The sequence below is a fragment of the Shimazuella sp. NTD248 genome (assembly GCF_059510395.1).
Genome location: NZ_JCAJZT010000003.1, coordinates 288,358 through 346,028 on the forward strand (window position 1 = coordinate 288,358; position 57,671 = coordinate 346,028).

Sequence of the window (57,671 nt, forward strand, 5' to 3'; positions counted from 1 at the left end):
AAACACCACCATCAATATTTATCGATGTACCCGTTACATAAGAAGCTGCATCTGATGCTAGGAAAGCAATCACTTTAGCAGCTTCCTCTGTCTCCCCAATACGACCTAGTGGAATTTGATGTTCGGCTTTGGTTGAAAATTGTTCCCAGCTTTGTTCTGGTGCTTGTTGTTTCCATCGTTTTTCGATTTGATCACTGCGGATCAATCCAATACAAACGGTATTGACTCGAATGTTATCATGCCCTAAATCTTTGCTCATCGCTTTCGTCAAAGCCAATCCTGCTGCCCTACTAACAGTTGTAGGTAAAGAAGATGCTGGAGGTGTTTTGGCAAGAACTGCTGTTACATTCACAATCGCTCCTCCTCCTGCTTGACGCATAAAAGGAATGGCATATTGTGAACAATGGATAGCCCCAAATAACTTTAAATCAAGATCCTGCTGCCAAAGTTCTGTTTCTACTTGTTCGAAGGGATTTGCAGAAGAGGTACCAGCATTATTAATTAAGATATCAAAGCGACCAAAATGTTCTGCTGTTTGCAGTACGATTTTTTCACAGTCTTCTTTTTTGGTTATATCTGCTAGCGAATAATATACTTTACTACCTGTTTGCTGGAGAACTTGCTCTGCCGCTTTCTCTAGTGACTCTGGGTTTCTAGCACATATTGCTACATTTGCTCCCTCCTTAACAAGTTGTATAGCTGTATGTAAACCGATTCCCTTGCTGCCACCTGTAATTAATGCAACTTTACCATTCAATCCTAGATCCATTTTCATACTCCTTTACCCATTTCATTGTGATTGTAGATAAGATAATTTCGTTTCACTGTAGGAATAGAAACCACAACACTTGCTCCCTCACCTACTTTGCTATCTATCCAGATTATACCCTTATGTGCTTCCACTAATTGCTTTACAATGGCTAAGTCGATTCCATTTTTACCAAATACCATTAAATACCAAATCAACTGGCAAACATTCCTTAAAAAGGAAGTGTACACTAGAAATGAAGCTAAATTATTCGTGATTGTACAATATGTCTCTTCTCAGAATAAAGCTTTTTAAAAAAATAAAAATCAAACAGTACAATTGGCTAGGAATTTTGTTAGAATTCTAGTTGAAAGGAAACGAAAAGTACATCTTCATGTCAATCCAAAGCTATAATAATATGATGTGATAGCATTACTGAAAAAATTTCCTTCCCCTTCCACCAAAATACGGATTAGCAGAAAGATTTCTGAGCTTTATTTTGGTAAATAATAGTTTTGAGAAATGTATAAATAGGAGGAGCTATCCAAATGCCAAATGATCAAGCTAAAAAGGAGACACCATGGAAAGATTTGCATGGACCTAACTTGGCTTACATCTTGGGCCAGTATGAACAATATAACAATGATCCTGAATCTGTAGACTCCACCTTAAAAGTTCTTTTTGAACAATGGGGTTCTCCAGTTATGGTGGAGAACAACCAACCAACGTTAGAGATGGAAACAGACGTAAAAAAGGTCATTTCAGCAGAAAAATTAGTGCAATATATCCGCACTTATGGTCATTTATCTGCAAATATTAACCCATTAGTAAAACAAGAACATGCACTCCCTAGCCATAATGAATATGGATTGAGTGAAGAAGATTTAAGTAAAATTTCAGCAGAATTAATTTGGACGGGTTCCACTAACCATGTATCCACAGCATTAGATGTCATTCAACATCTACAAAATGTTTATACAAAGTCGCTGGCGTATGAATTTAGCCATGTTCATAATCAAGAGGAACGAGAATGGCTTTATTCGAATGTAGAAACGAAAAAATTCCACCCTGACTTTTCTACCGAAATACGATCAGAACTAATGAAAAGACTGATGGAAGTAGATGAATTCGAGAAGTTCTTGCAACGTACATTCACTGGTCAAAAGCGTTTTTCCATAGAAGGTGTAGACATGTTAGTACCCATGATTGATGAACTGATTCGAACCAGTTCTCAAATGGGCGTTCGCCATGTCATGATGGGAATGGCACACCGTGGTCGCTTAAACGTACTAGCTCATATTCTTGGAAAACCATATGAAAAAATATTTTCTGAATTTCATCACTCTACCAACAAAGATATTGTTCCTTCGGAAGGATCCATGGGAATTAATTTTGGTTGGACCGGAGATGTGAAATACCATCTTGGTGGAGATCGAAATATTGATGGCAAAGACAGTTTTCATATTCGTTTGACCTTAGCCAATAACCCAAGCCATTTGGAATTTGTAAATCCTGTAGTGGAAGGATTTACCCGTGCAGCTCAAGAAGACCGAAGCAAACCAGGCTATCCTGTGCAAGATACAAGCAAAGCAATTGCGTTATTGATTCATGGAGATGCTGCATTTCCTGGAGAAGGAGTAGTACCAGAAACCCTAAACTTAAGCCAATTGACAGGATATCGCACGGGTGGAACCATCCATATTATCGCAAATAACCAGTTGGGCTTTACTACAGATACAAGAGATTCACGATCAACTGTTTATTCAAGTGATCTTGCCAAAGGTTTTGAAATCCCAATTGTCCATGTAAATGCAGATGATCCTGAAGCATGTCTAGCTGCGATTCGCCTTGCTTGCGAATATCGGACACGTTTTCAAAAAGATTTCCTAATTGATCTAATAGGATATCGTCGATTTGGACACAACGAAATGGATGATCCAACAGTTACTCAACCACTCATGTATGAAATTATCCATAATCATCCAACTATCAGTGCACAATATGCTGAAAAACTTAGTTCTTCAAAGGTGATCAAAGAAACGGAAATCAAACAATGGCTAGACAACATAAGAGGAAAATTACAAACTGCACATGAAACAATGAAACAAGGTACTGATGAAGAAGCAGATCACTACCCTAAATCAGTGTTAGAACCAGCAACGAAAATAAAAACTGGTGTTTCGATGGAATTGCTCAAAGAAATCAATCATTCTTTGCTAAAGAGACCTGAATCTTTTACCTCCTATCCAAAATTAGAACGTACATTATCGAGACGAATTAACTTATTAGAGGATGAAGAGAAAGTGGATTGGGCATTGGCGGAGACATTAGCATTTGCTACGATCCTAAAGGAAGGTACAGCAATTCGATTTACCGGTCAGGATACCGAAAGAGGAACATTTGCTCACCGCCATCTTGTATTGCATGATAGCAAAACGGGAAAAACATTTAGTCCATTGCATACCATTCCACACGTGAATGCAGCTTTTGGAATCCATAATAGTCCGCTATCGGAGGCTTCCGTACTCGGATTTGAATATGGTTATAACTTTTTCGCACCAAAAACTCTCACTCTGTGGGAAGCACAGTACGGGGATTTTGCCAATGCTGCACAAGTGATCATTGATCAGTTCCTGTCAGCTGGACGTGCAAAATGGAGGCAAGATTCTAGTTTGGTCATGTTATTACCACATGGTTATGAAGGACAAGGTCCTGAACATTCAAGTGCACGCTTGGAACGCTATTTACAATTAGCAGCTGAAAATAATGTTGTCATCGCGAATTTAACAAGTGCAGCTCAATATTTTCATCTTTTACGTCGTCAAGCTTCTATGATTGGAAAAGAAGAAGCTCGCCCATTAATTTTAATGGCTCCTAAAAGCCTTATTCGGAGCAAACGAACAATTTCACCTAGTATCGAATTAGAAAATAACTCCTTCCAAGCCATCAAAGAAGAAATTGACTTAGGAGAAAAAGCAAATCAGATAAAACGATTGATTTTATGTAGTGGAAAAATTGCAATTGACCTATCAGCGGAACTAGAGGCTTCTCCAGCTCAAAAAGACTGGCTACATATTATCCGTGTGGAACAACTATATCCGTATCCTAAAAAAGAAATTCAAGCGGTAATAAAACGGTTTAAAAATCTACAAGAAGTTGTGTGGGTGCAAGAAGAACCGAAAAACATGGGTGCATGGACATATATGGAACCTAAAATTCGCGAAACAGTATCTAATCATGTTTCCACCCGCTATATCGGACGTCCAGACCGTTCAAGCCCAGCTACAGGAAAAGCAAATGTACATGATATTGAACAACAACAAATTCTCACAGAAGCTTTGCATGTTGAACCATAATTGCTTAATTTCAGGAGGGATCAAACATGATTGAGGTAAAAGTACCAAATCTCGCAGAATCAATTACAGAAGGAACTATTTCAAATTGGGTTGTAAAAGAAGGAGATCATGTCAAACAAGGCGATATCCTACTAGAACTTGAAACAGATAAAGTAAATATGGAAGTTTCTGCTGAACAAGCTGGGGTTGTAAAAAAAATCATCAAACAAGTAGGTGAAAATGTAGAAGTTGGAGAAGTAATCGCCCACCTTGATGAGAACGCTAGTACAGAAGCTACTTCTGAAACAAAAACTAACGAAAGTTCAGAGACCAATACTCCCGCTTCCCAGACTAAGGAAGAAACAAAATCAACCCAATCTATTCCAGATAAACAAGATTCCAGCAGAAAGAAAACAAACGCATCACCAGCAATGAGAAAATTGGCCAGAGAAAAAGGCGTAGATGTGGATGACCTTCAAGCTGAACTGTACAAAAAAGACAATGGAAACGAACAGAAAAACGTACAGCAAGTCTCACAACCAATCTCTCCTGCACAAGAAGAAGTTAATACAAAACCTGTAGAACGCAAAAAAATGACTCGCAGACAACAAACGATTGCAACTAATTTGGTGCAATCTCAGCATAATGCAGCTATGCTCACTACCTTCAATGAAGTAGATATGACCAAGGTAATGGACATACGCAAAAGAAGAAAACAAGCGTTTATCGAAAAACACGATATTAATTTAGGGTTTATGTCATTTTTCAGCAAAGCAGTTGTCGGTGCCCTAAAAGCATTTCCAATTATTAACTCCGAAATTGATGGGCAAGATATTCTTTACAAAAAGTACTACGACATAGGAATAGCTGTAGCTAATGATGCGGGTCTAGTGGTTCCAGTTGTGAGAAATGTCGATTCTCTTACTTTCGTAGAAATAGAACGACAAATTGGCTCTTTAGCAAATAAAGCACGTACCAATAAATTAACATTAGATGACTTAAAAGGTGGTACGTTTACTATTACCAATGGGGGAGTATTTGGATCATTATTCTCTACCCCGATCCTCAATGCACCACAAGTAGGAATTTTAGGTATGCATACGATACAAAAAAGACCAGTCACCATAACTACCGCAGATGGTGATAAATTGGAGCATCGTCCTATGATGTACATTGCTCTTTCTTATGATCACCGTATTGTAGATGGTAGAGAAGCTGTTGGCTTCTTAGCTACCGTTAAAAAACTGATTGAAGATCCAGAGTTGTTGTTATTAGAAGGATAAAAAACCGAACTAAAAGGGTCACCCTGTCGCTGGCGACAGGGTGACCCTTCTTTTAAATTTCTTTTCATTCTTCCAATCCTAAGTCTTTTCGAGGATTTCCGACCATTTTTGACGGATTGATATGTTTATCAAATTCCTGTGCTGTAATGAAGCCGCTAGCAATAGCTGCCTCACGCAGCGTTATATCTTCTGAAAATGCTTTGTGGGCAATGGCAGAAGCCTTATCATAACCAATAAGCGGACTAAGAGAAGTAACCAACATGAGCGATTGATTTACATATTTTTCAATTCCTTGCTCGTTAAGGTATATCCCTTCTATACTATATTTTTGCCATTTTTCACATGCATCAGCGAGAATTCGACTGGAATGCAGCACATTTTTGGTAATAATTGGTCTCATCGTACTTAGTTCAAAATTTCCTTGTGAACCCGCAATAGCAACTGCATTGTCGTTACCAATAACTTGTATACATACCATTATCATGGCTTCTTCTTGGGTCGGATTCACCTTTCCAGGCATAATCGATGACCCAGGTTCATTTGCAGGTAGTCTTAGTTCATTAATCCCAGCTCTTGGCCCAGAACCAAGCCAACGGATATCATTGGCAATCTTCATGAGCGCTACTGCTAGTGCACGCACAGCTGAACTAGCATTTACCATTGCATCCAAAGATGCTTGAGCTGCAAATTTATTTGGTGCTGTAATAAATGGATGATGAGTAAGCTGGGCGATCTCTTCCGCTATATTCACCCCAAAATCAGGAAGTGTATTGATTCCCGTTCCTACTGCTGTGCCTCCAGCAGCAAGCTTATATAGTCCTGACATAGAGCCTTTAACGAGCTGGAGAGCATCTCTTAATTGAGTAACATAACCAGACCACTCCTGTCCGACCGTTAGGGGAGTGGCATCTTGTAAATGTGTTCGACCTATCTTAACAACATCCACCCACTGAACTGCTTTCTTCCATATCTCTTTTATCAATGCTTCTACACTAGGAATCAGACGATTGGAAAACTCTAATACAGTAGCAATATGCATGGCAGTTTGAAACGTATCATTGGAAGACTGAGACATATTAACATGATCATTCGGATGGATGGGATCTTTCGTGCCCAAAATCCCTCCTACCTTCTGGATAGATCGATTGGAAATGACTTCATTTACATTCATATTGGTTTGCGTGCCAGAACCTGTCTGCCAAACATACAATGGAAATTCTTCATCCAACTGACCTGCAATCACTTCATCGGCTACCTCCATAATTATCTCAGCTTTTTCTTTTGACAGAACACCAGCTTTTCCATTCACTTTTGCTGCAGCTTTCTTCACATACCCATATGCATGATAAATTCCCAGAGGCATATGGTCATCTCCAATGGAGAAATGAATCAATGATCGCTGTGTCTGTGCTCCCCACAATTGAGCTGCCGGTACTTTTACTTCTCCCATCGAATCGGTTTCAATGCGAAATTTCCCACCTTCAACCATATCACCTGCTGAATACGTGTTATTCTCTTTCACAAAAATTCCTCCTAAACGACATTGTAGGTCCTCCGGAATAAAAACAAGAATAGTTATTTCTACTATAACTTTTCCATTTGATCGTAATTTCACCTTCGGGCCCTTTGATCCATACATTAAGGTAAAAGGAGTGTGTTGGATATGCCGAACATAGATATTTCCCTATCCAAAAGAAGGCTGTATTTATACAAAGGAAATAAACTCATCAAAAGTTATCCCATTGGAATTGGTAAAATACTTTCCAAAACTCCCATTGGCAATTACGTCATTATCAATAAAGTCACTTATCCCTACAGCAGACCCGGTGGTCGCCTTAGCCCTTATGGAACCTTATGGATGGGACTATCCCGCAAAGGTTACGGAATACATGGTACAAATCGCCCCTCTTCTATTGGTAAAATGGTGTCAAAAGGATGCATCCGAATGTACAATAAAGACGTAGAAGACCTCAGTCGAAAAGTTGGAATTGGTACACCTGTAACAATCCATAAATGAGAGCTCTATCTTTACAGGAACAAATTCCTAGTTTTCAAAGAAATAACAACTTCAAAAATGGACAAACTTATTCTACTGCAATCCACATATTAATCATTCACACTATTTGATTGGAAACTGGTTTGATGTTATTGGTATGGAAGTACACCCTCGCAGTCGCCCCTCTTGAAAAACGCTAAAATACTCAAATAATTCTACTTTGTGCAAAACAGTAGGCAAGTACTCCGGCAGCGTATCCACTACTCCTCTATTATCCGAGTGAAGTATCCACGAAACTTCTTTCCAATCTAGGATTCCTTCTCGATTTTTAATCGGTGTTTCCAATAAATATTCAGGATGCAGTTCTACAAAAAATAGATACATTCCTCCTCTTGTATTTTCCTCTTCTGGCCATGTAACTATGCCTTTAAAATTAACTTGAGAGACTTGTATTCCCGTTTCTTCTTGAACCTCTCGAATAATACACTCTTCAGGTGTTTCTTCTTTTTTTATTTTCCCACCGACTCCATTCCATCTACCCATCCAAACTTTTGCTTCTTTATTTATCAAAAGAATCTTATCTGCTCTTTTTATGATGCAAATGGTATATGGCAATTTATAATAGATGTTGTTCAAATAAATACCACCTTTCAACTAATACACATATTTTATAAGATAAAAACATCCATTTGTTATGATTTAACCTTTAATGTATTATGAAAATACATAATACATTAAATTCCAACACTTTTCCAATAAAACTGTACTGTTTGGGTATTTCTTATCTAGTAAACTTTTGAAGTAACATAAAAAAGCCCTCCAACTACAGAAGGCTTTGGCTAAAAAATCATTGAACATGACTTTCTTTTTCCTCGTTATAATATTTGACAGAATACATAGATCCTTCCCATACCATATTGTTATCCCGTTCATCACAAGGTTCTGGATTACCTATTTTTCTTTTTAGTTCTTTGTTATGTTCTCGGTACGATGTAGATGTATTCTGTTCAAATAAATGTTTAAGTTTGTAGAATAGTTTACGTCTATTCCTTTTGTCTGCTAGTAAAAAGGTGGCAAAACCAACTGTGGACAAGGTGAAACCAGTTAAAAATGCTCTTCTTCGTTTGGACATCCATTCCCCTCCTCTTACTTACTCTACCCATACTGATTATTATCCATCCTATTATTTAAGATTCGAAAAAAGCTACTATGATAAGTAGCTTTTTTAATCGTCAAGTATTGATTCCATTTTTAACGGGTTATACTTAAGTTGTAATCTAATAATAAAAATATTTCCAAATAAAATAACAAAAGATATAATAGATATGGCACACTTCATCTATAAAAAGAAGCAAATCATTTTTTGGAATATTGGAATAATTTTCAAGTCCTCTGGGAGGTTTGATTCATGATAGTGTCTCTTCCTTACCATACTGAAGATGGGAAGCACAATCATACTGATGTAAGGCGGATAAGTACAAAAGTTGCTATTTTAGGAGCCGGTCCAGCTGGACTGGTATTAGGTCTGCTGCTTCAAAAAGAAGGAATAGATTGTATTATAGTCGAACGCCAATCCCAAGATTATGTAGAATCTAGAGCTCGAGCAGGATTTATTGAACATCATATTGTAGAATTCATGAGAAAAAATGGATTTTCAGACGGATTAGATAGCAAAGGTATCCCCCACACCATCTGTGAATTTCGACATAATGGACATCGTTATACCATCCCATATGGTGAAGTCGTTAATGGCTTCCATTGGGTATACCCCCAACAATTTGTTGTACAAGACTTAATTCGGTTATTCATCTCTCGAGGAGGGCAAGTACTATTTACTCATTCAGCCGTAGAAATAAAAGGGTTGGAAAGTAGTCGCCCAGTAGTAACTTGTTCTTCCCAAAAATCTACTGATACACTTTTGGAAATAGAATGTGATTACATAGCTGGCTGTGATGGATTTCATGGCATCAGCCGATCATCGATTCCACAAAACGAAGCCGAAATATTTTCCAAACAATATGGAATTGGATGGTTAGCCATTCTGGCAGAAGTACCCTCTTCAATGGAAAAAATCATATATGCATTGCATGAATCTGGATTTGCTGGGCAAATGCCACGAACATCTAAAATCACTCGATTTTACTTAGAATGTCCCCCAAATGACACTGCTTCTAATTGGTCTGATGATCGAATATGGGGAGAACTCAATAAACGCTTATTTGGTGAAGTGGATGAGAACCTAGTCAGAGGACCATTGATTGAAAAGCGCGTTCTTAACATGCGCAGTGTTGTGATGGAGCCCATGCAATTTGGGAAACTCTTTCTCGCTGGTGATGCTGCTCACATTATTACTCCTGTAGGAGCAAAAGGAATGAACCTAGCAATTGCAGATTCTGATGTCCTAGCAAAAGCCCTCATCCACTATTATCACAATAAAGACGAGACACTATTGAACCAATACTCAACTATGCGATTGCCACACATATGGAAAACGCAAGAGTTTTCAGATTGGATGATTCGGTTGATTCACAATACGGTCGACTCAAACGAAAATAAATATTTAGCCTTTTCGGATCGCTTGCGTCAAGCCAGACTTAAGAGATTACAGAAAGGAGGCTCATTTGCAACATTATTTGCCGAAGACTATGTCGGCTATTTTAAACCATAATCTATGTCATTTGAAAAGATAATTATAAATTTAAGTGAAGGGTAGAAGCATCAAATGAAAGTGAATCAATTTCACTTAAATACGCTTGGAAAATTCATCGTTCAAACAACATCTTCCATCACAAAGTTAATTGAGATATTTTTCGAGGTGCAACTAAAAGTAAAACTGATCTATCAACATGAAATGGTCGAATGCCCAAAACATCTTAAAAAGCACCATCAGATACAATCGGATAGGCCAATTTTGCGTGAAATTTGTTTAATTGATTCCGCTGACCGCCCCTTTATCTATGCGGAGACACTTTTTTATAAAGAAAATATGAATGTTAATATCGTGAATGAACTATATGATACAAATACACCAATTGGCAAAATTATCGAAAAGAATAAACTAGAATTTTATCGGGAAATTTTAGAATATGGATTCATTCAAGATTCAAGAATAGCCAGACATCTTGGATTGGACAAGAATGATTGGATGATTTACAAAGTTTGCAGTACCCTCCATCAGACAAAAAACGTATTTTTAATTTGTGAATATTTCCCGATAAATCGTTTAAATCTTTTGCAACGATAAAATGAAAAAAATGATTTCAAATCCTCATCTATCTATTGATGAGGATTTATTTTCTGCAATGTAAAACCACCCCAAGTGGGTGGCTCTCATAAACTACATAAATGTAGATGGTTACATTATATTTTTTTAGAATCTGCTCCTATCTAAACCCATTTGAATTGGTGGGTCTGAAAGGAGACTTGAATCCAAAATATCATACCATTTCTCTTGTTCCGTGCGTCGTGCCTCCCAATTAGTATCTTGGCTTTTCTGTCTTACTTTATTACGATATGCACCCCAAGCCGCTTCATTTTCAAACATCACAATATGCTCCACGCTGTGTACGTCCACACCAATTGTTCTAACATACCACTCTGTTTTCAATACCATCTCAAGTCCGTCATAAAACCATTGCTCACGGTCCTGCATCCATTTCCAAAATTCACTAAGGTTTGCACGAGCATATGCAGTAGGTTTAAATCTGTAAGTTAAATATAACATTGATATCATCCCCGCTGATGTTTTTGAGCTTTATTTCCAACTTGACCATGAAAGATCAAGTGCTTCAGGTCTAGTAGCGAATTGATTCTTCCAATGCTCCGCAACAGATATATTGTGTTCAAATGCTACCTGATTACTTACCAATTCCGGTTTGTTCTGTATAGGAAGGATAACCATAGCTAAAGGATAGAGCATGGCTCCTCTTCTGACCTTGGATTCCCAAGCAGAAATAGAGAGATGTATATTCCGAATACCATGTTGTGAAGCCCAATCTAAAGCTGCATACTGGGTAAGAACATAATAAGAATAAGGTGGATTGTCTTTTTCAGAACCCCAATATCTTCCATACAACCAATCTCGATGTCGATAAAAAATAGCAATTGCTTTAACTGTACTATCGACACGACACAGTGCTACCACTGCTTTTTCTGCAACCCTACTTTCGAATTGAGCAGAAAAAGTGCGAGCCATCCATTCTAATCCTCCACTAGACCCATACTTTCCACGATTTGCTGCAATGAGTCTAGCTGCTAATTGCAGTATTTCAATGTCTAAAGGTTTCCACTCAACCGTTGCGCCATAGGACTGAAAGCTTTTGATTTCCTTTAACCATTTTTTTCGATCACTTCGCTTAGCAGATTTTGTTAATTCAAGAAATCCACCTGTCGGAACATGCAGGATTGGGTCTGCTGAATGTAAAATAACTCTGGCATCTGGACAATATGCAGCAATTTTATTTGCATCATGTAAAGACAAAAAAGGCCAGATTATCCCCGAGTAATTTTTCTTTCCTGCATACACTCGTGCGGATTGAATCAATTGTTTCATAACAAACTTTTCCTGTCTTCCATTTATACAAATTAGGGAATTCGCTGTAACCCTATGTCCTCCCAACCATAAATACTGCTTGTCCCAAACACCAGGTAACTCACCAACCAATTGGGAAAGAGAGAATAGATTATCTCCAGCAGATGGACCTTTCCAAGTAGGAATAGCACCTAAAATTTTATCTTCGTTTTTTTCAACAAAAATTGGATTTTGACCATGTGCTAATTCTAAAGATTGTATCCATTCATAAGTAGAATAAAAACCACCTGACCCAACTAAGGAATTCCAACTATCCGGGGAAATCTGATGAATGGTAGGTATAATATCGATTGATATCTCCCCTTTGATGCAACTATTTCGATGCATCTCATCTCAAGTTATTTTTAATCCCATTTAAAAATTATTTTATTTTCTTTTTATATAAATATAGGAGGATTTAATATAAAAGTAAAGAAAGAGCGATCTATACGAAATTTTCTGATCAATAATTTATATTTTAAAATGCGTGAGGACTCCATCCAACGATGAAAACACACACTTTCTTCATATATACCTTCTACTCTAAAGCTCAATTTTCATATAACCTAATATTAAGTAATCGAATAAGAATAAAATTGTACAGATTTTAACTGTCAGAGGAGGATTTACAAGGTAAGGTAAAATAGACATAGTTCCATTATAAGTTCACTTATTTTTTACAACCTCTTACATAATGATAAAAGCTTTCAAGAGATTGGATTGATTTGATATGCGAATATTGCGAAAAAAACTTGTATCTTCTCTACTTATTACAATACTTATTTCCCCGATACTCCCTTTTTCTGATGCTGATGCAGAAGAAGTATCACGTGAAAAAATTCAACAACATCTACAAAACAAAGAAAATGTATTGAATGAATTAGCAGAACAAGATCAAGAATTACAACGCTTTGTAGAGGAGATAAACCAAACCAATACAAAAATCAATAAAATCCAACAACAAGCTGCTCCTATTGAGTTAAGACTTACCAATGCAGAGAAAGAAATGGAAAAATACGATCAGATCCTAAAAAAGCGAATTCGTTTGTTTTATGAACAAGGCCAATTCAACTATACATCTCAACTTCTGGAATCTCAAAGTTTCGGTCAATTTCTAAATAAACTGGAAACAATTCGGATTATTATCAAACAGGACACTGCCCTAATTGAAGAAAGAAAAAAAGTAGTAGAAAAAATCAAAAAAGAAAAAAGTAAATTTGATGTCTTAGTCTCAGAACAAAACGAACAAATAAAAAAATCGAAAGTTGCATATGACGCATTAGTGAAGGAAATTCAAAAGAGCCAAAAGGATCTTCATAATTTGGAGGCTTTTGAAGAACTACATGAGGATGAATTCAGTCAAATCAATTTAGAAGATTGGAAAAACGGAAAACTTCGCTTTCCATACAATGGTAAAATGCAACGTCCTTCCAATGGACCCACTAACTCACAATGGGGATATCGAAATCATCCCATTTACAAACGACCTATCCTGCACCAAGGTGCAGATTATGGTGGTGGAACAGGGACTCCCATCTATGCCGCAGGAGATGGGGTTGTAGTATCAAGTGCCCCAGCTTCTGGATATGGCTGGTTAATTACCATCTATCATGGTGAAAAAAATGGAAAACATGTCTTCACTCGATATGCACATAGTTATCCTAATCAAGTAAAAGTACATGCGGGAGAAAGAGTCAAGGCTGGCGAAAGAATTTCTTCGGTCGGAGCAAATGGTAACGTTACTGGGCCCCACCTACATTTTGAAGTAAGATATGGCAACGGAGAAAAACCTCCTTCATCCGACCCTAGAAAATGGATTTCGTGATATATAGAAAGACACCTAGTAATAGAAAAAAGAGATTGATGTTTCAACATCAATCTCTTTTTTCTCCGAACATCCTTTTTAAATCCCTTTAAGAGGACGATAAGCCGGTTGCCACATAGCATCTTGGACTGCTTTTTCAACATCTTCTGGAATCTTTCGCGCTACACCATCCTTAATCGCAGCTTGCACCACATGAGTAGCCACTTTTATGGATACTTCTCTTAATTTTTCCACTGGCGGTAATAGAGAAGCTCCCGGTTTGGTTATTTCTACTAATTCTGCAACTGCAACGGCTGCCACTGCCAACATGTTATCTGTCACCCTCTCTGCTTGTGAGACGATTGTACCTAAGCCAATACCAGGAAAAACAAATGCATTATTGGCCTGACCAATTTCGTATGTATCACCATTATAGGTCACAGGTTTAAAAGGACTACCAGTGGCTATGAGAGCTCTGCCTTCTGTCCAGTATATTAAGTCACTGGGAATTGCTTCTGACGAACTAGTCGGATTAGACATAGGTAAGATAATAGGGTGATCGACATTAGCTGCCATCTCACGAACGATTTCCTCTGTAAATGCACCACCAACTGTTGAAGTTCCAATCAAAATCGTTGGATGTACTTGGCGAACCGCTTCTTGAAAACTGATAGTTCTATCCGTCGTAAAACTCCAATCGGTTACTTCACCTAAAGACCTAGCATAAGGACGTTGAAAATCAGCAAGGTTTTCCATATTTTCTACTAACAATCCAAATCTATCGATACACCAGAACTTACGATTGGCTTCCTCTTTTGATAACCCGCCACGGATCATCTCATCACGAATCTGCTCTACAATGCCAATACCAGCTGAACCAGCACCAAAAACCACAATCCGATGTTGTTTCAATGGGATTTTAGAAGCTCGAACAGCTGCCAGTACCACAGCTAAGGAAACAGCACCTGTACCTTGAATATCATCATTAAATGTACAATATTTGTTTTGATATCTCTCTAAGATTGGTCTAGCATTAAGCTGTGCAAAATCTTCCCAATGCAGCAGAGCATTTGGAAACATACGGTTAGCATTTTTTACAAAGGCATCAATAAAAACATCATATCTTTCTCCACGTACTCTTGGATGACGTCTCCCAATATACAATGGATTTTCCAATAGACTTTCGCGATTCGTTCCAACATCTAAAATAACTGGAAGTACTCTACTGGGGTTTATTCCTCCAGCTGCTGTGTATACGGTGAGTTTTCCAATAGCAATATCGATTCCCCCTATTCCCCAGTCTCCAATTCCTAAAATTCTCTCCCCATCTGTAGCAACAATTAAATCAATGTCGTCTGAATGGACCCTTAAATTTTGGAATGCCTCTTCCATTCCATCTTGGTCATCAATAGAAAGATATAAGCCATTTGGCCCACGATATACTTGACTATACCGCTGGATTGCTAAACCAATAGTTGGTGTATATACAATCGGCAGCATTTCACTTATATGATCGGTCACCAAACGATAAAACAAAATCTCATTACGCGATCGTAATAGACTCAAATAAACATATTTACTAAGTTCATCAGGTTGTTCTATAAATTGTTCGTATGAACGTGATACTTGTTCTTCAAGGGTTAACACAGCAGGTGGAAGTAATCCATTTAAGCCAAGTTCCTGCCGTTCTTCCATAGGAAAAGCTACCCCTTTATTTAACTTAGAAGATTTTAAAATACTGCGACCTCGTAGTGTTGTTTCTTGTTGATCCTGCATAAGATTCCCTCCAATCAGTTCCATTTAGATAAAAATTTTCTTTGAATAAAAATAAAAAAATAGAAGCGTTTTTTCTTTCCTTCCAAATAACACTCAAATACTTACCTTTTTTACTACTACATTAGTGCTATCTTATGAAATGAATCGCCAATTTTCAAGAAAACATATTCTACCTATTTATTCAAATCCGCTTATACAACAAATATACTCATATGCAAAATATATATAAAAGTATCCCAAACACAGCACAGCTTATTTCATGTAGGATATGTTCCTTGAAGCTATTTCTTTCAGAATCGTATTTGCTTGATCAACAGTTCGTTGAACTATTGTCTTCGCAGAGCTGTCAGTGACTAAACGAAGACCTTGTCCAGCCCAGAGAGACATATACTCTGGATTATTCGCATTTGCAGCTGCTTGGCGAATATCTTTTGTCATTGCATTTTGAATGGGATATGCAGGTATAGTGTTAGGAAAATGTTGCATTTCACTCATAAAGGTTGTTCGAATCCCACGCGCATCTTTGCCTGAAAATGCACGTGTTATTTCGGTAGCATCTTCATGTTCCAACAAAACTTTTTGTTTATAAACATGATGAGCACCGCTTTCTGGGCAAGCCAAAAACGCAGTACCCATTTGTACAGCAGATGCACCTAATACAAGGCTTGAGACAAGCCCTCTTCCATCCATAATCCCACCTGATGCGATAACTGGGATCGACGCTTGATCTACTATCTGCGGTACGAGAGCCATCGTTCCTATTAGAGAATTAGAACTATTTTCTAGAAATGTACCTCGATGTCCTCCCGCTTCACTTCCTTGAGCTACAATAGCATCTACTCCTGCTTGTTCCAATAGTCTAGCTTCATCAACTGTAGTCGCAGTACCAATTACAACGATTTTTCTGGATTTCATTTCCTCTATTAGAGATCGTGATGGTATGCCAAAGGTAAAACTAAATACAGAGATATTTTCTTCCAATAGTACTTGAACTTGTTCCTGAAACGACTCTTGATACTTTAAAATGGCTGGATTACGGGAGATGCCCAGTTCTGTACGATATTTATTGAGATAATCTGTCATTTTACTTATAGTTTCGTTCGATTCTTTGGGATTCTCTGGGACAAATAGATTGACTCCAAATGGACGGTTTGTCAATTGCCTGATCTTATGAATTTCACTACGAAGATGTTCAGGTGCTAAATATGCTGCTCCCAAACTTCCTAATCCACCTGCGTTTGAAACTGCGGCTACTAAGGCAGGAGTAGTTGGACCACCTGCCATCGGAGCTTGTATAAGTGGAAAGCGAATATGAAGAAGACGGGTTAAGTCTGTCTCAAGCATTTTTTTCAACCTCCATAAAATGATTTTTAATCAATCAAATTTATTCTAATACAAAAATGCAAATCTTAATGAGACAATATCTTTCATTAGATTAGGAATTATTAATAAATTGCACGCACCCATTAATATTTATAATCAGATATGCTTTCAAAAACAATAACCGAAAAAATTTAAGAGAACAAAGTTGTACTGTGTATGGGTTGAACTTTCGATTCTGGGTTCATGTAAGCCTTTGCATTATTAACAGCTGTAGACCCCTCTCCAAAACCAGTCACAATAAGTTTGACTTTTCCATCATAGGTACATATATCTCCTGCTGCATAAATACCAGGTATATTTGTTTCTTGTCTTGAATTGACGACAATTGCATTTTTCTCTAGCTTTAGACCCCATGATTTAATTGGACCGAGAGAGGACACAAAACCATAAAAAACAAGAACATCATCTACATCAATCAGTTCTTTTGTTCCATTTTTACTATGTTCAATAACTACTTGCGAAATGCTTTGGTTTCCAATCAACTCGATCGGAACATAAGGTGTTTTTATTTGCACAGCAGAATTTATGAGTAATTCCATACTATGCTCATGTGCACGGAATTTATCACGACGGTGAATCAATGTCACTTGTTCTGCAATTGACTCTAACATCAGTGCCCAGTCAACAGCCGAATCTCCACCCCCAAAAAGAACCACTTTCTTTCCTGCAAATTCATTTAAATCTTTAACAAAGTAATGCAGGTTTGCAGATTCATACATCTTTGCGTTATTTAATACAATCTTTCTTGGTTGAAATGCACCGTTTCCAGCTGTAATTATAATGGTTTTTGTATAATGAACTGTTTGATTGGTTGTTAGTTTAAAAATATCATCAGATTGTTTCTCCACTTGTTCAACTGCTTCATCCAAACAAACAGTAGGTTGAAATGGCTCCATTTGTTTCTTTAAATTATCCACTAGTTCTTGCGCCCTTACCTTTGGAAAACCAGCCACATCATAAATATATTTATCTGGATACAATGCAGTTAGTTGTCCTCCTAACTGCGGTAGACTTTCTATTATTTTAACCTTTGCTTTCCTCATTCCTGCATAGAAAGCTGTGAATAGCCCTACAGGTCCTCCTCCAATAATGGTAACATCATAGATTTCATTTTCTGATGACATTTTACTCACCTCTTTATATTACTTACTCTACTTGAGCAAAAATAGATACAAAAAATCCCAAGCGAAGATATGCACCTCAGACAAGGGCACAAGTCTCGCTACGTCACTTCGTTCCTAGTCTCGCTTTGCACGGCTGTAGCGTCCTTTGTTGCTCTTTACAACAGATGCGGAAGACGTGCATATCAAGCGGATTTCCCATAAAATGTTAGTGAATTTACTCATCTGGAGTTACTTATATATCATCCATGAATTTGTACTTTATATGTTTATATACCCTTTTATTCCAAAGCCAATTCCAATTTAAGATCCTTCTCTCACTTCTATCGATTCTTTGCGGACTTTCAAACGAATTTCGTTCTGTTCGCTAAAGCTTATTTTTGTTTTTGATTGCGAAGAACAAATATTACATAACATACTCCTACATCCGTTAATAAGATAACAGCCCCCATGGTAACATCCATAATTGTCCCCATGCTAACCCCAATAAACAAGAGTTAAACTTAATTGGGTCAAAGACTCATTTGCATATAGTTCCTTCGTTAAAATTGGTTGCGAAAGTGGACCGATTACAGTCATAAATCCAAGCACCATTGCTATCCATAACCTTTTAGAACGAGAAAAACGAAATGTAATTTATATTTTTATCCATAAACTCGAATTTCCTCAGCTAAGCTAACTGCTCCTATTTATTTAAGTTTTTAACAAATTTACTATTATATTTGTTGGACTTTGTATCTATTATCAGTATAATTAATTTATTATTACATTTATTCATTTACCAGAATATATTCTTATTATTTAACAACCACTCTATATATATTGAAAAATTGACTTCTAGAATAGAAACACCACATTTTCTTCTTTCGAAATGATAGATGTATGCAATAAATAAGAGCCAAGCTCCAAGAAGGGAAACTAAAATCATGTATAAAACAATGACTTTCTTCCGAAATATTGAAGAGGAAAAATTTAGAGAGCTTTATCTAGAAGAACTGTTACCCATTTTTTACAACTTACCAGGTTTCGTTTGCACAGATGTAACTTCTATTTCTTATAATAAACCAGGTATGTCCGAGAAAGCTGCGAATGTTCAATATATAATTGAAGCTCACTTTGAAACGTTAGAAACAATGAACAATGTATTAACCTCTCAAGAAATTGTTCAAATGATGGAGACAGCTTTAACAGAAAATGCTGGAGATATCTTCTTTTATACAGGTAAGACTGCACGTATTTATTCAGATGAATCCAAAGAAAAGTATCATAAACTTGAAACAAAGGGATCTATAATTGATGATTACTCAGGAGGAACACTCAAAACCTATCAATACAATAAATAAAAACAATTACATATTATAATTAACAACAAATTCATCTCTAATTACATTCAAAGTACAATAATGCAAAATTCCCCAGCTATGAGTTCGATATTATATCGGACTCATTCTTTTTATTTTCTTTTATTCCAATTGTTTAAAAATGCAATAATCTTTTTTTACATATTCAATCCTCATAAATGCATCTATCTTTATGTTACTCCACATAAGTTTTTATGATCTATCATCCTTTTTTTTTCGCATAATAATACTTAGAAAAGATGATACGACAAATATAGTACTACCAAGGAACAATGGAATAAAATGACCATAACGAAATCCGGCAAATATACTGCTTATCGATATGATAAAAGGAAGGATTCCCAATGCTGTTGTCCAAACAAACGCTTTTTTGTTTATTTGTAATAGACCAGCCCCATAGTTTATTAAATGATAAGGAACTAATGGTACAAATCGTATCCACAAAAGTCCGAAATCCCCCCGTTTTTTAACCCATTCATCTACTTTTCCTAGGTATGGTTTAGTAAAAGGTTCAATGATGGGACGAGCGATCCAAGTTGATAGATAATAAGAAAGAACTGCTCCTAATACCCCACCAACCCATGTGTAAAATCCGCCTTCCACCACACCATATATTTCGATAAGAAAAATAGAAACAAATTCACCTGGCACAGGTATCGCATTTACAATCGTTTGAATGACAATGCCTAAGATAATGCCAAAAACACCTAAATTACGAATGGATAACAACCATTCTTTTGCAATTCCAGTATGAACAAAGTAAACATATAGTGCTGTAAGAAGTAAGAAAAGAATCAAGCTTCCAACAAAAAGGTATCTAAGTGCTGGCGAAACACGTTGATATCGAAACTCCAATTTCGTTCTCCTCCTATTCTGTTTTCTGACTTAACCAATTGTATATTTTAATTTTCGAGTTTTCTTATGATTATGTTTTGTTTTAAAAATAACTTCTAATGATGAAAACAAAGATTCTTTTGGATAAAATTGTTTGGAGTTATCTCTCATCTTTTTAAGTAGTGTGATATCTGTCAACAATTCTGATAGATGAACCGTTAAATCCCAAGGGGTTTTGGCATAGATTGCCACACCTGAACGAACGAGAAATTCAGCATTATCTTGTTCCTGACCAGGAATTGGTTTGTATAGGAGCATAGGTAACTCCATAGCAATTGCCTCAAAAGTGGTAACTCCTCCCGGTTTAGTAATAACCAAATCTGAGATTGCCATGAGTTCATGAACATAATCAATGTAACCTGTAAAATGAATGAAATGCTTGGTTCCCTTCAGTTTCTCACTCAATTGAGTTCGGAGTTTTTCATTATGTCCACAAACAATGATGAATTGTACTGGTTGTGGTAGGGTAAGAAAGTCCAAAATAGTATTATTTCCATCACCAATCATCCCACAACCTCCTCCCATCACTAGTACTGTAGGCATATTTGAATTTAAACCATACTTTCTTATAAGTTCCCCGCGTTTAAAAGACTGTGTAAATTGTGGTCGAAGGGGTATCCCTGTGGCCGCAATTCGCTCTTTTTCCACTCCTAATGCGATCAATGCATCGCGAACACTTCTCGAACCGACAATATATTGATCTGTATAAGGATAAATCCAAGAACTATGGTCGGTGTGATCCGTAATAGTCGTCACTGTAGGGATATCTACCAACCCGTATGATTTCAATTTTGACATCAAAGCTGCTGCCAATGGAAACGTACTAATTACAATCGATGGTTTCACTTCTTTGATCCATCTCATTATTCGTCCGATCCCTGTCGAAAAAACCTTTTTCATTATATTGGAGAGTGGGTTTTCTCTCCTAGTCTTTTGATATAAATAACCATACACATGAGGAAAGATTTTCACTCCTTGGAGATAAAAAAAACGACTCAGATGATTCACATAAGGGTGGACTAACTCCATCGTATCAATAATTATTGGGTCCCAATGTGGAAATCGAATTTTCATTGCATCTTGAAGTGCGTTTGCTACTTGAATATGTCCGTCACCGAAACTTCCTGTTAGAATCAATATCTTTTCTTTGTTTCCAGTTTTCATAAATTTTCTCCTTCAAATGTAATCTTTATCATCATTTGTTTTTCATTTGATTTGCCAAGCATCTTTCATCCTTCACTATAAACAGAATACGAACTTGTTTTTTTGGCAACTGCTTTTTCTGTTCTATGATCTAAGGACAACCATTCATACATAAATTCCACTCCTTTGAACAAGCATTCAACTAGTAAAATAGCAGCAATTACATCTATAATGACGTGTTGTTTGATGAACAAAGTTGAAAGAATAATGCTAGTGGAGCAACATCTGATAATCCATTTCATCCATAAATTTTTCACTAAGCTGTTACGCATGGCTCGGATCATTAAATAACTGCTCATGACGTGAATACTTGGAAAACTATTGTATGGATGATCGATTTGATATACAGACTGAAGAATTCGAGATAGAAAATCATGCCCTGTGATATCTGGACGAACCGGACTTTGCGTTTGAAAAAAATTATAAATAAAAAAGCAAACCAGCAAACCTAAGTCAAAAACGAGTATTATTTGAAATGCAAGTTTTCGATCAGAAACACAAAAATAAACCAATGTTATTAATAAATAACCAAACCAAGCAACGTACGGAATTACAAAAATTTTTACAACAGGAATGGAATTATCTATAGTCGTTACTAGCGTATGGACACCACGATCAGGTGTATTTAAATAAGGATAAATTGTCATGATTGCTGGTATACTGAGCAGAAAACAAAGAATACCAACTAATTTCCATTTTTCATTCATTTTCTTAGTCCTCCTCGTCTGTATGCCATACTACAAAAAAGTTCTTAAGGAAAAATAATATTCCATCTGAAGAACATCTGAAAAAACAAGAAGGAAATTCAGAAATAATTAAGAAATACCTTGTGTTTTCCTTAAGATTATTAGCGTAAATTGTAAGGCAGAGAAAGGAGTTCTTCTCGTGGCGCAAGAAACGATTCTCATCATTGATGATGAGAAAGAAATCCGTGATTTAATAGGGATTTATCTTACAAATGAAGGGTTTAACGTCCTGAAAGCAGTAGATGGATTGGAAGGATTACATTATTTAGAAAACGAAACTATCCATTTGGTGATATTAGATATCATGATGCCTCATATGGATGGAATTCAAGCGTGTATGAAAATAAGGGAAAATAGAAATGTGCCAATTATCATGTTATCTGCCAAATCACAGGATATGGACAAGATCATGGGATTGACCACTGGTGCCGATGATTATGTAACAAAACCGTTTCAACCACTAGAATTAGTGGCTAGAGTAAAGTCACAACTTCGCCGCTATCTGCGCTTAAACCAATCAGATGGAAATGCTCATAGTAATAGTGCACAGCAGATGGACGTTATTTCTATAGATGAGCTTTTGATCAATGTTACTTCCCATGAAGTCACAGTAGCAGATAGGAAAATCAAACTGACACCAAGAGAATTTGCTATTTTAGAGCTTTTGGCTCGCAATCCTGGTATGGTGTTCAATACAGAAAAAATCTATGAACGCGTTTGGAATGAATCTTTCTATGAATCAGAAAATACTGTCATGGTCCATATTCGTAATTTGCGTGAGAAGATCGAGGAGAATCCAAGAGCACCTCGGTATATAAAGACAGTATGGGGGGTTGGCTATAAAATTGAAGAATAACAAGCGGTTTTTCCCCATCCGCCTCTTTAATAGCAAATATATAGATAGTCTTGTCCAACAAGTGAGGAGAAGCGTACGAATTCAACTTATATTGGCTTTTACGTTTTGCATTCTAGTTTCAATGTTAATCGGTTTCGTATCAAGCCCTTTATTCGTAAATAACGAACGCAGACTCGATTATACTGAAGGAATAATAACGATTGATGAAAGTGCACGAAACTTAGTTCAACAATTTGATCAGATCGATAATGATATAAATGGCTTTATAAAAGAAATAGGAAAAAACGACCCTATTTTCAAAAAAAAGTTTCTAAATCGGTCACTACCAACGAAAAAGACGAATGAAGAGTGGTTATCTGTACAGAATAATGAGAAATCGGTTTATCGCTTAACAAAACATGAATTAATTCTTTATGTAATCAACAAATCAAAACAACAAAATAATTTTCAAGCCTTCATTGCCAATACGGATGGAGAAGTTCTATATCAATCACAAGGAGTGAATGAGACAAAAGTCGATATTCGACATATGATTGCCAAATCCCAAAAGCCTCTAGATGGTCATGAGAAACACCCAATTGTAACAAGAATGTATCCTATGAACCTAAGTGGAACAAAAACCTATTTAATTGTCAGTGGCGTTCCTAAAGCAAAAGTTGTATACGGAAAAGAGACAGGATTTACTCCTTATTTACTAGGACTTATATCTTTTCTTATTTGTTTCTATCTTATAACCAAACGTAAAATGAATGAAATTGAGGAGATTGCTCTTGGATTAATAGAAATAGCAAAAGGAAATTTAAAATTTCGTATTCCAGAAAAAAGTAGAGATGAACTAGGTTCACTCGCAATCAACATTAATTATATGGCTTCGGAATTAGATCAGATGATTGAAAAAGAAAGACAAACAGAAAAATTAAAAGATGAACTCATTACCAATGTCTCACATGATTTGCGTACTCCACTCACTTCGATCATGGGGTATATAAGGTTAGTGAAAGATCATCAATATAAAAACCAAATCCAACTTGATGAATATGTCGATATTGCTTATGGGAAATCGGAACAATTAAAAAAATTGATAGAAGATTTATTCGATTTTACTCGTTTAAATGGAGAAGGTGTACAACTAAAAAAAGAAAAAGTGAGTCTCAATCAATTGTTAAAACAACTAATTGACGAACTAGACCCCATTGCCAAGGAAAACAACGTTACATTTATTAAAAATCTCCCTAGTGAACCAGTCATGCTGGAAGTTGATTCGAATCTAATGGTAAGAGCTTTCGAAAACATCCTTACCAATGCGATCAAATATAGTACGTACCCTGGAAAGATTCAAATAGAAATGGTTAAGACTAAACAATACATTCAAATCACTACTTCAAATCCATGTGAAGAGATGTCACAAGAAGAGGTCAATCGATTATTTGATCGATTTTATCGGGTTGATAAGTCCCGCTCTTCAAGTAAGTCTGGTGCAGGACTCGGATTGGCAATTACCAAAAGTATTATCGACTTACATCATGGAAAGATTCATGTAGATTATAAAAATCAAGTTATTCGACTTACTATAAACTTACCATTCTTTCATTAAAATCTTCACGATTATGTAAAGGAGATTCTATTTTGAAAAAAGATAAACGAGTATTTATACCAGTTATATTGGTCACTCTTATTTTTCTTTTCTTTGTTGGATATTCAGCCTATAAAACTTCCCTTCAGCCACCAGGAAATCCTCAGGGTGTACCGCCAAATGGTATACAAAATGTAAAAGAACAAAAAGGATTTGACTTTACTATCTTTGGAAACGCAGCAATTGCACTCGGTGCAATCAGCTATTGGTGGTTACTATTCAAGAAAAAACTAGCTTCTCCTTTCAAACCCTTAAAATTATGGGGAAAAAGACTATATGCTATTCATACTTTTACAGGATGGATCGCATTAATCCTTGTGGTTATCCATGGCACCTACTACTTATTTACCAAACTTGATGATCCCAAACTATTAACCGGCATTGCGGCTTTACTAATCCTACTTACCATTGCCATCTATGGTTGGTTATATCAGCGTGTAAAGAATAAGTTTATCCGTACCTCTCATTTTATCTTAAGCCACATTTGGTTCATTGCTTTACTCATCCATGCTGGAGGATTTTTCTTCTTCATGGTCGCAGTTACCATTGTATTATGGGCAGCCATAACATGGATAGATAAGCGAAATAAACAAGCAGTCTCTTAACTATATTTTAGAAAAAAAATAGCGACTATACTTGAATAAGTCTCGATTTTGACAACAAAAACAAGGGATCACATGGAGAATACAGAGATCCCTTGTTTTGTAATACATCTTGTGCCCTAAAAATCTATTCCATCAATTCATTTACTATTCTTACAACTATTACATATCCATACGGTAATTTTGCAGAAAAATCCGTTTGTAATAATGAAGCTACTCTCTTTTTTATTAGATCTTTTGCATGATCGATACTAGAGCAAACTGCAAGTAAACTTAAGTTATTTTGCTGATGTTTTGGATATTCCCAGAGAAGACATATCTCTTCTTCCTTTTCTTCTAAAATCCCTGAGCTACATTCAACTTCTATTTTTCTATCATATAAGAAAATAGCTTCTGTCCAATGGCCCCATGTTTCAGCGGAGTTTCCCATATATACAGGTTTACTCAAAGTAAATACCCACCGTTCAAACGGTACTTCGTTTTCTTCAAAAGGCCACACTTTATGTTCATCGCGATAGATAGGTGAATGGTACAGCTCTTCAACAACGGCCACATCATCATAGGAAAAGTTTTCTCCATGAAATCGTTGAACCTCTAGATAGTTAATCGCTTCCTTTTCATTTTGTGCAACAATCCATTCTCGGAAATAATTTTTATGTTCTACTCTGAAATATTTCACAAGTATCCTCACTCTTATTTTTTCAGTGTTATCTTTACTTTTACCACTTCAAACATTCCAAAAGAAAATGAATTATGATAGCCTACTTAAAATAATGGTCCATTTTTGTGCTTCCAGTTCAAACGGATCGTTTTTAGGCAGTACATCTTCTGGGAGTAGTATCTCTTGATAACTTGGCCATAATATACACATATTTTTATGGAAAGATGTTTCCCGATCAAGATTCTTACCATTTAAGCTGATCCACTGTGTATAGAAAGAATTGTCTTTTATTCCTTTTGCAGTTGTAAATTCATTTATATACTCTCTCATAATTCCTTTTCCAACTATTTCATCTAATTCTAAAAAATAAACCATATTATCTATTGAATTTTGATAAGAGGGAAACTGGATACTTTCAAGGGAACAATAGGCTGTATAATCATGGCGAACAGCTACAATACGGTGTTTTTTCATTCTAGCTACATGAATTAACTGATTTAAATTAACAGTAAGTTGCTCCTGGACTTCTTTATGACTTTTAACCCTTTCCTCTAGATGTTTTGCAAGATATCTTTTTTTCGATAAGGGAATGTTTTCATTTAATAAATCACAGATCGTCTTAATGGCACCAAAATACAAATTTTCATACTTCTCTTGATAAGATTCGATTTTAAAAACTTGCTCATCAACCTGAATAGGTTCCATGATTTCTCTTAAATCCATGTACTTTACAATATAATCTGTCATCAATTCTAAATTTTTTCGTTTCATTTGATTCTCTCCATTAGGTTCTGCAACATACACTCACTCTTCCATAATACAGGATGATGATTTCATAAAAAATTTTTAATTGCTATAATCTTTTTGAAACAAAACACATGAAACTACACCGCCTAGTAATATTTTATTCTACTATTGATATATCAAACAATACTTCTTTTGCATTATTACACATAAATAAAGCAATATTATCTTATAATTGGCATTCTCTTTTTAAGCTCAAGTATACAGTGTTATTAACATACATAAGTAAAAAACTCTTTTGCAATGAAAAGAGTTTTTTACTTATGTAACAAAATATTAAGTTGACAGTACAAGTGTTAATTATTTTCATCTTTGAACATTACTAAAAAACCAAAAATAGTGGTTATCACAACACCTATTAAGGTAGAATATGATATTTGTATTCGTGGATCTAATAATTGAAATAAAAAGGTAAAACAAGGTGCTAATGAACTTATGATGAGAACAGAAAACGGGCTACTGTACTTCATGCTAGATTGCATAAGATACATAGGTAAAACAGTTCCTGTAAATGTTATAAAAATAACCCCTATCATATCCATCAAAGGAATAGCTTGATAATATTGATTGAACCAGACAACGATGCCAGAAATGATAATGATCAAATAAAAACGATGAGCTAATATTTTAGAAGAATTCCATCCTTGATTACTCAATTTTTTCAAGAAAAAAGTGAGAGCAACATTACCAATACCAGCAAGAAAAGTGAAAAGCAGACCAAGAAAAAGAATAGAAGTTGATTGAACGATGATACCCGATTGCCCTTTCATAGAAGCCCAAGCAAGAAATAAACCACCTACTAATATACCTGTTCCTGCTATCAATTGTAGGAATGGAGTTTTTTTCATTGGAAGAGTCAATTTGGTAATCAGAAGTGCCACAACAGGACCAATTCCCCACATGATAGAACTTACAACTGCTGGCTCAACATATTTTAGAGCAACATAGTAAAAAATGAATGTCATTGCAGTGATGAGATTGATAAAAAAAACATCCATCCAATCCTTCGAAGATACTGGAACTTTGACATTTGTGCTTTTAAGTGTTGTTAATTCAATAAATAAAAAAAACAGAAATGTAATAGTAAAGCTCACGAATACAAAAAAATAAGGGTTAAAATTCTGAACAAACATACCATAGTAAACTTGGCTACTTGAAATGCAGAGAGTTGCACATAATAGCAAAATAGTGCCTATAATTTGTTTCGGTATTCGATGTATTATGCTTTTCATGTCCATCCTTCTTATCTATAAAATAATTTAAAAAATAAATTTTAACACTATTTATAAACTTGCTATTTTATTTTACAGCACAACTATCATAACTTTATTACAGATAAATGAATATCTTTTAAAAAAAGAAACAAGCTTGATGGTTAGCTTGTTTCTTTTTCATATATATAAATTTGTTTTCTTCTGTTCTGACTTACTCCCAGAAAGAACTCTTTTAAATTACTGACTAAAATATACAAGTTGACTTTTTCTACCTATATTTTGAACCGTTATCCTCTTTTCGAATAACGGTTCCTATGTCAACTTATACCACAACAGGAACAGCGTGTTTTTACTTTTTGTTCTGTCCCGAGAACTGCTTTAATCCAGAAGAGGAAATAAGCGACGCTTTCGATAGCGTATACATACTCCACTCCGTTTTCTGTGACAGTAAATTGACCATCAGAATCTTCTCTAAAGCAAATGGGTTTGTTGTCCTTAGACAAAGCAACTGTATGCATGACTAACTCCTAAATTGCTTACAATATATTGTATATATTTCTTTTTTTGTTATAAATAGCACTAATTAGTCATTTCAAGAAAGTTTATTATTTTGGCACCAGGAACATGTGTTCATTCTTTTATCAACAGTCTTTTTCAATCATATTTCATTTTCTGATCAATATATCCGGGCGTAAATAAGTCATTCCATCTTTTTCAATCGGTATATAGACCCAATTCCCCGTGTGAGTTAAGAACTGATTTTCTGATTCCAAAACAATTAAGGTATCTTCTGATTTAATTCCTCGAATAGCAGGATTCCAAGCAAATGCCTGATTTAACTGAACCGTGTCCCTTGTATCAGGAACTGCTAGCAACTCACGAGAAGCATATCCAGTTGGACCGCCTTGATGTAAGAGACGCCAATCGTCTGGATACCCAACTTCTTCATATGTATCAATACCAATTTGTAAAACATCCTTTATTGGTACATTTGGCCTTGTAGCCGTATTCATTGCAATATCAATTTGCGCCAATTTTTGTTTGTTCTCTTGTAATTGATTTGGTAGCTCTCCAAAATGAACAAAGCGTGTTACATTTGCTACCAATCCCCACATTTCTGCACATAAAACAATCATTGCGTAGCGTTGAATTTTTTTATTGGTAGGAATTGGATGTCGATATTTGAAAATCCTCTCATCGGTAGCTATTAATACAACTTGCGGCTTTATTCCATCTTTTATCACTTTAGCTGATAGATGTGCTGCGATTTCATATTCCGTCCAACCAGGTTCCAATTCGCGACAAGTTGATTCAGTAGCAATAGCTGCTTTCTGACATAACCAGCGGTAACGTTCGATTTCATCATTTGTTAAAGTGTATCGAAGTTTGGAGATTTCCTCACTCATCTCCAGTAATGTGTCAAAAGAAACATCAGTGGCAACTCTTTTTCCTTCACATAATTGTTTAATCTTCGTCTCTGTTCCTTCCACCCAATCGGCTATGATCCATTCAAAATCCATCCCCTGTAATTCTTCGTCTTGAATACGAGCTGATTCCATCTTTGTAGTAATACAGTACTTTTTATCTCGAAAGATGAGAAGGTCAGCTACACCCACTTCACTGGTATGTAAGATATGATTATTCTTTCCACCTGTTATCCAAGAAAAATTTGCCCGTTTCCTTAACAGTACACCATCTAACTCTTTTTCCTCCATGAAGGTTAATAATTTTTCTAAAGGTGTTTGAATTCGCATCAGCTTGTTATCCTCCATAAAGCTTCAACTCTCCTATCATTTAATTGAATACATATAATGAACGTATCAAATCTTTGCATACCGGTTCATCAAAACAGTACAACATTTCATCCATCATTAAAGAATTTGACAGTATCCCTTACGGGAGTGGGGGCAAGCTGGCTGACGATTCACCATCCTAGCTTGCCCCCTAATTTATAACAAATGAATGTAACCCACTCATCTTTATTCTACTAAGTTAAAAACATAATTATCGAGTAGTGTTTAGCGCTTTCCTGACCTTCCTTGCAAAAATCAATGGTTTTGCAATAGATTCGATATTGACATAGATCAAACGTGGTCGATCAAATAACCATTCGTTGTGGATCGACGAAACTTTTATCTTTTGATTACGTATTACAGAGGTAAATCGCTCTACTTCAGTCTGTAGTAATGCGACTCTGCCTAAACATAGAGCTCTACCGCTTCTTTTGTCTCTTGACTCAAACGAGAAAGAAGAAGTCACTCCAAATCTTTTCCCCAAAATGGTTGTATGGATTTGATTCCTTGATATGGTTGCTACACATTTCCCACCCGCAAATCCAGGTTGCCCACCTACAATTTTTGCAAACTTCCGACAAAGCGTTCTATTATTGTTCATCGTAAACCGATACCTCCTGTTCCCTATACGATATGAGATAGCGAACAGGTTCGAATCAACATGCGTCTACTTAAAATGGTTTTGAACTACTGACACTGGTTAATTCAAGCAAAGAATCCATTTTTTCTGTTTCTTTTCTCAAATGTGGTACTATTCATCTATGAACGAGGATAATCTGCAAAACCTAATCGTCTCCACAATTGCAATCCCCACAATCACAGTCTCCCAAATCGCTACAATCGCCGCATGCTTCCCCACTTAGAAAACCACAGCTCCCACAGACAAAATAATTTCCGCAGTTACTGCCGCCATCATGATCGTGGTGATGGTGTCCATGATGATGATGGTGGTGCCTTCTCCGCCAAAAAAACATAGGTATTGCCCCAGATAAAAGGACAATGGAAGCTCCTTCAAGTATTACGCCTCCAAATAGAAAATGTACTCCACTTATCATCAAAATGAAAAAAGTTATTAAAGAGAGAAAAAACAATCTTTATTCTCCTTTCTCATCCTATAAATTTAGTTTATTTTTTAATTATACTATACTATGAACAAAACAAAGATAGTGGTAGCAAGACATATTACATAAAGACAATAAATAAATACTTCGACTATAATAGTTAAAGAATATCAAAATAAAATTTATTCATGATGTGAAATTGAGATAAAACCTCTCTTGAAGTAAGAGAGGTTCCATCAAATACCACAATATCCATGAAATCTCGTGTTTTTTTAATTCATCTTGTTATTAAATTACTTTCCTTTGGAAGGATGTGAATAAGTTACAAAGTCAGGTTCGGAACCATGAGGAATCCCCATTTCAACTAACGCATTATATAATTTCCGTTTATCCGATGCATGAATGACGACATAATCTGCCCCATTAATAGAAACACCATTGCTAGCACTCGTCCCTCCTAAAACACCGCCTTCGAACTGCTCGATATTTTTCTTAGGAATAGATTTATACAGATTTGCTAAAGGCAGAAAATTTGATGGTGAGATATCATAAGTCAGATTATCACCTATTGCGTTAGCAATTCCAGAAACATCTGTAAGAGAACTAAAGCTACTTAGTTTTGCTATGACTTGCTCCATTACTTGTTGCTGGCGAAGATTTCGACCATGATCTCCATTTGGATCATTGTGCCGTTGGCGAACATAAGGAAGAGCACATTCCCCATTTAAATGCATAGGACCAGTTTTAAATCTACAAACGCGATCGAACGTACTGATATGGAAGCTGTAAGGAACATATACATCTACCCCTCCAACAGCATTTACAAGATCAATAAATCCTTTAAAATTGATATGTGCGTAATAATCAATGGATACTCCACCTAAGAAATTAGAAACAGTATCAAGCACATTCTGTGTAGGGTCTACCTTCTTATTGGTAAGCCCTCCGTAAGCATAATTATAAGCAGCATTAATTTTTGTACGCACACCATTTGTATTCGCGATCGGTACGATCGTATCACGTGGAATGTTAACAATTAGTGCTTTTTTCTTTTCTGGATTTACTGCAAGTAACATTAATACATCCGTACGTTCCCCAAAAGCATCTGGGTTATTTAATTTTTTCTCATCAGAATTGTAGTTATCCGTTCCCATAAAAAGAATCGTAAATGGCTTATCCATTGTTACAGGAGCTGAGCGATATTGGGATACAGGAGCTTGTTTGTATCCTTTACCAAGAGCATTCCAAAACGTAAAGAAGATATAACCGACGATACCGATAACAATGATGAATAAAATCAAGAGGCTCCACATCAGCCATTTCCTCTTCTTTTTTTTCTTTATCTTCTTTACTCTGGAAGGTGTTTTTTTCGGTTTATATTGGTTTTCTTCCATGATGTTTTCCTCCTTGTTGTTCATACACCTTTCGAAAAGGGAACAATTGTTGTCAAGTCAATTTGTCATCAGCTTCCAAAACCATTACTCCATTGAAACAGTTTAACAATCAAACCTAATTCAGATTGCTCCATGATTAAAAGACCGTTTTTCGAAAGAAAAGTTCATTTTTATGTCTGTTAATTTATGGATTCATGTAATTATTATAAGATTGGTTAAATCACATAACTCGTTACTCATTAACAATCATAGTCTGTCTATGTACTTGATAAGGCTAAGTCCATATTGAATTCGGATTCAGTCATTATAGCAAGTCTTTTCATCCTCGATATGACCTGAACGATTTATTTTTGTCTTCAGGTATTTTTCATTATACTCTGATATGTCTCCCCATAATGGTACTCTTCCTGATACAGGTAAACCAGCACTTTTTAAAGCCCCTAACTTTTTGGGGTTATTAGTAATGAGGGTAACCGTTTTACTTCTCAACACTTTTAAAACCTGTATAGCGTCACTATAGCTTCTTGAATCATCGACAAAACCAAGTGCTTGATTTGCTTCGACCGTATCATAACCGTTTTCTTGAAGGATATAAGCCATTGCTTTACTAAATAAGCCAATGCCTCTTCCTTCATGATTTGCTAAATAAAATATAGCACCAGTGCCATGTTCAACAATCATTTTCATCGATTGTTTTAGTTGGAATCCACAGTCACATCTTTTACTACCAAAAATATCTCCTGTATGACAAATCGAATGCATACGAATAACTGCCTCGTCTCCATTTTCAAAATCGCCATAAATGAGGACACTTGATTGTTGAAATTCAGCTAAGTTAATAGAAGATAATTTCTGAACGATTCTTTCAAAGTCCTTTGTTACCTCATCACAATTTAGCCAACAATACCATTTGAACTCAACCGTTTCTCCAAATAAATTTACAGGAAGCTGAATAGGTCCAACTAAATAAATAGCCCCTTTTGTAGTTCTAATGAGTTGAATTTTGTTTTCTAAAACAGAAAGAACTTTGGAATTAAGCTTAATTTCTACCACCATATCACCCCTTTGTTTTTATTCTGCGCTATTTAGAGTTTCTTATTAATATTGCGTATATAAATTACTCAAAATTACAAATTCATACGTTTGGTGAGGACAGATCTGTTTAAGACATTTTCATATATCTAAACCTAGCATAGTAGCTTTAGTTCCGTTAAATTTGAACATAAAAAAGCACTTGTACGATTTATTGTCAACGAAACATTTTCATCGATTTACAAGTGCTGTTTATTTACAAATTTTTAGTAGCATAGTATTGTTAGTAAGCTCGGGAAAACCAAACTGTATGTTTTGCCTTTTGACCACAAGTGATACAAGTTTCCTTCTTTAATGGTGGTTCAAATGGGATATTCCGACTTGTGAAACTAGTCTCTTCTTTTACTTTCGCCTCACAGGCTTCCTTACCACACCATCCAGCCAAAACCCAACCAGCAATAACATGATCCTTCTCCGATTTTATAATGTGTTTTATAAGTTCATCGAGAGTATCAATATGCAAGTGAGAATGTGTAGATTTAAATTGAACTGCCTTGTTGAACATATTGGTTTGGATTTCATCTAAGAGACTTTTTACCCTTTCTACCAAGTGATCAATCGGAATCGTTAATTTCTCTCCTGTGTCACGACGAGCAATAATAACTTGATCATTTTCCAAATCGCGAGGTCCTATTTCAACGCGTATCGGTACACCTCGCATTTCCCATTCATTAAATTTCCAACCTGGTGTCTCCTCACGTATGTCTGTTTTTACTCTTATTTCTTCTCTTTTTAACTCAGTTACAAGATGATCTACTTTATCCAAAACCAATTCACGTTTCTTACCAGATCCAATTGGAATAATAATTACTTGTGTTGGAGCTACTCGAGGTGGTAACACTAACCCTTTATCATCACCATGAACCATAATCATAGAACCAATCAATCGAGTTGAAGTTCCCCAAGAAGTTGTATGGACAAATTTTAATTTATTGTCACGATCAAGGAACTTGATATCAAATCCCTTGGCAAAGTTTTCTCCCATATAGTGTGAGGTTCCAGCTTGAACTGCTTTTCCGTCCTTCATCATTGCTTCCACTGAATATGTATCAACTGCTCCAGCAAATTTTTCGCAAGGTGTTTTTTGTCCCATCCAAACAGGAATAGCAAGTTCTTGCTCAATTACCTCTTGGTATATCTCTAACATTTGCAAAGTTTCGTGGCGAGCCTCTTCTTCATTCGCATGCGCTGTATGCCCTTCCTGCCAAAGAAATTCGGATGTACGAAGAAACGGCATTGTCCTTTTTTCCCAACGAAAAACGTTCGCCCACTGGTTGATCAAGACAGGGAGATCCCGATAACTTTGTATCCATTGACTGTACATATGTCCAATCATCGTTTCAGAAGTAGGACGAAGTGCTAATTTCTCTTCTAATTTCTCTCCTGCAGCTTCTGTAACCCAAGGTAATTCTGGACTAAATCCTTCTACATGTTCTTTTTCTTTCTCAAAAAATGACTCTGGTATGAGCATTGGAAAATAAGCATTTCGATGACCTGTCTCTTTAAATCTTTTATCCATTGCCTGTTGAATCCGTTCCCAAAGTTCATACCCATCTGGTTTAAATACAATACAGCCCCGTACAGGTGTATAATCCATTAAATCCGCTTTTCGAATGGTATCAATATACCAACGTGAAAAGTCTTCCGATTGTGGAGTTATTTCTTTTAACAAACCCTTTTTCACTGACACAAATAACACACTCCCAAGTGCAAAAAATAATGGTCTATCCTCTTTGATTGTTGTTATGTTTTATGTAGTTACAATATTTGAAAACAAATGTATTATTAATATGAATTTTATTATAGACTAATTTGGCTAAAAAAAGAAATTTGGCGGGGGTTTCTTATCACAAAAAGCAGAGAATCTGTTTGATCTAACAAATCGGATTTTGAGAAGTTGAATATTTGTTTATTTCACATTGGTATTCTTTTTCTTTGCTAATTTCTAAAGTAGTGTAAGTATTTAATCACTTTGCTTATTGTTTTCACCATTCATCGATTGATTCTGCTGTAGGTCTGCTTTAATCGATTAGCACTGATTTCAGATCATTCATCGTGAATGGAATTGAACTTAATGGATTTTGACTATATGGATTCCGATGATTTTGTGGCCATGTTGCATAATAGTTAACAGTAAAGTTGGTTACCATTGTCCTCAGTTGTGGGATTTGAGATAATTTATAGATTTGTTCTGTCTTCTGCTCAATACTCTGGTTCTTATCCAATAAATGCACGTAGATAGATGTATGCGAAAGAATCTTCTTCAGTTTATTTTGGTAATCTTTTACTGATCCTGTATAAGTTACAAGATTATTCTCAGACTATGAAACGATACATTCACTTGCAAAATCATATTTTTGATCTTTAAACGCGATTGTACAAGACGCTGGAGATCGTAGGCCATATATTGCTCCAAATAATCATTGTCAAATTTATTGGAAGGAAAAAGCAATGGAAAATTCACACGAAACCGTGAAGCCTTCTGCTAAGAACAAAAAGAACAGTGATATGTTGGACCACTGTTCGTGTTCAAGATATAAACTAAACTAATTTTAGTATGGTGATAGCTGCAGAATCTCCTATTAGAGTCCCCCCTTCAGTTGGATCAAGAGTAATAGTTCCAGGTGATAAAGAACTGTTATTTACTAAGGTCAAAATACTTGGTGCAATCGAAACATTAAAAATGGTTATTCCCGAATTAATATTATCGTTCGCCATTTGACCGAACCTACCACCAGGAATTGGTGATCCATTTAAAAAGAAAGAAAATTGATTGTTCTGACGGGTAGAAAGGCGAAATTCAGCCTGATAAACACCTGTTGTACTAATAATAATTGTCGGTGTTCCTGCAATATGAGTAAATGACGAAGTAATTGGACCATTTGTGTTAAAAGAAACACTTCCACCAATAGGAACTGATTGAGTAGTTGTATCATAAACAAATAGATATCCAGGAACTCCTGTTCCAGTAGCTCCGGTCGCTCCAGTGGCTCCAGCACTTCCAGCACTTCCAGTAGTACCCGTGAATCCGGTACTTCCTGTTGCCCCCGTAGCTCCAGTGACTCCGGCGCTTCCAGCAGTTCCGGTGGCTCCGGTCGCTCCAGTGACTCCGGTACTTCCTGTTGCCCCCGTAGCTCCAGTAACTCCGGCACTTCCAGCAGTTCCGGTGGCTCCGGTGAATCCGGTGAATCCGGTGAATCCGGTGAATCCGGTGAATCCGGTACTTCCTGTTGCTCCAGTGACTCCCGCGTTTCCAGCAGTTCCGGTAGCTCCGGTGAATCCAGTACTTCCAGTCGCTCCAGTAGCTCCGGTCTCTCCAGTAGCTCCGGTCTCTCCAGTTTCTCCGGTCTCTCCAGTGGCTCCGGTCTCTCCAGTTTCTCCGGTCTCTCCAGTGGCTCCGGTCTCTCCAGTTTCTCCCGTGGCTCCAGTCTCTCCAGTAGCTCCCGTTTCTCCAGTAGCTCCGGTCTCTCCGGTGGCTCCGGTGACTCCAGTAGCTCCGGTGGCTCCGGTCTCTCCGGTAGCTCCGGTGGCTCCGGTCTCTCCGGTAGCTCCGGTGGCTCCGGTCTCTCCGGTAGCTCCGGTCTCTCCGGTGACTCCAGTCTCTCCGGTAGCTCCGGTGGCTCCGGTCTCTCCGGTGACTCCAGTCTCTCCGGTGGCTCCGGTCTCTCCGGTAGCTCCGGTGGCTCCAGTAGCTCCGGTCTCTCCGGTGGCTCCGGTGACTCCAGTAGCTCCGGTGGCTCCGGTCTCTCCGGTAGCTCCGGTCTCTCCGGTAGCTCCGGTGGCTCCGGTCTCTCCGGTAGTTCCAGTGGCTCCGGTCTCTCCGGTAGCTCCAGTGGCTCCGGTCTCTCCGGTAGCTCCAGTGGCTCCGGTCTCTCCGGTAGCTCCGGTGGCTCCAGTGGCTCCAGTCTCTCCCGTTTCTCCAGTGGCTCCAGTCTCTCCCGTTTCTCCAGTGGCTCCAGTGGCTCCGGTCTCTCCCGTTTCTCCAGTGGCTCCGGTCTCTCCGGTGACTCCAGTAGCTCCGGTGGCTCCGGTCTCTCCGGTAGCTCCGGTGGCTCCGGTAGCTCCGGTGACTCCAGTAGCTCCGGTGACCCCAGTAGCTCCGGTCTCTCCCGTTCCAATGGCTCCAGTAGCTCCGATGTTTCCTGTGACTCCCGTGACCCCAGTGCTTCCAGTTTCCCCGGTCGCGCCTGGCGGACAATTCGTACAATCTCCAGTTGGACCTGTCGAACCCTGCGGTCCCGTAGCCCCTGTTGGTCCAGGCGGGCATATACATTGAACACCTGGAAAAATCGATGGACATCCCTGAGGAAAAATTATCTTGTTACACGTAGTACATTTTCTCATCATAAGTCAAACCTCTGCATGAAAATTGGATAGTTCAACATATGACGTTACGGAATAAATTGGGAACGTTTTATCAAAAAAATATATAATTATCTTTTAGAAAAAGCAGATGTAATCGACAAAAGATTTCACATCGCTTATATCTCTTTCAATTTATACGAAGTTAAGAATAGAAGAAATCTTTGGGACTCAAATGATGACAAGTAATACTATGATTCTCAATAAGTATATGGAAAGATATCTCATAATTATCTAATTCTTTTGTAAGTCTTTTTCTGAAAAATGCCCTGGAAGCAATTCATTGATCGTTGTTAGAATAAAATCTCCTTTTAAATTTGCCAAAATGATTTGTGTGTCATCTCCACAAAATTCAGCGATAACTTGTCTACATGCACCACAGGGTGAAATTGGTCCGTCTGTATTTCCTACAACCGCTATCGCTTGGATTTTTTTGACACCCTCTGAAACAGCCTTAAATACTGCCGTTCTTTCCGCACAATTTGTCAAACCATATGAGGCATTTTCAATATTGCATCCACGATATATCAAATTGTCAGCTGTCAACAGTGCTGCACCTACTTTGAAATTTGAATATGGGACATAAGCTTGTTTACTCGCCGATATCGCTTCATCAATAAGTTGTTTCCATTCCATAAAGAACCACCCTTTTATGTTTTTTGGAGCAAAAAAGCAATGATATACTTTCTTGCTCCAACCCTAATAACATCATTGTAAACCAGTGTTTTTCAGAATGTACCCCATTATTCAGTTATAATCGTATGAATTAATTTAGGAGTGTCAGCTTTGTTTGATATAGAAATATTTTCATAAATTTTAGCTTTTACATCTTCAACATTTTCGCGATTTGCATGAATAGTAACTAATGATTCATCCGCTTTTACATTTTCACCAACCTTTTTATGCAACACTAAGCCAACAGCTAAATCAATCTCATCTTCTTTTGTTGCTCGACCTGCTCCTAAAAGCATTGCAGCGATGCCAATTTCATCTGCCACAATGTTAGAAACAACACCTGAAGTCTTAGCTGGTATATCAATTACATATTCAGCTTGTGGTAATTTTTCCGGATGATCTACGATAGAGCTGTCCCCACCTTGATTACGCAAGAACTCTTTAAATTTTTCAATTGCCTTTCCGTTCTTCATCGCTTCTTTTAACCTTTCACGTGCTTCTTCTAACGTATCCGCTTTTTTAGCGAGCACAACCATCTGACTTCCTAATACAAGAACCAATTCAGTTAAGTCTTCTGGACCTTCTCCTCTTAATGTATCGATGGCTTCCTTCACTTCAAGAGCATTACCAATCGCAAAGCCTAGAGGTTGTGACATATCTGAAATAACAGCCATTGTTTGACGACCAACATTATTACCGATCCGCACCATTGCATGTGCTAATTTTCTCGCGTCTTCTTCTGTTTTCATAAATGCGCCAGCACCTGTCTTCACATCGAGGACAATTGCATCAGCACCAGCCGCAATTTTTTTACTCATAACAGAACTTGCGATTAAGGGAATGGAATTCACCGTTCCCGTCACATCACGCAATGCATATAACTTTTTGTCAGCAGGCGTTAAATTTCCAGATTGTCCAATAACTGCAACTTTATTACGGTTTACGATATCAATAAACTGCTCTTTCGTAATTTCAACATGAAATCCTTCTACGGCTTCTAATTTATCAATTGTACCACCCGTATGTCCTAAACCTCGTCCAGACATTTTCGCAACCGGCACATCTAAGGCAGCTACCAATGGTCCTAAAACTAATGTTGTTGTATCCCCAACTCCACCAGTAGAATGTTTATCTACTTTAATTCCTTCAATCGCGGATAAATCAATCGTATCTCCAGATTCAACCATCGCCATCGTTAAGTCAGCACGTTCCCGATCAGACATATCCTGGAAATAAATAGCCATTGCAAGGGCGCTTACTTGATAATCAGGAATAGTTCCGTCTGTATACCCTTTTATAAAAAATTGAATTTCCTCTGCTGTTAGTTCTTTCCCATCACGTTTTCTTCCAATAATATCTACCATTCTCATGCGCTGAGTCCTCCTTTTAAACTATTAAGCCAACAATCGTTGCGGATAAAAAGCTTACTAAAGTTGCTCCAAAAACCAATTTCAATCCAAACCTCGCTACTACATTCCCTTGTTTTTCATTTAAGCTTTTAACCGCACCAGCAATAATCCCAATGGAAGAAAAGTTTGCGAATGAAACAAGGAACACCGATATAATAGCAGTTGTTCTTTCCGTGAAGTGAAAATTTCCTTGTGTTAAATTTGTCATAGCCACAAACTCGTTTGATACCAGTTTTGTCGCCATAATGTTACCGGCGTTTACCGTTTCATGCCAAGGAATTCCAATAATAAAGGCAAAAGGAGCAAATACATAACCTAGAAGTTCTTGGAATGAGATACCAATTATCCCCTTGAACAGGGCATTTATTAGAGCAATTAAAGCGATAAAGCCGATCAGCATTGCCGCTACCGTAATAGCAACTTTAAAACCATCTATTATATACTCTCCTAATACTTCAAAGAAGCTCCTTTTCTCTTCCTCTCGTACTTCTAACATATCTTCTTCTTCTGTTACTTCATAAGGATTAATGATGGAAGCAATAATAAATCCGCCAAACAAGTTAAGCACTAAAGCGGTTACAACATATTGCGGTTTTAATAATACCATGTATGAACCAACGATAGACATCGAAACGGTTGACATTGCAGATGCACATAATGTGTATAATCTTCTTTCAGATAATAAACCTAACTGCCTCTTTACAGAAATAAACACTTCTGATTGTCCTAAAATTGCTGAAGCCACAGCATTGTAGGATTCCAATTTCCCCATACCATTTATTTTATTTAAAGCTAGCCCAATATACTTTACAATAAATGGTAATACTTTTATGTACTGTAAAATACCAATTAGAGCTGAAATAAACACAATCGGCATTAATACACCTAAAAAGAAGGAGAATTCTTTCTGGTTTAATAAACCGCCAAATACAAAATTAATCCCTTCTCCAGCATACTTTAACAACTGTCCAAAACCATTTGCAATTCCAGCGATGAGCACATTTCCTAGGCTTGTATTTAATAGTACAAAACCTAGAACAAACTGCAATACAAGCATAATGATAAGAGGACGATATTTCACTTTTTTTCTATTATTACTTGCAAGCCATGTGATACCTAAAATAATGACGAGACCTATGATACCTATTATATACTTCACAAAACACACTCTCCTTTTCATGTATCCGCTTTCATATTTTCAAAAAGTAAACAACCTATTCTTCAGTCATTTATAAATCTATTATTCCAATGTTTTGATGGATTAGTAGTTAACTGTAGCACTTTCTTTATCATGTAAGACAATCACAAGACATGCACTTGCACCAATTCTAAAAGATGACCTATCCTCTGGTTTTGGAGTGAGAGTCTGAAAATATACTTTATAATCCAGCCCAAACATCTTTGGCGTATCGTCCTTCTTTCTGAAGTTTTTCTAACCATTGGTCGGCTTCTTGTTCCTCAACTCCATGAACCTCCTGATAAGATTTTTTCAGTGCAGCTTCTACATCAGGTGCCATTCTGCTTCCATCTCCACATATATAAAGCCGGCCGCTTTGATCGAGAATACGAATTAACGCTTCCGCATTCAATGCCATTACGTGCTGCACGTATGTTCTCGGAACTCCTTCTTTCCGTGAAAAGGCTGTATGAAGGGTCATCACTCCGTTCTTCTCATATTGTTGTAGTTCTTCTCTGTAAATAAAGTCTGCCTCATTACGGCATCCAAAGTAAAGATGTGCCTCACCCAACGATTTCCCCTCTTGTTTCATGGCATCTCGAGCTTGCAGGAAACCCCGGAAAGGAGCCAATCCTGTACCAGGACCTACCATAATAATTGGTGTTTCAGCTTCTTCTGGCAGCTGGAAGTGAGACTCTGGAGTTCTGATAAACATCATGACATCTTCGCCCGGTTTACGGTCAGCCAAATAATTAGAAGCTACCCCGCGATATTCTCCTAAACCGCTCCAGGCAGGATCTTGAACCACTGCCACTGTAATACTCACTCGCTCCGGGTTTACTCGTGGTGAACTGGAGATGGAGTAATATCTTGGTTTCAAAGGACGTAAAAGTTCTAAAAACCGCTCAAACGGCATTTCACAAGCTTCATATTTTTCTAGCAAATCTAACATAGAAATACGTTTTTTTAATACCTGCTCGTGATAAACCCCTTCTTCGAGTAATGATTCCAGTTCACGTTTATGCGGAGGGCAGACGGTGAAAGCAGCAAGTTCCCGTATTTGTGCTCGGGTGGCAGCATCCTGTACTTCCACACTGTATAGGAGAAGATCACGAAGACTCACTTCCCGATCCAGAGGCAAATGAGCCACACTGCGTCCACTTGCTGTAAGTACTACTTGGTCATTTTCGTTTAATTTATACCTTTGAAGAACACGATTGACGTTTTCCTGGCTGTTCGCAGGCAATACTCCAAGATGGTCTCCTTCTTGATAGGTCAAACCATTGGGCAAAATAATTTCAATATGCCGGGTGCTTCTGCCGCTGCCAACTGACTGTAATTCCTGGTTTTCCACCACCTTGACATAAACCGCTTCGTAGGATCGCGCTAGGGGAGATCCTCCTGTTCCTTTTACAAACTGGAGACTTAGTGTGTTCCGATCCTTTTCCACATCGTCACTAATCTTCAGACCAAAAGCTTCGATAGCGTCCGACCACATTTTTTCTTTCCATTGATCAAGCTGTTCTTCAAAGTCTCCGCTTGCATCACCTTCTCCCCTGGTGGAGAACCGAATTGCTCCTTTTTCAGAAAGCTGTTTATCAATAAATCTTGGAACATCCTGATAAGTACTAGCCCAATTGTGGTCTCCACAGCCAAATACAGCATACTGAACTCCAGAAAGTTCGTCTGGTTGAACAGCTTCTAGCCATTGTACGAACTGGCCAGCATTACTTGGCGGCTTTCCATTATAGGAAGAAGTCACGATTAAGACTGCTCCTTCTTTTGGAAGCGACCCTATTCGATCATTAAGAACAGCCACTTCTGTACGGACACCATGAAGAGTAGCGGTATCAGCGAGTTCACGTGCTACCCCTTCAGCAGTCCCGGTATCCGATCCATAAAGAACAAGCAATGGTCGGTTATTAAGTCCTTGAATGGTCGATTTGGGATCAAGATTATCCTTCTCCGTCTCTACTTTACTGTCGGCTAGCACTTCTTCTGTCACCAAAACAGACTGTTGAAAAGCAGACTGATTGCGCGGTTGAACTTGTATGGTAAAATTCCCTGGCTTTAATGTTAAAGTTTGTTTAATATCAAGTTGATAGTCCTTATAATCGATAAATTCAAAATGCCTCAGAAGCATCCCCAAAACAAGTGTTGCTTCGTGAAGAGCAAACTGCATACCAATACATGCCCGTTGGCCGTTTCCAAATGGCTTATAGGCTTGGTGAGGTATTTGTTTTTGATCCTCAAACCGTTCCGGACGAAACTGCTCTGCGTCTTCTCCCCATGCATCCTTATCTCGGTGCAGTTGAGGGATCAGCACTGTTACCCTTTCCTGTTCTTTCTTAATAGGATACTTTCCACCAATAATCGTATCTTCTTTTGCATAGAGACTGAATGCGGGTGCTGTCGGCCACAAACGCAGTGATTCATTTAAAATCATTCGGACATATTTAAGCTGCAAAACCTGCTTGTATGTCGGAGGGGAGCCTGTTAGGACTTGATCTACTTCTTCGTAGGCTTTTTTCAGCTTATCAGGTTTTTTTAACAGAAAGTAAAGTGCAAACGACAATAATCCACTTGTTGTTTCATGTCCCGCGATGAGAAACGTAATAATCTGAAATCGGATATTTTCATCATTCAATTTCTCTCCTGTTTCGGGATCACTTACATTCAACATACGAGAAAGCAAGTCGTTTTCCTTTAGATTACTACTAGATTTGCGTTCAGCAATAATATTGTCTACCAAACTAAACATCACTTGAATGTCATGCTGGAACTGGCGTTTTGTTCGGATCATCAACTTATCTTGCAAATCCAAACGTTGAATTTGATGCATGGCTTCATCAAGAGCACGAACCATGCTTGTAATAAAAGGATGTGGTGTTTCTCTATAGTAACTGTTAAAACGATAGTTAAAAGCACATAATCCGATGGTGTCTAGAGTGAGACGTGTCATATCACCTGGTACATCAACGGTATCATTTGGATTAAGCCGTGCCCACTTTTGAACAAGCTGAATAGCAATATCCACCATCATCGCATGGTAATCCTTCATCGCACGTTGGCTGAACGTAGGCATAAGAATATTATGAGCTTTTCTCCAATTCGGTTCATCAGTCCAACTGGTGAATAATCCATCTCCTCCAAAAGCACGGACTTTTTCCAAGGCACCTTCTACACTTTTAGTAAAACGAGATTCATCACAGACTTCTGCGACCAGTTCATGTCCTGAAACAATAATGGCGGAATCCCCTGGAGTTTGCAGCCGAAAAATAGGACCATATTCCTCGGCTAGTTTCATAAAGGATAGAATTGGTTTATCTTTATCAATTAAAGGTACATTACCAAGCGGTCCAAAGGTTTTAGGCTGAAGAATCATACTATTCCCGTCCATTTCATTACATCCTTTCTCTAATCTGTTAAATGCCCGATTCATTACCATCCTGCCCCTCTTCCAAAAATTCCAATCATCGAATGAGTTTCCTTGATGCTGACAACATAAGATGAAAAGCATTATTTTTTTCAACTTCCCTCTTCATTTTTAAACGACGGACTACTCTATCGAGCTGACCGACAAAAGTAAGAATTTCTTCCTTTGAAAATTCAGACCCTATTAACTCATTCAGCTTTCCATAGATCGCTTTCTCAGCTGTTTCCACCAACTGCATTCCTTTCAAAGTAAGTGATACAATATTTTCCTCATGTCTTTGTATTATTACAGGATAAATGAAAATAATTAACAGCTCATGTCTTGAACTTATATTTTCCTCAAACCCCAACAGTTTTAAGATGAATCAAAGAAAAAGGACATGTTTCTCATACACTTGACTTTTATCCTAAATACAGTAAAATAGATTCGGAATGAACATTCATTCCTATAAATGAGGTGAAAATAGATGTCTAAAAATAAACAAGAGGATATTTTTGAAGCAGCAATGATCTTATTTGCGAATCGTGGCTACGATGGTACTACCATACCAATGATCGCTGAAAAAGCCAAAGTGGGTGCTGGAACAATTTATCGTTATTTTGATAATAAAGAATCACTTGTCAATTCTTTATTTGTGAAATGTGTAGTTCAGTTTTCGGATGGATTAAAAAATAATTTTCCTTTTCATTCTACTATTCGTGAACAGTTCACTCATATTTATTATCGAATGTTCGAGTTTGCAAAAGAAAACGACCAAGCGTTTCTTTTTATAAATTCCCATCATGATGGTTATTACCTAAATGAGAAAAGCAAGACAACATTTCAAGGTTTTTTAGATTTTATTATCCGAATCATAGAAGATGGAAAGCAGAAGGAAATGATTCGACCATTACCTTCACCTGCTTTAATCGCCATTGTTTACGGATCTTGTGTGATGTTATTTAAGCTTTTCCAATGTGGAGAAATTACAGATACCCCAGAGTTACTAAAAGAACTGGAAGAAAGCTCCTGGGATGCTATTCGGGTCATATGATTCAATAGCTTTGGAACGAACGGAATGAATATTCATTCCGTTGAGCGTTATAATACGAATTTCAACAAGAACAAGGTGATGTCATTGAAAAAGTTAAAAAGTTGGAGAAGTCTTTCCTTTGTCTTATGGATCATAGTTACTACTCTCCTATTATCAACAATGCCTAATCTAGATCATCTAGTAAAAGAAAAAGGACAAGTGACAACTCCAAAAACGGAACAAAGTTACATTGCTAACGAGATGCTCAAACAAATGGAGAAAAAAGGAGGTGAAAAATATGACGTGATAGCGGTCTTTACCAGTGGAAACAATAATGCTTTGACTAGCAAACAAAAAGCACAGATAGCCTCTACTATCAATAAGTTAAAAGCCAAACAAAAACAACTGGGAATTAATGAAATTGTTTCACACTTAGATAATAAAGAAATCGAAAAGCAATTAGTTTCAAAAGATAATACTACAATATTGACGCAAATCTCCATCGACAAAAAGCATGGAGACATATCAAAAGTCACTCAAAAGCTTAACGATATTGTGAAAACAAAAGATGTGAAATCGTATTTAACGGGAAGCGACTTGATCAATGATGATTTTACAAAATCCACACAAGAAGGAGTAAAAAAGACAGAAGTCATTGCAATTATTTTCATTGTCGCTGTGCTAATACTTGTATTCCGTTCTCCAATTGTGCCTATTATTTCTCTTCTTACAGTTGGAGTTTCCTATTTGGTTTCACTGGGCGCAATTGCTCAACTGGTAGATAAGTTGAATTTTCCTTTTTCTAATTTCACACAAGTATTTTTAGTCGTAGTACTGTTTGGAGTTGGCACAGACTATAACATATTATTGTTTACCCGATTTAAAGAAGAACTTAGCAAACAAAGTGATGTACATTTAGCTGTAAAAGCTACACTTCAAGCAGCAGGAAAAACCATATTGTACAGTGGATTAGCCGTTTTTATCGGTTTTGCTTCTCTCCTTTTGGCCAATTTCAAATTGTATCAAGCTACTTCGGGAGTAGCGATTGGAGTTGCGGTTCTACTTCTTGTATTAATAACGTTGAATCCATTTTTTATGGTATTGCTGGGAAAAGGGATGTTCTATCCCATTAAAAAATTTGAAGGACATGGAGAAAGTAAATTATGGGGATTTTTAGCGAAAAATTCAGTGACTAGACCGTTTATTTACGTCGTTCTCGTTTTTACTTTAGCCATTTCGGTTATTTTTAGTTACTCTCGAGTGCTTAACTACAATGACTTGTGGGAAGTTGACAATAAATTTGAATCCAAACAAGGCATTAACACCATAGAAGATCATTTTCCATCCGGGTTTTCCTCTCCAGCAACATTGGTCATTCAATCCAATAAAAAGTTAGACCAAGCAAGTCGTTTACAAACATTAGATGAACTAGCGGATGAAATCTCAAAGGTCAAAGGTGTTGCAGAAGTTTACTCCCCTACTCGTCCAACTGGGGATAAAATTAAAGAATTGTATATAAAAAAGCAGGCAAGTGAACTGAATAAAGGATTAAGTTCTTCCAACACAGGAATTGGAAAAATTAACAAAGGATTAACTTCTGCAAAGGACCAAATGGGCAGCAGTGATACAAGTAGTCTTTCCAATGTACAGAAATTGATTGATGGAACAGATGCTACAAAAAGTGGTGTGTCTAAATTAGAAAATGCCATCAATAAACTTTCAACTGGGATCAATGGTGGTGCAGCAGGAGCACAACAAATCGAAGCTGGTTTAGCTTCATTAAGCCAAAATATCAATACACTTTCTACTGCCACTTCCCAACTTTACTCGGCATACAATCAATTAGCAAATGGATTAAGTTCTTATAGCCAATATTTCAATAGCATCTCTCAAGCAATCGAGAGTGCAGAAAATGGTTACCAACAAATTGAAGCTTCTATGAATAACTTAATCAAAACAAGACCAGACTTAGCAAATGACCCTAACGTGCAACAGACACTAAGAGTTGCTCGATCTGCACAAATCCAATTGAATCAGTTATCCAACCAAGTGAATCAACTTGCTGTCCAACATCAATCGGCCATGGCTTCGTTTAGAAAAGCCAATAATTCTTTGTCGAGAGTTAATGCTGGTTTGAATCAAATGAAAACCGGTGTTGTCCAGTTACGCAAAGGTGCAACTGATTTGAAAACAGGATTGAACCAAGGTGCTACTGGTTCACGTCAAATTGCTAATAAAACAGGCGAACTTCAATCTGGATTAACTCAAATAAATCATGGTCAAGTCCAATTGTTACATGGGCTGAAAGATTTACAAGCAAATATGGGGCAATTGCAGTCCGGTCTTTCTTCCAGCACCAAGGGACTGAATAAAGTAAGCAATGGTCTAAACGATGCGCAAAAGTATTTAAATGGTTTAAGTGAATCTCAGAGTTCTGAACAATTCTACATTCCAACTAAGGTACTAAAAAGTAAGGATTTCCAAAAGTCCTTGAATACGTATATGTCAGATGATAGGAAAATCGCTAAAATGACAATCATTTTAGACGTAAACCCTTATTCACAAGAGGCTATGCCCATTATAAAAGAGATAAATAAACATGTGGATGCTAAATTAAGTGGAACCGATTTAAAAGATGCAAAAGTGGCAATTGGAGGGACAACAGCTAAAAATGTGGATCTAAAGGATGTAACACAAAGCGACTTCTTGCGTACCGCAACGATTATGTTAATTGGTATTGCACTTGTCCTTCTGGTCATCACACGCTCTGTATCGAATTCCATATCTATTATTGTTTCCTTAATACTAGTGTACTTTGCCTCTCTTGGTATTGGGGAATGGATTAGCTCCCATATTTTAAATGTAGAAATAATGAGTTGGAATGTTCCATTCTTTAGTTTTATTATGATCGTTGCTTTAGGCGTTGATTATAGCATCTTTTGGATAATGCGGTATAACGAACTAGAAGGAGATCGGGCAACACGAATGGTAGATGCTTCCCGTCACATTGGCGGAGTAGTATTATCTGCTGCTATTATTTTAGGGGGTACCTTTGCGGCTTTGATTCCTTCAGGTGTGTTAACACTTATTCAAGTAGCATCTGTTGTTGTCGTTGGTCTTTTCTTACTGAGTGTCATAGGTATTCCCATACTATTACCTGCTTTAATGGGCTTAAAGCAAAAGCTTGATCGTTTTATCAAGAAATAAATGAAAGACTCTAGTTGAGCAAAACTAAATACAAAAAACCCCAATCGAAGTTATGCACCTCAGATAAGGACACAAGTCAATTAGCGGACGAAAATAAATAAATGAAACTAGACGGCTTTATTCCTTTATTTTAAAGGAATTAAAGCCGTTTCGTCTTTTTTGTATTATAAAACTGTAGACCATATTAACTTCCTTTTATCACATCCATGCCTTTTTTAAGAGCTTGACACCGAGTTCCATTTCTTCACAAGAAAGATTACTAAAACCGAGTTTAATTATTGGTTCGTCCGAATTATTTATAATGAAGTAGATAGAGGTAGGATACACTTTCACCCCCTGACAAGAAGCACGATGTATTAACCATTCTTCTGAATGCTTTAAGTGTACTTTGATTAATACGTACAAACCAGACTGCTCGCCAATGATAGAAATATTTTGCCCGAATTCTTTTCTTAATACAGATACGACGTGCTGCATTTTTCGTTTATAGACAAGACGCATGCGTTTTATGTGACGACTCCATTCCCCCTCCTCCATAAATTTAGCCATTGTGAGTTGACTAAGAATAGAAGTAGTACTTTCGAAATGAAGAAATTGATTTTTGTAAAGAATTAATAGAGGCTGTGGCAACACCATATAACTTAAACGGATTCCTGGAAGAAAGGACTTGGAGAAATTTCCTAAATATATCACTCTTGCTGAATCAATGGATGCTAGAGCTGGGAATGGTTGTTGTGTATAGCGAAATTCACTATCATAATCGTCTTCAATAATGTACCCAAGCCTCTTGTTAGCCCAATGAATAAGCGCATGACGCTGCTGAATGGGCATACTCACCCCATATGGACTATGATGGGAAGGCGCGACGTAGATGAGGCGTGATTTCATTTGTTCCAATGATGAAAAATCAGCACCTGTTTCATAAACGGGTAAAGTTTCAAGTGTAAAATCATTTAATTGAAAAGCCTCTCTAGCACCATCATATCCAGGGTCCTCTATGATAACACTAGAAACATCATCCTTCAGAATATGACCAAGATAGAGAAGTAACTGCTGAGTACTACTACCAATAATAATGGCAGCTGCATCTGTTCTCACCCCGCGGGATTGAAGCAAATATGCAGCTATTTGTTGGCGCAGATTCACTTCCCCCAAAGGTTCCCCATAAAAAAAGCTCTCTTTCAAAGTTAATACTTGATTGGATATTTTTCTCCAAGTTTTCAGAGGGAAATGCGTTTGATCTACCGTACCCGCACGAAAATCAACAATATAAGGTTTCTCTGATGGTGTTTGCTTTTTGTTAGGAGACGTTGACGATTCTCGGAAAATATAAGGCTCTAATTCATTTACAAAATATCCTTTCTTTCCTTCTCCACGAATATAACCTTCTGCTACAAGCTGCTCATATGCCATTAATGTTGTATTTCGGCTTACCTGAAGGGAGTCTGCAAGTTGACGAATGGAAGGCAATTGCTCGTCTGCCAGTAAGTCGCCTTGTTCAATAAATAATTTAAATTGCTCATATATTTGTTTGTATTTAGGAGCATCATCTTTAAAAGTAAAAATGGTATTTTTCATTTGAATTCTCCTCTGACATGTACTATTAATTCATGTTGTACCTTTTTATATGTCAGTTTATATCTTATTATTTTTTATGAATCATTAACTTATACTGTTTTATCATTTGACTTACGAGGTTATAAGAAGGAGGAGTTTAATCATGTATATTCCTAAGTATTTTAAAGTGACTTCTATTGATGAAATAGAGGAATTTATTTCGAAAAATTCATTTGGAACACTTGTTACAACAAAGAAAAACAGGCCAATCGCTACTCACTTACCTTTATATCTAGAAAAAAATGTTGATGGTCATTACCATATTACAGGGCATATGGCTTATGGAAATCCTCAATGGAGAACATTTAAAGAATCAGAAGAAGTTTTGGTTATGTTTCAAGGACCTCATGCTTATATATCCTCTTCTTGGTACAACCACGAAAATGTTCCTACATGGAATTATCAAGCTGTCCATATCTATGGAAAAGCAGAAATAGTAACAAAAGAAGAGTTAATAGACGGACTTAGCAAACTGTTATATAAATATGAAGGGCATCGTGAAAACCCGATCTTATGGGATAAACTTTCTTCTGATTTGTTAGAGACTGAATTAAAGGGAATTATCGGTTTTAAAATCAAAGTGCAAGAGGCTCAAGCAGCATATAAGTTAAGTCAAAATCGCGATGAAGAGAACAAAAATAATATTGTTCGCAAACTATATGAAGAGAATGATGTGAATTCACATCAGTTGGCAGATGCAATGAAGAAAAGTTGGGAAAAAAATGATTAGAGTTTTTTTATCCTTCTAAACAACAAGTATGGTTTGTAAAAAGAGTTCAAAGTTACATTCTTTATTGTTTTAGGAGTATTTTCCGCTTTTGCGAGCCCCTCTAAAACATAATCGTTAGAAAATGAAATGGAGAGATATTTTGATGCCTAGATTTATCATTGAAGAAGATTTTTGGTCGTTATTCCCTTGTGCAAAAATAGGAACTGTTATTTGTCAGGGAATTGATAACTCAATACAGGACATTGAAACTTACGAGAAGATGCTGCAAGAGGCAGAGAAAGAAACACATAAATTTCTCAATCAGGAGGAATTCAGTAGGAATTCAGTCATATCTGTTTGGCGAGAAGCTTTTCAGAAATTCAAGACTAAAAAAGGCGCGAGGTCTTCCATTGAAGCTTTATTAAAAAGAGTGAAAAAAGGCAACCATATCGGAACAATAAACCCGCTTGTTGATATCTATAATTCCATTTCATTGCGCTATGCGCTTCCATGTGGTGGAGAAGATATCGACAATTTTGCAGGTGATATTCGGCTAACGCAAGCAAATGGAAACGAACCATTTATCCCATTAGGAAATGATGAAAATGCACCTCCATATGAAAGTGAAATTGTTTATAAGGATGATGAAGGTGCAATATGCAGATGCTGGAATTGGCGTGAAGCTCAGAGAACGATGCTAACAGAGAATACAAAAAATGCATTCCTCTGTGTTGAATTGATAGATGAAACAAGAAACGATGAGTTTCATTTGGCACTTAAAGAATTGTCTGAGTTAGTTTCACATCATCTTGGTGGTATTGTGAAGATCGATGTGTTAGATAGGAATAATCGGGAAATTACCATCTTCGGTTAGTCAAATTGCATTTATAGATGGTCTTTGTTCTGGAAATGGTATACCCCTCTTCCCTTGTCGTCGAAGATATCGACGAACTGGGGGATTTTACCCGAACAAGCGAGCTCCTGGTATGGGGCTCGCTCTCTATTTACATATCCTCAACTAAATGGCAACGCTTTTATAGATTGCCTATATCCTCTAATAAGTCTTACTAATAATCTGTATCACTTATTACTAGGTTGAAAATATAACTGAATAGCGAATGCAGCAATTCACGTTTGTATCCAGCTAATCAGTCGGTATTATCTATTGAATTTATTTTTTTCCCAATCGCTTCCTGATACTCTGATTCAAATCTTCTCGATACTTGGCGACATAGGTTTTAGCGTTTGTCACTAGTTCATCGGCAAAGGACGCCACGTCGTCCCCGGTGATTTCCAGCACTTGTCTGCCATCCGCCGCACCTGCTTCGAACAACTCGATTAATTCATACTGAATGCGCAGCATATCCATCCCGCTGCCCGCCGAGAAATTCCACATGTAGTTTTGAATTTTCTTAAATACAAACTGGTAGTCCTCTGGCAAGGCCTCAACTCGTGCCATCATCATCTTATACTCTTTTTTATCACTAATCATTTTTTTGAATATTTCCATCATGCGATTTTTCCTCCTTATTTATAAAGCTGAACAAGACACTACAAAAATATCGGACGAAATATCTTATAAGCTAGATAGACTTCAAGGCGTTGATTTTCGATGAAACAAAATCCCATTTCTTCCAAAACAATTCAAGTTCCTTGCGGCCAGCCTCATTAAGTGAGTAAAACTTGCGTGGCGGCCCCATATCGGACGGTTTCTTTTCTATGTTCACAAGTTTTTTCTTTTCTAATCTCATGAGGATGGTGTAAACCGTTCCTTCCACGACTTCGGTAAACCCTAACACATTCAGTCGGTGGGTAATCTCATAGCCATAGGTTTCATGACGGCTGATGAGTTCCAGTACGCAGCCTTCCAGCGAACCCTTCAGCATTTCAGTTAAATTTTCCATGTTCTTGAGCCTCCTTTATTTCGTCCCTCCTCTATATTACCTGACTTACTTTCAGTATAACGTAGTACCAAGGGGCATTTTTGCCTAATAGCATTTGGAAAATCACGCTATTAAGTATTACTCATTACACGTACATAGTAACACCAAGTAGCAGAAGATGTCAACTTTTTTCCTTAAAATATTTTTGCACCCTACTAAGTACTTCTGTTCCTAAGTTTTTTTACAAAAGAAATCATATTATGAATAACACGATGAATTACAGAAATCAGGACAATCGAAACAATACGATTCGAGTCAGGTTGAAATCCGTTTCAACTCGATTTTTAATTCCTCTGTCACACTTGAAGGTAATGTTTTGATTCTCACTTCTTTTCAAATCTATCTAATTAATACAAGTGAACTCCCACTTCTAGGGTGGTGGGAGTATTCATTTATTGTTCGTTACAAAAATGATCACCTATCCGATACAATTAATACATCTACATATTGCAAACGTTGCATAATCACATTAATAATCGAACCTTTCCAAATCTCATCCCACCGAGTGCGAGCAGACATCCCCATGATGATTTGAGTAATTTGATATTCCTCACACACTTCTACAATCTGTTCCGCTACTTTTCTCGACTTTGCTTCTTGCAGAATAAAGGCCGCTTCAAATTGTTCTGCTAATTTTTTCATCTTCTCTAATTCTTTTTTCTGCCCGTCGTTCATATTACGTGGATGAATGTGCAGAATGGATATCTCCGCATTTAAGCGATCCGCAATTCTCCATCCTCGACGAATCAATTTTTCCGCATTTGGTCCATAGTGGATACAGACAAGTATTTTCTCGTGTGCTCCGGTCGGTTGCTCAATCCCAAGTTCTGTCCGTTCTTTTTCCAGCCTCATATCAATATCATCTGCTACTTCTCGCAACGCTAACTCCCGTAAGGCGACTAAATTTCCTCGACGAAAAAACTGGTTTAAGGCTCGCTCAATCTTATCTTTGCTGTATACTTTCCCTTCCTGAATGCGGTCACGAAGAGTCTCTGGGCTTACATCGATGACTTCTACCTCATCCGCTTCTCGTAACATGGCATCTGGAACTCGTTCGTTTACTTGAATCCCTGTAATGCGTTCCACAATATCGCGAACACTCTCAAGATGTTGGATGTTTACTGCGGTCCATACATGAATCCCGGCTTTTAATATCTCTCCAATATCTTCATAGCGCTTCTTGTTTTTAGAACCAGGGACATTGTTATGAGCAAGTTCATCGACAATTACTACTTCTGGATTTCGTTGTAGTATACCTTCTACATCTAAATCTTGGAGTTCTTTGCCTTTGTAATGGATCATTATCTTTGGGATGATCTCTAAATCTTTGATTTCAGCCGCAGTTGTTTCCCGCCCATGTGTTTCAATTAGTCCAACTACAACATCGATGCCTTTCTCTTTTAAATCGTGGGCATCTCGCAGCATATGAAAGGTTTTTCCAACACCTGGGGCCGCCCCAATGTATATTTTCAGACGGCCTCTTTGCATTTTTTCGATCTTTGCTATAATCTCTCCTGGACTTAATCGTTTATAATTGGTCTCACTTTGTAAACTGCTCATCTTTTCCAAACCCTTTATTTTGCCTGAGATGGCATCCATTTTTGCAAATCCATGTTTAATGCTAATACATTGACATGCGGGTCACCAAAAATTCCAAGCATTCTACCTTCTAAATGTTTCTTCACTAACTGCTCCAATTGCTGTGTTGTTATTCCTGTTGCTTTTGACACAGCAGGAATTTGAAATCGGGCAGCAGCAGGGCTGATATCGGGATCAAGACCAGAGCCTGAATTTGTGATGAGATCCAGTGGGATATCAGCAATAGATTTGCCCGGATTTTTTGCTAACCATTCTTTTGCTGCTTGCTCTGTCCGTTTGATCATCTCTTGATTAGATGGTGCATAGTTTGGTGTTCCAGAAGCAGCTGCATCATAGTGGATGGAAGAAACACGTCCATGAAAATACTTTGGATCTGCAAAAGATTGTCCTATTAAATCAGAGCCAATCGCTTGGTGATGGTTATTGTACACGATACTTCCATTTGCCTGCTTTGGGAAAAGAACTTGGGAGATTCCCGTCATGACAAGGGGATAACCAAGTCCAAACAATACAATCATCACTATTGCTAAACGAATTGCTTTCATCTTACCTGTTCCTCCTTTAGAGAAATAACCCGATTAACAGGTCAATCAGCTTAATCCCAACAAATGGGGCAATTACACCACCAAGTCCATAGATTAGCAAATTACGCCGTAATAGCTGGACAGCGGGCATTGGTTTATAGGCGATTCCCTTCATGGCAAGCGGGATCAATATCGGAATAATGATCGCATTAAAGATCAATGCCGATAAAATAGCACTGGTTGGTGATGCAAGATGCATAAAGTTTAGAGCACTCATTTGCGGAATGGTTACCATAAACATCGCTGGTAAAATCGCAAAGTATTTCGCAATATCATTCGCAATACTAAATGTCGTCAATGCTCCACGAGTCATCAACAATTGTTTCCCAATCGATACGACTTCTATAATCTTCGTTGGATCAGAATCGAGATCAACCATATTTGCAGCTTCTTTCGCAGCAATGGTTCCACTATTCATGGCTAATCCAACATCTGCTTGAGCAAGTGCAGGAGCATCATTTGTACCATCGCCAGTCATAGCAACGAGTTTCCCTTGGGCTTGCTCTTCACGAATTACTCGGATTTTGTCTTCTGGTTTACTTTCGGCTATAAAATCATCTACTCCCGCTTCTTTAGCAATGGTAGCTGCTGTTAAAGGATTATCCCCTGTACACATAATGGTTTTGATTCCCATTTTCCTCAGTTCCGCAAATCGCTCTTGCATCCCAGGTTTTACGGTATCTTTTAAGTAGATAAGACCTACGATTTTGTTTCCAATGGAAACCGCAAGAGGAGTACCACCCTTTCCTGCAATCTCATCACTTTTTGCTTTTAAATCATTTGGAACCTGTCCACCCTGCTCCTGTACAAGTTTTTGAACCGCATCTACAGCACCTTTGCGATAAGAAATCCCACTTCCATCCATACCGCTGATTCTTGTTTCCGCAGCAAAAGAAATAAAAGTCGCTTGCTCATAGGGGGCTGGATCTACTATTAAACCTTGTTCTTTAGCAAGTTCCAAGACCGAACGCCCTTCTGGAGTCTCATCTTTTAAAGAAGCAAGTACAGCGCCTTTCCTCGCTTCTGCTTCGGTTGCTGTCCCCACTGGGATAAACTGTGCTGCCATCCGATTTCCAAAAGTGATCGTCCCTGTTTTATCCAATATCATCGTATTGATGTCCCCTGCTGCTTCGACCGCCTTTCCCGACATCGCCAATACATTAAACCGAGTCACCCGATCCATTCCTGCTATACCTATCGCGGATAGCAAACCTCCAATGGTTGTTGGGATTAAACAAACCAATAAAGCAATTAACGTGGCAATTTGTAACTTCACATTGACATAACCTGCAATCGGTAAAAGGGTAACCACCACCATCAAGAAAATGAGTGTTAAGGTAATGAGCAAGGTGTTTAAGGCTAGTTCATTGGGGGTTTTTTGCCTAGATGCCCCTTCCACCAAGGTGATCATTTTATCTAAGAAAGATTCACCAGGATCAGCAGTGATTTTTACTTGAATGGAGTCACTCACGACTTTCGTTCCACCTGTTACAGAACTAAAATCTCCTCCCGCTTCTTTGATAACAGGTGCAGATTCACCGGTAATTGCCGATTCGTCGATAGAAGCTAATCCCTCGATGATCTCCCCGTCTCCTGGAATCAAATCCCCTGTTTCTACTAAAACCACATCTCCTTTGCGTAAATCAGTTGAGGAAACTTGTTCGATCTCCCCTTTGCTATTCAACCGCTTAGCAATGGTATCTGACTTGGTCTTTTTCAAAGAATCTGCCTGTGCTTTTCCACGTCCTTCTGCAAGCGCTTCAGCAAAGTTGGCAAATAGGGTCGTGAATAACAAAATGAAAAATACAGCGATGGTATAACCAAGTTGATGTTGCACACCAAAAAAAGCAGGCATTAAAATCATGAGCAAGGTAATAACAGTCCCGATTTCTACCACAAACATCACAGGGTTCCGCATCATGATCAATGGATGTAATTTTTTCACACTGTCCACGAGTGCTTGTCTGATAATAGAGCCTTGAAACAGAGATTGTTTTTTTGTTTGGGTTGCCATCATTGTTCTCTCCCTTTCTATCGGATTGTTAAGAACTCTGCAATTGGTCCTAATACGAGTACTGGAAAAAAGGTCAGTGCTCCGACAATCAATACCGTTCCGGTTAAAATCACACCAAAAGTCACATTGTCTGTACGAAAAGTACCAATCGTTTCTGGCACAGGCTGCTTTTTCATCAACGAACTAGCAACCGCTAACATGGCAATGATAGATAGATATCGACCAAGTAACATCACAATCCCAGCGGAGATATTCCAAAAAGGCGTATTGTCTCCTAATCCTTCAAATCCAGAACCGTTATTCGCGGCAGATGATGTATATTGATAAATAACCTGTGTAATCCCATGAAAACCGGGATTGCTAATGGCGTCTGTTCCAAGATGAGTCAGAAATGCAATAGCCGATGGGCCCAAGATCAATAAGGGATGAATCAGAAGTGCAATAACAATGAGCTTCATCTCTTTTGGTTCAATTTTTCGTCCTAAAAATTCTGGTGTTCTCCCTACCATGAGTCCAGCTAAGAAAACCGCAAGAATCGCATACATCAGCATGTTGACAAAACCAATCCCTTTCCCGCCAAATACGTTATTTAACATC

General features: G+C 37.4%; 50 protein-coding genes (2 of these 50 only partly in view). 14 read left to right on the forward strand and 36 right to left on the reverse strand.

Features of this window, described 5'->3' with window-relative positions; all coding sequences use genetic code 11:
• A protein-coding gene (locus AC5WOE_RS08690) for an SDR family NAD(P)-dependent oxidoreductase (protein WP_496052376.1) crosses the window boundary here: on the reverse strand, positions 1–769 show its 5' portion. 14 nt of this gene lie to the left of the window's left edge; only the first 769 of its 783 coding nucleotides appear in the window; the start codon lies at positions 767–769; its stop codon lies beyond the left edge, outside the window.
• Between the two features lie 2 nt (positions 770–771).
• Complete coding sequence (locus AC5WOE_RS08695; RefSeq protein WP_496050609.1) at positions 772–966, reverse strand: ATP-binding protein; 195 nt, start codon at positions 964–966, stop codon at positions 772–774.
• A 330-nt stretch (positions 967–1,296) separates the two neighbouring features.
• On the opposite strand from AC5WOE_RS08695, the gene AC5WOE_RS08700 reads away from it, so the two are divergent.
• Both AC5WOE_RS08700 and sucB read left to right on the forward strand, forming a co-directional pair.
• Positions 1,297–4,104, forward strand: a complete 2,808-nt coding sequence (locus tag AC5WOE_RS08700) for a 2-oxoglutarate dehydrogenase E1 component (protein ID WP_496052377.1) — start codon at positions 1,297–1,299, stop codon at positions 4,102–4,104.
• A 26-nt stretch (positions 4,105–4,130) separates the two neighbouring features.
• The gene (gene sucB, locus AC5WOE_RS08705) at positions 4,131–5,366 is read left to right on the forward strand and encodes a dihydrolipoyllysine-residue succinyltransferase (protein ID WP_496050611.1); all 1,236 of its coding nucleotides are present in this window, start codon (positions 4,131–4,133) and stop codon (positions 5,364–5,366) included.
• A 64-nt stretch (positions 5,367–5,430) separates the two neighbouring features.
• On the opposite strand, the gene fumC is transcribed toward sucB, so the two are convergent.
• The gene (fumC, locus tag AC5WOE_RS08710; protein ID WP_496052378.1) at positions 5,431–6,888 is read right to left on the reverse strand and encodes a class II fumarate hydratase; all 1,458 of its coding nucleotides are present in this window, start codon (positions 6,886–6,888) and stop codon (positions 5,431–5,433) included.
• A gap of 141 nt (positions 6,889–7,029) precedes the next feature.
• Between fumC and AC5WOE_RS08715 the strand changes: the two genes are divergently transcribed.
• Positions 7,030–7,383 carry a L,D-transpeptidase gene (locus tag AC5WOE_RS08715; RefSeq protein ID WP_496052379.1) on the forward strand — a complete coding sequence of 118 codons (354 nt, stop codon included), beginning with the start codon at positions 7,030–7,032 and terminating at the stop codon, positions 7,381–7,383.
• 102 nt (positions 7,384–7,485) lie between these two features.
• Here AC5WOE_RS08715 and AC5WOE_RS08720 read toward each other — a convergent pair whose 3' ends face one another.
• Positions 7,486–7,998, reverse strand: a complete 513-nt coding sequence (locus AC5WOE_RS08720) for an NUDIX hydrolase (protein ID WP_496050614.1) — start codon at positions 7,996–7,998, stop codon at positions 7,486–7,488.
• Between the two features lie 211 nt (positions 7,999–8,209).
• Positions 8,210–8,494 carry a YbyB family protein gene (locus AC5WOE_RS08725; protein ID WP_496050615.1) on the reverse strand — a complete coding sequence of 95 codons (285 nt, stop codon included), beginning with the start codon at positions 8,492–8,494 and terminating at the stop codon, positions 8,210–8,212.
• A 276-nt stretch (positions 8,495–8,770) separates the two neighbouring features.
• Here AC5WOE_RS08725 and AC5WOE_RS08730 point away from each other — a divergent pair, with 276 nt between their 5' ends.
• Together AC5WOE_RS08730 and AC5WOE_RS08735 are read left to right on the forward strand one after the other, a co-directional pair.
• On the forward strand, positions 8,771–10,030 hold the full coding sequence (locus AC5WOE_RS08730) for a 4-hydroxybenzoate 3-monooxygenase (RefSeq protein ID WP_496050616.1): 1,260 nt from the start codon (positions 8,771–8,773) through the stop codon (positions 10,028–10,030).
• A gap of 54 nt (positions 10,031–10,084) precedes the next feature.
• Positions 10,085–10,606 carry a chorismate--pyruvate lyase family protein gene (locus tag AC5WOE_RS08735; protein WP_496050617.1) on the forward strand — a complete coding sequence of 174 codons (522 nt, stop codon included), beginning with the start codon at positions 10,085–10,087 and terminating at the stop codon, positions 10,604–10,606.
• 126 nt (positions 10,607–10,732) lie between these two features.
• Here the strand turns inward: AC5WOE_RS08735 and AC5WOE_RS08740 are convergent, their stop codons facing one another.
• The gene (locus tag AC5WOE_RS08740) at positions 10,733–11,086 is read right to left on the reverse strand and encodes a hypothetical protein (protein WP_496050618.1); all 354 of its coding nucleotides are present in this window, start codon (positions 11,084–11,086) and stop codon (positions 10,733–10,735) included.
• 30 nt (positions 11,087–11,116) lie between these two features.
• Positions 11,117–12,280 (reverse strand): GNAT family N-acetyltransferase, encoded by a 1,164-nt coding sequence (locus AC5WOE_RS08745; RefSeq protein WP_496052380.1) that lies wholly within the window; start codon positions 12,278–12,280, stop codon positions 11,117–11,119.
• A 382-nt stretch (positions 12,281–12,662) separates the two neighbouring features.
• On the opposite strand from AC5WOE_RS08745, the gene AC5WOE_RS08750 reads away from it, so the two are divergent.
• On the forward strand, positions 12,663–13,757 hold the full coding sequence (locus AC5WOE_RS08750) for a peptidoglycan DD-metalloendopeptidase family protein (RefSeq protein WP_496050620.1): 1,095 nt from the start codon (positions 12,663–12,665) through the stop codon (positions 13,755–13,757).
• Between the two features lie 78 nt (positions 13,758–13,835).
• Here AC5WOE_RS08750 and AC5WOE_RS08755 read toward each other — a convergent pair whose 3' ends face one another.
• The 3 genes from AC5WOE_RS08755 to AC5WOE_RS08765 all read right to left on the reverse strand — a co-directional run bounded on the left by AC5WOE_RS08755 (position 13,836) and on the right by AC5WOE_RS08765 (position 18,019).
• Positions 13,836–15,512, reverse strand: coding sequence for an NAD-dependent malic enzyme (locus tag AC5WOE_RS08755; protein ID WP_496052381.1), 1,677 nt, complete (start codon positions 15,510–15,512; stop codon positions 13,836–13,838).
• A gap of 252 nt (positions 15,513–15,764) precedes the next feature.
• A complete protein-coding gene (locus AC5WOE_RS08760) occupies positions 15,765–16,856 on the reverse strand; it encodes an NAD(P)H-dependent flavin oxidoreductase (RefSeq protein WP_496052382.1) in 1,092 nt (363 codons plus the stop codon).
• 170 nt (positions 16,857–17,026) lie between these two features.
• Positions 17,027–18,019, reverse strand: coding sequence for an NAD(P)/FAD-dependent oxidoreductase (locus tag AC5WOE_RS08765; RefSeq protein ID WP_496050623.1), 993 nt, complete (start codon positions 18,017–18,019; stop codon positions 17,027–17,029).
• 923 nt (positions 18,020–18,942) lie between these two features.
• Here AC5WOE_RS08765 and AC5WOE_RS08770 point away from each other — a divergent pair.
• Positions 18,943–19,359 (forward strand): hypothetical protein, encoded by a 417-nt coding sequence (locus AC5WOE_RS08770; RefSeq protein WP_496050624.1) that lies wholly within the window; start codon positions 18,943–18,945, stop codon positions 19,357–19,359.
• Positions 19,360–19,569: 210 nt separating this feature from the next.
• Here the strand turns inward: AC5WOE_RS08770 and AC5WOE_RS08775 are convergent, their stop codons facing one another.
• The 3 genes from AC5WOE_RS08775 to AC5WOE_RS08785 all read right to left on the reverse strand — a co-directional run bounded on the left by AC5WOE_RS08775 (position 19,570) and on the right by AC5WOE_RS08785 (position 22,181).
• The gene (locus AC5WOE_RS08775) at positions 19,570–20,232 is read right to left on the reverse strand and encodes a TVP38/TMEM64 family protein (protein WP_496050625.1); all 663 of its coding nucleotides are present in this window, start codon (positions 20,230–20,232) and stop codon (positions 19,570–19,572) included.
• A 30-nt stretch (positions 20,233–20,262) separates the two neighbouring features.
• Entirely contained in the window at positions 20,263–21,435 is a 1,173-nt protein-coding gene (locus AC5WOE_RS08780) for an MGDG synthase family glycosyltransferase (protein ID WP_496052383.1), read from the reverse strand.
• 65 nt (positions 21,436–21,500) lie between these two features.
• Entirely contained in the window at positions 21,501–22,181 is a 681-nt protein-coding gene (locus AC5WOE_RS08785) for a phosphatase PAP2 family protein (protein WP_496052384.1), read from the reverse strand.
• A gap of 178 nt (positions 22,182–22,359) precedes the next feature.
• Here AC5WOE_RS08785 and AC5WOE_RS08790 point away from each other — a divergent pair, with 178 nt between their 5' ends.
• The 3 genes from AC5WOE_RS08790 to AC5WOE_RS08800 are packed head-to-tail and all read left to right on the forward strand — an operon-like array spanning position 22,360 to position 25,314.
• The gene (locus tag AC5WOE_RS08790) at positions 22,360–23,076 is read left to right on the forward strand and encodes a response regulator transcription factor (protein ID WP_496050628.1); all 717 of its coding nucleotides are present in this window, start codon (positions 22,360–22,362) and stop codon (positions 23,074–23,076) included.
• Entirely contained in the window at positions 23,066–24,670 is a 1,605-nt protein-coding gene (locus AC5WOE_RS08795) for a HAMP domain-containing sensor histidine kinase (RefSeq protein ID WP_496052385.1), read from the forward strand. The genes AC5WOE_RS08790 and AC5WOE_RS08795 overlap by 11 nt, the downstream gene beginning before the upstream one ends.
• 32 nt (positions 24,671–24,702) lie before the next feature.
• Positions 24,703–25,314: a hypothetical protein gene (locus AC5WOE_RS08800; RefSeq protein WP_496050630.1), complete on the forward strand. Its 612-nt coding sequence runs from the start codon at positions 24,703–24,705 to the stop codon at positions 25,312–25,314.
• A 124-nt stretch (positions 25,315–25,438) separates the two neighbouring features.
• On the opposite strand, the gene AC5WOE_RS08805 is transcribed toward AC5WOE_RS08800, so the two are convergent.
• The 16 genes from AC5WOE_RS08805 to AC5WOE_RS08880 form a co-directional block, all read right to left on the reverse strand.
• The gene (locus AC5WOE_RS08805) at positions 25,439–25,990 is read right to left on the reverse strand and encodes a hypothetical protein (RefSeq protein ID WP_496050631.1); all 552 of its coding nucleotides are present in this window, start codon (positions 25,988–25,990) and stop codon (positions 25,439–25,441) included.
• 72 nt (positions 25,991–26,062) lie between these two features.
• Positions 26,063–26,743, reverse strand: coding sequence for a hypothetical protein (locus AC5WOE_RS08810; RefSeq protein WP_496052386.1), 681 nt, complete (start codon positions 26,741–26,743; stop codon positions 26,063–26,065).
• A gap of 329 nt (positions 26,744–27,072) precedes the next feature.
• Positions 27,073–28,014, reverse strand: coding sequence for an EamA family transporter (locus AC5WOE_RS08815; protein ID WP_496052387.1), 942 nt, complete (start codon positions 28,012–28,014; stop codon positions 27,073–27,075).
• A gap of 293 nt (positions 28,015–28,307) precedes the next feature.
• Entirely contained in the window at positions 28,308–28,508 is a 201-nt protein-coding gene (locus tag AC5WOE_RS08820; RefSeq protein WP_496050634.1) for a hypothetical protein, read from the reverse strand.
• Positions 28,509–28,655: 147 nt separating this feature from the next.
• Entirely contained in the window at positions 28,656–29,762 is a 1,107-nt protein-coding gene (locus AC5WOE_RS08825) for a M24 family metallopeptidase (protein ID WP_496052388.1), read from the reverse strand.
• A 232-nt stretch (positions 29,763–29,994) separates the two neighbouring features.
• The gene (locus AC5WOE_RS08830) at positions 29,995–30,384 is read right to left on the reverse strand and encodes a DUF1259 domain-containing protein (protein WP_496050636.1); all 390 of its coding nucleotides are present in this window, start codon (positions 30,382–30,384) and stop codon (positions 29,995–29,997) included.
• A gap of 258 nt (positions 30,385–30,642) precedes the next feature.
• Positions 30,643–30,798 (reverse strand): hypothetical protein, encoded by a 156-nt coding sequence (locus AC5WOE_RS08835; RefSeq protein ID WP_496052389.1) that lies wholly within the window; start codon positions 30,796–30,798, stop codon positions 30,643–30,645.
• Between the two features lie 339 nt (positions 30,799–31,137).
• Positions 31,138–32,238, reverse strand: coding sequence for an LCP family protein (locus AC5WOE_RS08840; RefSeq protein ID WP_496050638.1), 1,101 nt, complete (start codon positions 32,236–32,238; stop codon positions 31,138–31,140).
• Between the two features lie 297 nt (positions 32,239–32,535).
• Positions 32,536–33,291, reverse strand: a complete 756-nt coding sequence (locus AC5WOE_RS08845) for a GTP cyclohydrolase II (protein WP_496052390.1) — start codon at positions 33,289–33,291, stop codon at positions 32,536–32,538.
• Between the two features lie 262 nt (positions 33,292–33,553).
• Positions 33,554–34,990, reverse strand: coding sequence for a proline--tRNA ligase (gene proS / locus AC5WOE_RS08850; protein ID WP_496052497.1), 1,437 nt, complete (start codon positions 34,988–34,990; stop codon positions 33,554–33,556).
• A gap of 881 nt (positions 34,991–35,871) precedes the next feature.
• Entirely contained in the window at positions 35,872–37,677 is a 1,806-nt protein-coding gene (locus tag AC5WOE_RS08855; protein WP_496052391.1) for a hypothetical protein, read from the reverse strand.
• 249 nt (positions 37,678–37,926) lie between these two features.
• A complete protein-coding gene (locus AC5WOE_RS08860; RefSeq protein ID WP_496050643.1) occupies positions 37,927–38,328 on the reverse strand; it encodes a cytidine deaminase in 402 nt (133 codons plus the stop codon).
• Positions 38,329–38,435: 107 nt separating this feature from the next.
• Entirely contained in the window at positions 38,436–39,737 is a 1,302-nt protein-coding gene (locus AC5WOE_RS08865; protein ID WP_496052392.1) for a pyrimidine-nucleoside phosphorylase, read from the reverse strand.
• A gap of 16 nt (positions 39,738–39,753) precedes the next feature.
• Positions 39,754–40,935, reverse strand: coding sequence for a NupC/NupG family nucleoside CNT transporter (locus tag AC5WOE_RS08870; RefSeq protein WP_496050645.1), 1,182 nt, complete (start codon positions 40,933–40,935; stop codon positions 39,754–39,756).
• 220 nt (positions 40,936–41,155) lie between these two features.
• Complete coding sequence (locus AC5WOE_RS08875; protein ID WP_496052498.1) at positions 41,156–44,353, reverse strand: bifunctional cytochrome P450/NADPH--P450 reductase; 3,198 nt, start codon at positions 44,351–44,353, stop codon at positions 41,156–41,158.
• Positions 44,354–44,426: 73 nt separating this feature from the next.
• On the reverse strand, positions 44,427–44,618 hold the full coding sequence (locus tag AC5WOE_RS08880; RefSeq protein WP_496052393.1) for a hypothetical protein: 192 nt from the start codon (positions 44,616–44,618) through the stop codon (positions 44,427–44,429).
• 237 nt (positions 44,619–44,855) lie between these two features.
• Between AC5WOE_RS08880 and AC5WOE_RS08885 the strand changes: the two genes are divergently transcribed.
• The gene (locus AC5WOE_RS08885; RefSeq protein WP_496050647.1) at positions 44,856–45,422 is read left to right on the forward strand and encodes a TetR/AcrR family transcriptional regulator; all 567 of its coding nucleotides are present in this window, start codon (positions 44,856–44,858) and stop codon (positions 45,420–45,422) included.
• An 84-nt stretch (positions 45,423–45,506) separates the two neighbouring features.
• Positions 45,507–48,608 carry an MMPL family transporter gene (locus AC5WOE_RS08890; RefSeq protein ID WP_496052394.1) on the forward strand — a complete coding sequence of 1,034 codons (3,102 nt, stop codon included), beginning with the start codon at positions 45,507–45,509 and terminating at the stop codon, positions 48,606–48,608.
• A gap of 198 nt (positions 48,609–48,806) precedes the next feature.
• On the opposite strand, the gene pdxR is transcribed toward AC5WOE_RS08890, so the two are convergent.
• Positions 48,807–50,186, reverse strand: a complete 1,380-nt coding sequence (gene pdxR, locus AC5WOE_RS08895) for a MocR-like pyridoxine biosynthesis transcription factor PdxR (RefSeq protein ID WP_496052395.1) — start codon at positions 50,184–50,186, stop codon at positions 48,807–48,809.
• A gap of 142 nt (positions 50,187–50,328) precedes the next feature.
• Between pdxR and AC5WOE_RS08900 the strand changes: the two genes are divergently transcribed.
• The gene (locus tag AC5WOE_RS08900) at positions 50,329–50,955 is read left to right on the forward strand and encodes an FMN-binding negative transcriptional regulator (protein WP_496052396.1); all 627 of its coding nucleotides are present in this window, start codon (positions 50,329–50,331) and stop codon (positions 50,953–50,955) included.
• A gap of 142 nt (positions 50,956–51,097) precedes the next feature.
• Positions 51,098–51,808, forward strand: coding sequence for a B3/B4 domain-containing protein (locus AC5WOE_RS08905; RefSeq protein WP_496050740.1), 711 nt, complete (start codon positions 51,098–51,100; stop codon positions 51,806–51,808).
• A gap of 297 nt (positions 51,809–52,105) precedes the next feature.
• Here AC5WOE_RS08905 and AC5WOE_RS08910 read toward each other — a convergent pair whose 3' ends face one another.
• The 6 genes from AC5WOE_RS08910 to kdpA all read right to left on the reverse strand — a co-directional run.
• Positions 52,106–52,447: a DUF1048 domain-containing protein gene (locus tag AC5WOE_RS08910; RefSeq protein ID WP_496050651.1), complete on the reverse strand. Its 342-nt coding sequence runs from the start codon at positions 52,445–52,447 to the stop codon at positions 52,106–52,108.
• A 70-nt stretch (positions 52,448–52,517) separates the two neighbouring features.
• Positions 52,518–52,838 (reverse strand): PadR family transcriptional regulator, encoded by a 321-nt coding sequence (locus AC5WOE_RS08915; RefSeq protein WP_496050652.1) that lies wholly within the window; start codon positions 52,836–52,838, stop codon positions 52,518–52,520.
• Between the two features lie 453 nt (positions 52,839–53,291).
• Complete coding sequence (gene kdpDN, locus AC5WOE_RS08920; protein ID WP_496050653.1) at positions 53,292–54,437, reverse strand: KdpD-like non-kinase potassium sensor; 1,146 nt, start codon at positions 54,435–54,437, stop codon at positions 53,292–53,294.
• A gap of 14 nt (positions 54,438–54,451) precedes the next feature.
• The gene (gene kdpC / locus AC5WOE_RS08925) at positions 54,452–55,021 is read right to left on the reverse strand and encodes a potassium-transporting ATPase subunit KdpC (protein ID WP_496052397.1); all 570 of its coding nucleotides are present in this window, start codon (positions 55,019–55,021) and stop codon (positions 54,452–54,454) included.
• A 16-nt stretch (positions 55,022–55,037) separates the two neighbouring features.
• Entirely contained in the window at positions 55,038–57,074 is a 2,037-nt protein-coding gene (kdpB, locus tag AC5WOE_RS08930; RefSeq protein ID WP_496052398.1) for a potassium-transporting ATPase subunit KdpB, read from the reverse strand.
• 17 nt (positions 57,075–57,091) lie between these two features.
• Positions 57,092–57,671, reverse strand: the final stretch of a protein-coding gene (gene kdpA, locus AC5WOE_RS08935) for a potassium-transporting ATPase subunit KdpA (protein WP_496050656.1). Its footprint extends 1,106 nt past the window's final position; 580 of the gene's 1,686 nt are visible here — the last part of the coding sequence; its start codon lies beyond the right edge, outside the window; the stop codon is at positions 57,092–57,094.

What these genes read in the sequence shown, in the direction of transcription:
- AC5WOE_RS08700 (WP_496052377.1), top strand. Translation starts at nt 1,297, where the DNA reads ATGCCAAATGATCAAGCTAAAAAGGAGACACCATGGAAAGATTTGCAT.
- sucB (WP_496050611.1), top strand. Translation starts at nt 4,131, where the DNA reads ATGATTGAGGTAAAAGTACCAAATCTCGCAGAATCAATTACAGAAGGA.
- AC5WOE_RS08715 (WP_496052379.1), top strand. Translation starts at nt 7,030, where the DNA reads ATGCCGAACATAGATATTTCCCTATCCAAAAGAAGGCTGTATTTATAC.
- AC5WOE_RS08725 (WP_496050615.1), bottom strand. Translation starts at nt 8,494, where the DNA reads ATGTCCAAACGAAGAAGAGCATTTTTAACTGGTTTCACCTTGTCCACA.
- AC5WOE_RS08730 (WP_496050616.1), top strand. Translation starts at nt 8,771, where the DNA reads ATGATAGTGTCTCTTCCTTACCATACTGAAGATGGGAAGCACAATCAT.
- AC5WOE_RS08735 (WP_496050617.1), top strand. Translation starts at nt 10,085, where the DNA reads ATGAAAGTGAATCAATTTCACTTAAATACGCTTGGAAAATTCATCGTT.
- AC5WOE_RS08740 (WP_496050618.1), bottom strand. Translation starts at nt 11,086, where the DNA reads ATGTTATATTTAACTTACAGATTTAAACCTACTGCATATGCTCGTGCA.
- AC5WOE_RS08745 (WP_496052380.1), bottom strand. Translation starts at nt 12,280, where the DNA reads ATGCATCGAAATAGTTGCATCAAAGGGGAGATATCAATCGATATTATA.
- AC5WOE_RS08750 (WP_496050620.1), top strand. Translation starts at nt 12,663, where the DNA reads ATGCGAATATTGCGAAAAAAACTTGTATCTTCTCTACTTATTACAATA.
- AC5WOE_RS08755 (WP_496052381.1), bottom strand. Translation starts at nt 15,512, where the DNA reads ATGCAGGATCAACAAGAAACAACACTACGAGGTCGCAGTATTTTAAAA.
- AC5WOE_RS08760 (WP_496052382.1), bottom strand. Translation starts at nt 16,856, where the DNA reads ATGCTTGAGACAGACTTAACCCGTCTTCTTCATATTCGCTTTCCACTT.
- AC5WOE_RS08765 (WP_496050623.1), bottom strand. Translation starts at nt 18,019, where the DNA reads ATGTCATCAGAAAATGAAATCTATGATGTTACCATTATTGGAGGAGGA.
- AC5WOE_RS08770 (WP_496050624.1), top strand. Translation starts at nt 18,943, where the DNA reads ATGTATAAAACAATGACTTTCTTCCGAAATATTGAAGAGGAAAAATTT.
- AC5WOE_RS08780 (WP_496052383.1), bottom strand. Translation starts at nt 21,435, where the DNA reads ATGAAAACTGGAAACAAAGAAAAGATATTGATTCTAACAGGAAGTTTC.
- AC5WOE_RS08785 (WP_496052384.1), bottom strand. Translation starts at nt 22,181, where the DNA reads ATGAATGAAAAATGGAAATTAGTTGGTATTCTTTGTTTTCTGCTCAGT.
- AC5WOE_RS08810 (WP_496052386.1), bottom strand. Translation starts at nt 26,743, where the DNA reads ATGAAACGAAAAAATTTAGAATTGATGACAGATTATATTGTAAAGTAC.
- AC5WOE_RS08815 (WP_496052387.1), bottom strand. Translation starts at nt 28,014, where the DNA reads ATGGACATGAAAAGCATAATACATCGAATACCGAAACAAATTATAGGC.
- AC5WOE_RS08820 (WP_496050634.1), bottom strand. Translation starts at nt 28,508, where the DNA reads ATGCATACAGTTGCTTTGTCTAAGGACAACAAACCCATTTGCTTTAGA.
- AC5WOE_RS08825 (WP_496052388.1), bottom strand. Translation starts at nt 29,762, where the DNA reads ATGGAGGATAACAAGCTGATGCGAATTCAAACACCTTTAGAAAAATTA.
- AC5WOE_RS08830 (WP_496050636.1), bottom strand. Translation starts at nt 30,384, where the DNA reads ATGAACAATAATAGAACGCTTTGTCGGAAGTTTGCAAAAATTGTAGGT.
- AC5WOE_RS08840 (WP_496050638.1), bottom strand. Translation starts at nt 32,238, where the DNA reads ATGGAAGAAAACCAATATAAACCGAAAAAAACACCTTCCAGAGTAAAG.
- AC5WOE_RS08855 (WP_496052391.1), bottom strand. Translation starts at nt 37,677, where the DNA reads ATGATGAGAAAATGTACTACGTGTAACAAGATAATTTTTCCTCAGGGA.
- AC5WOE_RS08860 (WP_496050643.1), bottom strand. Translation starts at nt 38,328, where the DNA reads ATGGAATGGAAACAACTTATTGATGAAGCGATATCGGCGAGTAAACAA.
- AC5WOE_RS08865 (WP_496052392.1), bottom strand. Translation starts at nt 39,737, where the DNA reads ATGAGAATGGTAGATATTATTGGAAGAAAACGTGATGGGAAAGAACTA.
- AC5WOE_RS08875 (WP_496052498.1), bottom strand. Translation starts at nt 44,353, where the DNA reads ATGGACGGGAATAGTATGATTCTTCAGCCTAAAACCTTTGGACCGCTT.
- AC5WOE_RS08885 (WP_496050647.1), top strand. Translation starts at nt 44,856, where the DNA reads ATGTCTAAAAATAAACAAGAGGATATTTTTGAAGCAGCAATGATCTTA.
- pdxR (WP_496052395.1), bottom strand. Translation starts at nt 50,186, where the DNA reads ATGAAAAATACCATTTTTACTTTTAAAGATGATGCTCCTAAATACAAA.
- AC5WOE_RS08900 (WP_496052396.1), top strand. Translation starts at nt 50,329, where the DNA reads ATGTATATTCCTAAGTATTTTAAAGTGACTTCTATTGATGAAATAGAG.
- AC5WOE_RS08905 (WP_496050740.1), top strand. Translation starts at nt 51,098, where the DNA reads ATGCCTAGATTTATCATTGAAGAAGATTTTTGGTCGTTATTCCCTTGT.
- AC5WOE_RS08910 (WP_496050651.1), bottom strand. Translation starts at nt 52,447, where the DNA reads ATGATGGAAATATTCAAAAAAATGATTAGTGATAAAAAAGAGTATAAG.
- AC5WOE_RS08915 (WP_496050652.1), bottom strand. Translation starts at nt 52,838, where the DNA reads ATGGAAAATTTAACTGAAATGCTGAAGGGTTCGCTGGAAGGCTGCGTA.
- kdpDN (WP_496050653.1), bottom strand. Translation starts at nt 54,437, where the DNA reads ATGAGCAGTTTACAAAGTGAGACCAATTATAAACGATTAAGTCCAGGA.
- kdpC (WP_496052397.1), bottom strand. Translation starts at nt 55,021, where the DNA reads ATGAAAGCAATTCGTTTAGCAATAGTGATGATTGTATTGTTTGGACTT.
- kdpB (WP_496052398.1), bottom strand. Translation starts at nt 57,074, where the DNA reads ATGGCAACCCAAACAAAAAAACAATCTCTGTTTCAAGGCTCTATTATC.